Source organism: Cellulomonas fimi (assembly GCF_028527925.1).
Classification (GTDB): Bacteria; Actinomycetota; Actinomycetes; order Actinomycetales; family Cellulomonadaceae; genus Cellulomonas; species Cellulomonas fimi_C.
On record NZ_JAPESW010000016.1, the window covers coordinates 1 to 56363 of the forward strand.

The following is a 56363-nucleotide window of genomic DNA, read 5'->3' on the forward strand; positions in this document are numbered from 1 at the left end:
ACCGAACCGAGGCTCGGGTGACGGCGGCCACGAGTCGCCGCACCGCGGAGCGCGGGGCGGCGCCTGCCGCGACCGGCGTCCTCTCGCGCTCCGCGTTCGCGCTGTTCTCGCCCCTGTGCGTCGCGAGCGGCCGGGTGCCGCGTGCCCTCGCCTGGCTCGAGGAGCGCGATCTCGAGGTGGCGTGGACGCAGATGCTGCAGCTCCGACGTGCGCACGTCGACGGCCTCTGGGAACGCCTGATCCCGACCGTCGCCCCGAGGCGGGTGCAGGTCGTCGCGGACGCCATGGTGGCGGGGCCGTCGCTCCTCGTGGCGCTGCGCGATCGGGGCGTGGGGACGACCGCCACCGCGCGGCTCCGTGCGCTCAAGGGATCGGCTGACCCCGCCGCGCGTCCGGAGCACAGCCTGCGGACGCACCTCGGGGCACCGAACCTGCTGACGAGCCTGGTGCACACGCCCGACACGCCCGAGGACCTGGTCCGCGAGCTGGAGGTGCTCGTCCCTGGCGTCGACGAGCGCGAGGAGGTCTGGCGCGCCCTGCGTGACGGCGCGTCCGGCGGCGGCTCGACGCGGCCCGTCGTCCCTGGTGAGGTCCCGCCTCCGCCGGTCGCGGCGTTCGTCGTCGGCGTCCGTCTGCGTGCCCGGCTGCTCGACCGCCTGCTCGACCGTTCGGCGCAGGGAGCGCTCCCAGCCCTCGGCGGCCTGGTCGGGGACGTGGCCCGCGTGGTCGACCGCGCCCGCGACGCGGCCGAGCGGTCGGACCCGTTCGCCCCTCTCGCCGCCTTGGCTCGCCATCGGGAGACGCTCTTCCCACAGCGACACCGGCTGGTGCACGCCATGAGACCCGAGGATCCGGCGAGCGCCGTCGACGAGCAGTGCCGACTCCTGAGCCGCGCGTACGCCGAGCTCGAGGCGATGGAGGAGGGCGAGCCGTTCGACCTCCCCCTGGTCACCGCGTGCCTCGACCGGACGGGGGTTCCTCTCACGACGTGGGAACGCGTGGTGCTGGCATCGGAGTCGCTGACTCCCAGTCCGGCTCGTGCATGAGTTCACCGAGCGCCCTGGCGCTCGTCTCCCGCGGCTGCCCGGCGGACAGGTCTGCCGAGCCGCCGCGGGTGGGTCCGACAGCCGGGTGCCGGCTTCCGCACAGCAGACGGAGGATCATGAAGTCAACGTCGGAGCGACGCCGCGCGTCGAGCACGAGTGACGAGAGCGAGCCGGTCGTCCTCGTCGTCGGGGGCAGCCAAGGGATCGGTCGAAGCATCGGCCTGGCCTACGCCCGGCGTGGGGCCCGTGTGGTCGCGGTCGCCCGCACGGCCTCGGTCCTCGCGTCGTTGGCGGAGGACGCCGCGGCCGCAGGGATGACCATGGGCACCCTCGTCGCCGACATCAGCGAGGACGGGGCGCCTGAGCAGGTCGTCGACGCCGTGGTCGACACCCATGGCCGCCTCGACAACGTCGTCTACGCGGCGGCGACGACGCGACGCAAGCCGAGCCTCACGGTGCCGTCCTCGGACTTCGTCGACGGCCTGCACGTCAACGCGACCGCCGCCTTCCTCACCGCGCAGGCCGCCGCTCGTCGCATGGTCGACACGGGCGGCGGGAGCATCGTGACCATCGGCTCGCTCAACGGCATGCGGGGGATGGCGGGGACGGCGATGTACAGCGCCGCCAAGGGGGCGCTCGTCTCGATGGCTCGGTGCCTGGCGGTCGAATGGGCGCCGCTGGGCGTCCGTGTGAACGTGATCGTGCCCGGCTTCATCGAGACGGAGGCGCCCGGCAAGGCCTTCCGTGACCCGACCATCCGGGCCGAGATGCTCGCGCGGATCCCCATGGGCTCGTTCGGGACCCCGGACGACATCGCCGAGGCGGCGTACTTCCTGGGTTCGTCGAGTGCGCGCTACGTCACCGGCCAGACGCTCGTGATCGACGGGGGAGCGGCGGCATGACCGGCCGGACCTCGGCCGTCGGGGCAGGCGTGGACGACCGCGTGACGTGGACCCCGGTCGACGACCTGGAGGCTCGTGCCGCCCAGCTCCGCACGCTCGTCCTGGAGATGGTGTGGTGCGCAGGGAGCGGACACCCGGGGGCGTCGTTCTCGGCCGCCGACATCGTCGCCGCCCTGTACTTCGACGTGCTCCAGCACCGGCCGGACGATCCCCGGTGGGCGGGCCGCGACCGGTTCCTGCTGAGCAAGGGTCACGCCGTTCCCGTCGTCTACGCCGCGCTGGCGGCGTCGGGCTACTTCCCGCTCGAGGAGCTCCGCACGCTGAGGCGTCCGGGGAGCCGGCTCCCCGGACACCCGGACGTCTCCCGGCGCACTCCGGGCATCGAGATGTCGTCGGGATCGCTGGGGCAAGGGGTGTCGTTCGGGATCGGCGTCGCGCAGGCCGCCCGCATCCGCGGGCTCGACCATCGCACGTTCGTGCTCGTCGGCGACGGTGAGTGCAACGAGGGTCAGGTCTGGGAAGCGGCGCTCCTCGCCCCGCACTGGGGTCTCGACAGGCTCACGGTCGTCGTCGACAGGAACGACGCAGCGGTCGAGGGGCCGCGTGGCCCCATCTCCCCGCTCGGTGACCTCGCCGCGAAGTGGCAGTCGTTCGGCTGGGCCGTGGAGCAGATCGACGGCCACCGCATGCCCGAGGTCCAGGAGGCCCTGAGGTCGGCGGGCACCAGACGCGACGGGAGGCCGACGGCCATCATCGCGACCACGAGGAAGGGACACGGGTTGTCCATCATCGAGCAGAGCCCCACGTATCACGCCGACCCCCTGCCCGACGAGGCGCTCCGGCAGGCGGTCGCGACGCTGAGCCCCACCGGCTCGAGCTATCTGGACGTGCCGTGACGAGGTCGACGCGGGACGCGTTCGGCGAGTCGCTCGTCGCCCTCGCCGACGACGGTCTGGACTTCGTCGTCGTGGACGGTGGTGTCTCCGGAGCCGCCCGGACGGCTCCCTTCGAGGCCGCGTACCCCGACAGGTTCCTGAACTGCGGCATCTCGGAGCAGAACATGGTGAGCGTCGCGGCAGGGCTGGCGTGGTCCGGTGTGCCGGTGGTCGCCGCCTCCTTCGCCGCCTTCCTCATCAACCGTGCCTTCGACCAGATCCGGCTGCAGGTGGCGCAGCCGGGGCTGCGCGTGACTCTCGTCGGCTCGCACGCGGGCATCACGGCCGGGCCCGACGGGATCTCGGCGCACGCCATCGAGGACCTCGCTCTGGTCAGCGCGCTGCCCGGCTTCTCGGTCGGTGTCCCCGTGGACGCCGCCGAGACGGAGTCGATGCTCCGCACGATGGTCACCGGCGACGGCCCGTCCTACCTGAGGGTCAGCAAGCACAAGACCCCGGTGGTCGTCAGCGAGCGGCCCTGCACGGCACCCGGTTCGCTGCGGGTGCTGCGCCCCGGGTCGGACGTCACGATCGTGAGCCACGGCGTCATGGTCCCGGTCGTCCTCGCGGCCGCCGAGCGGCTCGAGTCCGACGGTGTCTCGATCGAGGTCGTCAACGCGCCGTGGCTGTCCCCGTTCGACGAGGCGGCGCTCAGCGCCTCCGCCCGTCGCACCGGGTGCGTCCTGGTGGTCACCGAGCACCTGGGCGCGGGCGGGCTCGTCGGTGCCGTCACTGCCGCGCTGGCCCGGCGGGCACCCGTGCCCGCCGACTGGGTGGCCGTACCGGGCTACGCCGGATCCGCACCCGCGGGTGACCTCCTGAGGTCGACCGGGCTGACGGTCGACGACGTCGTGGGCGCCGCGAGGTCGCTCCTCACGCGCGCGTCCGGGACGCCGGCAGCCCCCGCAGGCCACGAGCTCGAGCTCTCCGCTCTCGGCGGGGGCACCGCACCGGAGGGGACGTCATGACATCCGCCGATCACGAGAAGGTCCGCTTCGGTCTCGTCGGCACCGGTCGGGGCACCAAGTTCGCGCGCATCGTCGGCCGACTACCGGGGACGGAGCTCGTGTCCGTCCTGGATCCCGACCCGGAGAGCCGCGCGATCTTCCTCGAGGAGTTCCCCGACACGCGCACGGTCGAGCACTTCGAGGACCTGCTGGACGGGAGTGTCGACGCGGTCTTCCTGGCCTCGCCGCAGCAGTACCACGGTCCCCAGGCCGTCGCCGCACTCGGCGCCGGCGTGCACGTGCTCAGCGAGATCCCACCGGTCGTCAGCGTGGAGCAGGCGCGAGAGCTGGTCGGTGCGGTCCGCAGGAGCTCGGCGACGTTCATGGTCGCGGAGAACCACTGCTACATCCCCTCCAACCTCGTCGTCACCGAGATGGTGCGCGCGGGACTGTTCGGGGACATCCACTTCGCCGAGGGGGAGTATCTGTACGAGGTGCGCGACATGCAGCTCGACGGGCACGGCCGACCGAACTGGCGATCGTTCTGGCACGTCGGCAAGAACGGCATCACCTATCCGACGCACTCCCTCGGGCCGCTCCTCCAGTGGCTCGACACCCGGCTCGACTCGGTGATGACCGTCGGTGCCGGGCACTCCACGTCGCACGAGATGGACGACACGCTCTTCCTGGTCGGGAAGACGGTGAAGGACGCCGTCGTGACCATGCGGTTGGACCTCCTGTCGTACCGCCCCGCGGAGACGGCGTTCGTGGCGTTCCAGGGCAGTGCCGGTGCCTACGACTCCGGACGGGGTCCCTCGGACGCACCCCGCGTGTACCTCCACGGCCGCACCCCCGGGCGGGTGTGGGAGCCGCTCGACCAGTACGTGGACGAGTTCCGTCCGCGGCGCTACGCCGCGTTGTTCGAGGAGGCCAAGTTGTGGAAGTCGCCCTACGGACCGCTGCTCGACTTCGTCGACGCGATCACCCGGGGAACCACGCCCTCCTTCGACGTCTACCGTGGCCTGGACATGATGCTGCCCGGCGTCGTCTCGGAGACTGCCCGCGCGCAAGGAACGTGGACCTCCGTCCCCAACCCGCGCTTCTTCACCGACGGGATCGGTGTAGCGGCCGGGCGCGACTGGCCGTTGGCATGACCGCCGCGCCGGACGCCGCACCGGTGGCGGTCTCGCCTCCGAGCGGTCGCGCTGTGGTCGCCGCCGCGGTGGCCCGATGAAGCCGACCGCGACCATCGACGCGTGCCGTGCGAGCCATCGGCTCCTGCTCGACGCGCTCGCGCCGCTCACCGACGACGACTTTCGTGCGCCCAGCCTGCTGCCGCGGTTCACACGGGGCCACGTGGTCACCCACGTCGCGAACAAGGCCCGCGCGCACGTGCTGATCCTCGAGGGTGCCGCGCTCGGCGAGGTCCGCCGGGTCCATCCCGACGGGTACGACCCCGACGAGGCGGCGGAGGCGGGCGCGGGTCGCCCCGCCGCCGTCCTCCGCGCCGACCTGGCCGACTCCCTCCTGCGTCTCGAGGCCGCGTGGGCCGCTCTGGACGACACGCACTGGGACCGGCAGGGGATCATGGTCGCCGGACCGCGGACGATGGTGGAGATCATCGGCCACCACCTGCGCAACGTCGAGGTCCACCACGTGGATCTGGACATCGGTCACCACCCGTCCGACTGGCCCGCGATCCTCGTCGAGAACGAGCTGCCCAAACGCCTCCAGGCGCTGCCCGACCGAGCCCCGCACCCGGCGCTCCTCGCGTGGCTCATCGGCCGAGGGCCCGCACCCGAGCTGGTCGGCCCGTGGTGAGTGCACAGCGGACCGGACCGGCCCGGAGCGGGACGGGGGCCGAGGCCGGTACGACGCCTGCTCCCCGTACGACGAGGGCCGCCCGCTCCCCGGAAGGCGGGCGGGCGGCCCTGCGACGGACGTGAGCGGCAGCCGTCAGACGGGGACGATCAGCCCGGCGGTCTGGGTGCGGGCGCGCTCGAAGCGCGCGGCCGCGTCGGCCCAGTTGACGATGTTCCACCACGCCTTGACGTAGTCCGCCTTGACGTTGACGTAGTCGAGGTAGAACGCGTGCTCCCACATGTCGAGCACGACCACCGGGACGAGGCCGAGAGCGATGTTGCTCTGCTGGTCGTAGAGCTGGACGATCACGAGCTTCTGGCCGATGGAGTCCCACGCGAGGATCGACCAGCCGGAACCCTGGATGCCGATCGCGTTCGCGGCGAAGTGCTTCTGGAACGCCTCGAACGAGCCGAAGAACTCGTCGATCGCGGCCGCCAGCTCCCCGGTCGGCTTGTCGCCGCCCTCGGGGGAGAGGTTCTGCCAGAAGACGGAGTGGTTCACGTGCCCGCCGAGGTTGAACGCGAGGTTCTTCTCGTGGAGGTTGACGGCGGCGAGGTCGTCCGACTCGCGGGCCGCCGCGAGCTTCTCGAGGGCCGTGTTGGCGCCGGTCACGTAGGCCGCGTGGTGCTTGTCGTGGTGCAGCTCCATGATCCGGCCCGAGATGTGCGGCTCGAGGGCCGCGTAGTCGTACGGCAGGTCCGGAAGCGAGTAGTCAGCCATGCGTGAGTACCTCTCCTGCGTCGGTGCACGGCCGTTCTGGTACGGCCGGGCGGGGTACGAACGGAGTCGGGCGGCCCGCCGTTACGGCGAGCCGCCCGACTCCACGGTCAACTCTGGTCCTTGATCAGCGATTCCGCGTCTCGGGGGCCGTCTCGTCCTGCGGATCGACGAGGTGCTGGCCGCCACCGGTCCGGCCGGACGCGCCCGCGAGCTCGGGCGTCGCGTGCGCCTCGGGGGCCGCCTCGACCTCGCCGTGGTGGCCGTGCGCCGCGTGCGCGGCCTCGAGCTCGGCGGGGGTCACCGGCTCCACGCGGTCCTCGTAGAAGACCTGCGAGAGCCGCTGACGCATCGAGTCCAGGCGGTAGCCCTTGCGGCGGACGCCGCGCGAGTCCTCGGCCGGCTCGATCTCGAGCGGCCGGATGGCCTCGTGCTGCACGCGCAGCCAGCGCTCGTGCGCGTCGAGGGGCTTGTGCACCTCGATGTACTCGCCGCTCGCGAACCGCACGATGCGACCGGTCTCGTGGCCGTGGAGGACCAGCTCGCGGTCCTTGCGCTGCAGACCGAGGCAGATGCGCTTGGTGATCCAGAACGCGAACCACGGGCCGACGAACAGCAGCACGCGGAACACCCACGTGATGTCGTTGATCGACAGGTGGAAGTGCGTCGCGATGAGGTCGTTCGAGCCGGCGAGGACCAGGATGAAGAACGCCGTCAGCAGCGAGACGCCGAACGCGGTGCGGAACGGCCGGTTGCGCGGGCGGTCGAGCACGTGGTGCTCGCGCTTGTCACCGGTCGCGAACGCCTCGATGAACGGGTACAGCGCCAGCAGCGTGAACAGGATCCCCGGCACCACCATCGCCGGGATGATCACGTTGAGGCTCAGCGTGTACTGCCCGAGCACGATCTCCGTCTGCCCCGGCATCAGGCGCAGCGCACCCTCGAGGAACAGCATGTACCAGTCGGGCTGGGCGCCCGCGGACACCGGTGACGGGTCGTACGGGCCGTAGTTCCACACGGGGTTGATCGACATGGTCGCGCCCATGAGCGCGATGACGCCGAACACCACGAAGAGGTTGAACAGGAGCTTGCCCGCGTACACCGGGAGAGCGGGGTAGCCCACGACGTTGTTGTTCGTGCGGCCCGAGCCCGGGTACTGCGTGTGCTTGTGCATCACCATGAGCACGAGGTGCAGGCCGATCAGCGCGAGGATCAGCGCGGGTACCAGCAGCACGTGCACGGTGAACAGGCGCGGGATCAGGTCGGTGCCCGGGAACTCGCCGCCGAAGATGAAGTACGACAGGTAGCTGCCGATGATCGGGATCGACTTCACGACACCGTCGGTGATGCGCAGGCCGTTGCCCGACAGGACGTCGTCCGGCAGCGAGTAGCCCGAGAAGCCCGCCGCGAGGCCGAGGATCAGCAGCACGAAGCCGACGACCCAGTTGATCTCACGCGGCTTGCGGAACGCACCGGTGAAGAACACCCGCATCATGTGCGTGACGATCGCGGCCATGAAGATCAGCGCCGCCCAGTGGTGGATCTGCCGCATGAGCAGACCGCCGCGCACCTCGAACGACAGGCGCAGCGTCGAGGCGAACGCCTCGGACATCTCGACGCCGTTCATCGACGCCCACGGGCCGTCGTAGTGGGTCTCGCCCATGCTCGGGACGAAGAACAGCGTGAGGAAGACGCCCGAGATGAGCAGCGTCACGAAGCTGTACAGCGCGATCTCGCCGAGGAAGAACGACCAGTGGTCGGGGAAGACCTTCCGGGCGAAGAACTTGACCGCGTGGCCGAGGCCGGTCCGCTGGTCGAGGTAGTCGGCGGTCGCGCCGACGGCACGCGCCCCCGCGGACGGCGGGGTCGTGGCCTTGGAGGTGGTCGTGGTCGTCACGTCAGGCGCTCCCAGAAGCTCGGACCGACGGGCTGGTGGAAGTCGCTCTGAGCGATCAGGTAGCCCTCGTCGTCCACGGTGATCGGCAGCTGCGGCAGCGGTCGCTTCGCGGGACCGAAGACGACCTTCGCGCTGTCAGCGACGTCGAACGTCGACTGGTGGCACGGGCACAGCAGGTGGTGGGTCTGCTGCTCGTAGAGAGCGACGGGGCAGCCCACGTGGGTGCAGATCTTCGAGTAGGCGACGATGCCGTCGTACGACCAGCCCTCGCCCTGCTCGGACACGATGTCCCGGGGGTCGAGCCGGATCGCGAGGACGACCGCCTTCGCCTTCTCGTCGAGCGGGTGCTCGGCCTCGTCGAGGTCGGCCGGCTGCACGTGCGCGACCGATCCGATGGTGAGGTCCGAGGCCTTGATGGGGCGACCGGTCGGGTCGTACGCGAGCCGCGTGCCCTTGCGCCACATCGTGTGCTTGAACTTGCGGACGTTCCAGTCCTCCCCGACGTTGCCGACGATGGGCAGGACGATCGCGAGCGGGAACAGCGCGATCGCCGTGACGGCCGCGCCGATGATCGCGCCGCGGCGCGTGAGGCCGGAGTCCTCGGCACCGTCCTTGAGCATCTGCACGGCGATCTCGCGCGTCGCGTCGTCGGTGCGCTGCGGGTGGCGCTCCTCGACGTACTCGCGGTTGCTCATCAGCACCTTGATGTAGTGGCTGCCGCCGATGCCGATGCCGAGCAGGGAGATCGCGAGGCCGAGGCCCAGCGCGAGGTTCGAGGTGCGCATCGACTCGGGCGTCTCGCCCGGGGGCAGCGCGAAGTACGCGACGATGAAGCCGATGGTGGCGAGGATCGACAGCGTGAACAGCAGGAGGACCTGCCGCTCGACGCGCTTGGTCGCGCGCGGGTCGATGTCCGCCTGACGGTGGACGTGCTCGTGGACGCCCGGGTCCTCGAAGCGCTGGGGAGCGCCGTCCGCGCCGCGGACGTCCAGCTCGGTGTGGGGGTCGTGCGTGCTCACGAGGACTTGGCTCCGATCCAGACCGACAAACCGATGAGCAGGCCGAGGCCGACGACCCACGCCCACAGGCCCTCGCTGACCGGGCCGAGCGAGCCGAGGTCGAGGCCACCGGGGGAGACGTCACCCTGCTCGTTGATGAAGGCGATGATGTCGCGCTTCTCCTCGGGCGTGATGGTCGCGTCGTTGAAGACGGGCATCGACTGCGGACCCGTCTGCATGGCCTCGTACAGGTGACGTGGCGACGTCTCCCAGAGGTTCGGCGCGAACTTGCCCTGCGACAGCGCGCCGCCGGCGCCGACCGCGTTGTGGCACATGGCGCAGTTCGTGCGGAACAGCGCCATGCCGTTCGCGACGTCGCCCTGCGCGGGGTCGACCATGTCGTCCGTGGGGATCGCCGGGCCGGCGCCCAGCGACGCGACGTACGCGGCCAGCTGCGAGATCTGCTCGTCGTCGAACTGCACCGGCTTGGCCTGCGCCTGCGGGCCGTTCATCTGCATGGGCATGCGGCCCGTGCCGACCTGGAAGTCGACCGCCGCGGCGCCCACGCCGATGAGGGACGGCGCGTCCTCGGTGCCGCCCGCCGAGGGACCGTGGCACGTGGCGCAGTTGGCCTGGAACAGCTTCTCACCGGTGGCGATGTCGTCGGCCGTGGCCGTCTTGGGCGCGGCGTCCGCGGACGTCGGTGCCAGGACGGCGTACAGGCCGCCGGTGAGCAGCAGCGCCAGCAGGAGCAGCACGATCGGCGCACGCCGATCGTGCCTGCGGGCTGCGAGTGCCTTCACGGATCGATCCTCGTCTCGCACGTTGGGGGATGGGGGACTGGGTGGCGGGGTCGAGCCGCCGGGCGTCAGCGGATCAGGTAGATGACCGCGAACAGCGCGATCCACACGACGTCGACGAAGTGCCAGTAGTACGACGTCACGATCGCGGTGGTCGCCTCGTGGTGGCCGAACCGCTTCGCGGCGAACGACCGACCGAGCAGGAAGAGGAAGGCGATGAGGCCGCCCACGACGTGCAGGCCGTGGAAGCCGGTCGTCAGGTAGAACACCGACCCGTACGGGCTCGACGAGATCGTCAGGCCCTCGTGGACCAGCTCGGCGTACTCGTACACCTGGCCGCCGATGAAGAAGGCACCCATGAGGTAGGTGAGCACCATCCACTCGTTCATGCCCCAGCGGTTGACCTGGAGCAGCGAGCCGGTGCGCACGGGCTGGAACCGCTCCGCGGCCCACACGCCCATCTGGCACGTCACCGACGACAGCACCAGGACCGAGGTGTTGATGAACGCGAAGGTCAGGTTGAGCTTCTCGGTCTGCGTCGCCCACTCGTCGGGCACCGCTGCCCGGAGCGTGAAGTACATGGCGAAGAGGCCGGCGAAGAACATGAGCTCGCTGGCGAGCCACACGATCGTCCCCACCGACACCGGGTTGGGTCGGTTGACGCTCACGTGAGGCGCGGTGCGAGGGGCAGCCATGGCGGTCGACACGTCGTCATTATGGCTGATCGCTGCTGCGCATGGGTCATTGGGCCTACCTCGTGGCGCGCGGTATATGTCACACCGTCACGATCCTCGGGGCGTCCCGGGTGGTCAGCGGACCGGCGTCGGGCGTCAACACGCGGAACTCGTCGCGCGGCGCAGGACCGCGCGACGACACGCGCGCGCGTCCGCGGGTCGCACGGCGTGCGTCGCGCCCGGCGACCCGTGCTAGGGCTCGCGCCGGCACGACCCTCGACGATGACCCGGCGAGCACCCTGGTCGTGCCAAGATTCCCCTCGGACGCACGTCGACGACGAGTGAGGGACGACCATGAGCACGGCCCAGCCCGACCACGCACAGACCGCCGCCACGGGCCCCCGGGTCCTGCTCTACAGCGACGACGTGGACACGCGCGCCGAGGTGCGGCTCGCGGTCGGTCGCCGCCTCGGCCGCGGCGAGCCCGACATCGACTGGGTCGAGGTCGCGACGGCCGACGCGGTCATCACGACCACCGAGGCCGGCGGGATCGACCTGCTCGTGCTCGACGGCGAGGCGGACAAGGTCGGCGGCATGGGCCTCGGGCGCCAGCTCAAGGACGAGATCTACCGCTGCCCGCCGGTGCTGCTGCTCACCGGGCGTCCGCAGGACGCCTGGCTCGCGTCGTGGTCGCACGCCGACGCGGTCGTCAGCCGCCCGCTCGACCCCGAGCAGCTGCACGACGCCGTCGCGTCGCTCGTCGGCCGACGGACGCTGGCCGGATGAGCAGCGCCCGCACCTGGTCCGACCTGTTCGCCACGCTCGTCCGGCGCGAGGACCTGACCCGCGAGCAGGCGTCGTGGGCCATGGACGAGATCATGCGCGGCGAGGCCGACCCCGCGCGGGTCGCTGCGTTCCTCGTCGTGCTGCGCGCCAAGGGGGAGACGGTCGACGAGCTCCGCGGTCTCGCGGACCAGATGCTCGAGCACGCGATCCGCATCGAGGTCCCGGGCCGGACGGTCGACATCGTCGGCACGGGCGGCGACCGCGCGCACACCGTCAACATCTCCACGATGTCCGCGCTCGTCGTCGCGGGCACCGGCCTGCGGGTGGTGAAGCACGGCAACCGCGCGGCGTCGTCGTCGTCCGGGTCCGCGGACGTGCTCGAGGTGCTCGGCATCCGGCTCGACCACGAGCCGCAGCGCGTCGCGGACATCGCCGCCGAGGCGGGCATCACCTTCTGCTTCGCGGGCCGCTTCCACCCCGCGATGCGCCACGCTGCCGCGGCCCGCAGCGCGCTCGGCATCGGCACGGTCTTCAACTTCCTCGGCCCGCTGTCGAACCCCGCGCAGCCCGCGGCGTCGGCGATCGGCGTCGCTGACGAGCGCATGGCGCCGCTCATCGCCGGCGTGTTCGCCGACCGCGGCAAGGACGCCGTCGTGTTCCGCGGCGAGGACGGCCTCGACGAGATCGCCGCCACGGGCACGACCCGCGTGTGGGAGGTCCGGTCCGGCCGGGTCGACGAGCACCTCGTCGACTGGGCGCGGGACCTCGGGCAGACGCACGTCGACCTCGAGGACCTGCGCGGTGCCGACGCGGCGCACAACGCCGAGGTCGCGCGTCGCCTCCTTGCGGGAGAGCCCGGCGCCGTGCGCGACACCGTCGTGCTCAACAGCGCCGCGGCCCTCGTCGCGGACGGGACGCTCCCCGGGGTTGGCGAGGGCTCGCTCCTCGAGAGGCTCGACCGTGCGACGGCGATCGCACGCGAGTCGATCGACAGCGGGGCGGCCGCCGCAGCGCTCGAGAGGTGGCGCGCGGCCAGCGCGTGACGTCGTCGCGCTCCAGAGGTGGCGCGGCCAGCGCGTGACGTCGTCGCGACGGCCTGCGCCTTGCCGGCGAGCGGACGACGCCGACCGACCGTCCCGACGCGGTGCTCCCGGGGCGCTCAGTCCTCGAGGCCGAGGGCGAACGCGGTCTCGAGGTCGTGCTGGCTGTAGGTGCGGAACGCGATGTAGGTCTGCGTGCGGACCACGCCGTCGACCTTGCCGACCTTGTCCGCGATGACGTCGGCGAGCGCCTCGTGCTCGCGCACGCGCACGACGGCGATGAGGTCGACGTCGCCGGTGACGGAGTAGACCTCGCTGACCCCGCGCAGGTCGGCGATGGCCGCCGCGACCTCGGGGACCTTCGCGGCGTCGGCGTCGATGAGCACGATGGCGGTCAGCATGTCGCCCATCATGCCGTGCTGGGCGCGGGCTCGACGAGCGCGAGGTGCGGCCGGTGCGTCGTGTCGCCGCGCTGGTCACCGGCGGGGTCGACGAGCACGTGGCGGGCCGCGTCGGCGACCGCCGCCGCCGGGTCGACCACCGCGACCGCGCTGCGCGCGGGCATCGACCAGCCGCCCGCGACCTCGACGAGCCGCACGCCGGGCTTCTCCAGCCACGCGAGCAGGAGGTCGGTCTCCTCGGGGTGCGCGGCGGGGGCGGGCGGCGGTGGCGCGGGCACGTGCTCGCCGCTGGCCTGCAGCGCGGCGACGACGGGTCGCGGGTCGGTGCGGCGGTCGACGCGCGCGGTGCCGGCGAGCCGGCCGTACCGGACGAGGACGAGCTCCCAGCCGCCGTCGTCGGTGCGTCGTGCGGCGACGAGCTCCGGGCAGCGGGACAGCGGTGCGACGCGCTGCGCACGCGAGGCGCCGCGCAGGTACGCGGCGAGCCGGTCGCGGACGGTCGCGGCCTCCTCGAAGCGTTCCTGGCGGACCAGCCACGTGATGCGCTCGGCGTGTGCGGCGACGACCTCGGCCGGGTCGGACGACATGGCCGTGCGGACGCGCTCGACGACCGCCGCGTACGCGTCGACGGACTGGTGCCCGAGGCAGGGCGCACCGCAGCGGCCGAGCTCGGCGAGCACGCACGCCGTCGCGCCGGCGGGGGCGACGAGGGGGAGCCGGCGGGTGCACTGGCGGACGGGGAAGGACTCGTGCAGCGCGTCGAGCGCGAGCTGCGCGGACGCGCTCGACGAGAACGGCCCGATGTACGCGGCGCCGTCGTCGTCGCGGACCTCGCGCACGACCGACAGGCGGGGGAACGGCTCGCTCGTGAGCCGCACCCACGGCATGCGCTCGGGGAAGCGCGACCGGCGGTTGTAGCGGGGCGAGTGCTCGGCGATGAGCCGGAGCTCGCGCACGCGCGCCTCGAGCGGTGTCGCGCACACGACCGGGTCGACGCGGTGCGCGATGCGCACCATCTCCGTGATGCGCTGGCGCTTCTCGGCGGACGTGAAGTAGCTGCGGACCCGCGTGCGCAGGGACGTGGTCGACGTGCCGACGTACAGGACCTCCTCGTGCGGGCCGCGGAACAGGTAGACGCCGGGGGCGTCGGGGAGCCCGTCGGCGAGCGTGCGCTTGCGGCGCACGTCCGCGGGCACCGGGTCGGTCGCGGTCGCGAGGTCCTCGAGGTGCGTGACACCGAGCGGCCCGAGCCGGCCGAGCAGCGCGTGCAGCACGTCGACCGTGGCGCGCGCGTCGGAGAGCGCGCGGTGGTTCGGGGTCACGCTCGCGCCGAACAGCGCCGCGAGCGACGACAGCTTGTGGTTGGGCACCTCGTCGCGCGTGACCGCCCGGCGTGCGAGCCGCACCGTGTCGAGCACCTTGTTGCCCGGCCAGGCGTGACCCGTCCGGGCCGCGGCCGCCTTGAGGAAGCCGATGTCGAAGGGTGCGTTGTGCGCGACGAGCACCGAGTCGCGCGCGAACTCGAGGAAGCTCGGCAGCACGGTCTCGATCCGCGGGGCGCCCACGAGCATCGCGGTCGTGATGCCGGTGAGCACCTGGATGTACGGCGGGACGGGCCCACCCGGGTCGACGAGCGTCTGGAACTCGCCGAGCACCTCGCCGCCGCGGACCTTTACCGCGCCGATCTCGGTGATCGCGCAGTCCGCCGGTGTGCCGCCCGTCGTCTCGAGGTCGACGACGACGAACGTCACGTCGGACAGCGGCGTGCCGACGTCGTCGAGCGTGAGCTGGACCGGAGCCGCGCCGGGCGCCGGCGACGCGTCGACCCAGACGGGGCGCAGACGGCGGTCGGGCGACATGCGACGGACCGTACCCAGGCCCTCCGACAGCCCGGCGCACCCCGTGGTGGGGGCGGCGCGTCGCAGGAGCGGCGGTCGAGGCGAGCACGGTCGGGACCTAGGGTGCTGCCATGAGCGGCGCCGGAGCACCTGACGAGCCGGTGACCCCCGCCGGTGACGCGCGGGCGACCGACGTCCCGCTCGACCTGCGGGCCGCGCTCGTCCAGGTCGCGGCCGACGTGCTGGGCGGGCTCGACGCCCCCGAGGTGCCCGCGGCCCTGCGCGCCGTCCGGCAGTTCGCCCCGCGGCGGCGTGCGTCGGCCGGTGCCGGGCCGCTGTGGGCGGCGCTCCAGGACGACGCGTTCCGGGCCCGCGTCGCCCGTGTGTGGGCGACCGAGCACCCGGACCTCGCGCACGCGCTCGCCGGCGACACCGGGTCCGTCCCCGAGCCCGGGACGCGGGCGGCCGTGGGGGCGTGGCTGCTGGGCCACGACTGGTCCGCTCTCGTCGCGACGCCCGACCCGCGCCCGTCGCCGGAGCAGGTGCGGCTCGCGGAGCGGTTGGCACGCAGCGAGGCGGAGGCGGCGCGGCTGCGCGACGAGCTCGCGGTCGCACGCTCCGAGGCGGCGGACGCGCGAGACGCGCTCGCGGCGCTCCAGCGCGAGCTGCGCCGGCTCCGCTCGGACGCCGACCGCGCGCGCAGCGAGGGCCGACGGCACGCCGACGAGGCCGCGGCCGCGCTGGCCCGGGCGGACGAGGCGCGACTTGCCGCGGAGGACGACGCGCGTGCCGCGGCCGACGACCTGCGGGCGGCTCAGGCCGAGCGCACCGCGGCGCGCGCCGAGCTGCGGTCGGCCCGCAAGCTCGCCGACGCGCGCGTGCGGCTCCTGCTCGACACGATCGTCGACGCGGCGAGCGGGCTGCGGCACGAGCTCGCCCTGCCCCCCGCGGCGGACCTGCCGGCGGACCTCGTCGCGCCCGACCAGACCCGCCCGGCGCCGCGCAGCGGGTCGCGCGGCCGGTCCGCGGACGACCCGGCGCTGCTCGACGAGCTGCTGCGGCAGCCGTGGGCGCACCTGCTGGTGGACGGGTACAACGTCACGAAGACCGGCTTCGGCGAGCTCACGCTGGTCGAGCAGCGTCGCCGGCTCGTCGACGGGCTCGCGCGCGTCGCCGCCGGGACGGGTGCCGAGGTGACGTGCTGCTTCGACGGTCAGCCGGGGCAGGCGCCGCCGTCCGTCTCCGCGCGCGGGGTGCGCGTGCTGTTCTCGGTCGGCGAGATCGCCGACGACCTCATCCGTCGCCTGGTCGCCGCCGAGCCGCCGGGACGTGTCCTCGTGGTCGTCACGAGCGACCAGGCGGTCGCACGTGACGTCGAGGCCCGGGGCGCGTGGGTCGTGCCGTCGACGACGCTGCTGGCGCGGCTGCAGCACCTGTGACCCGACGCGGCCGGCACACCGTCGGCGTGCCGGCCGCGTCTGGGTTCGTCGCCCGTACGTCCGGTCCGGACCGGGTGACCGGGCCTACTCCCGCTCGTCCGTGTACAGCGCCTCGACGTCGGACGCGAAGTCCTTCATGACGACCGCCCGGCGGATGCTGAGCTTGGGCGTCAGGTAGCCGTCGGCCAGCGTCAGGTCGCGGTCGAGGATCCGGTACTTGCGGATGGACTCGGCCCGCGAGACCGCGCGGTTGGTCTTCGCGACGGCCTTGTCGATCGACGCGAGGACGTCGGGGTCCGTGCGGGCCTCGTCGATGCTCATGGCCGGCTTGCCGTGCGCCGCGAGCCAGCCCGGCACGCCCTCGGGGTCGAGGGTGATGAGGGCGCCGATGAACGGCCGCTGGTCGCCGACCACGACGACCTGGCTGATGAGCGGGTGCGCGCGCAGCCGGTCCTCGAGGATCGTCGGCGCGACGTTCTTGCCGCCCGCGGTGACGATGATCTCCTTCTTGCGGCCGGTGATCGTGAGGAAGCCGTCGTCGTCGAGCGCGCCGAGGTCACCCGTGCGGAACCAGCCGTCGGCGAGCGACTCGTCGGTCGCCTGCGCGTTCGCGTGGTAGCCGGTGAAGACCTGGATCCCCTTGATCTCGACCTCGCCGTCCGCGGCGATGCGGATCGCGGTGCCGGGTAGAGGCAGCCCCACGGTCCCGATCAGCGTCTTGCCGGGGCGGTTGACCGTCGCGGGCGCGGTCGTCTCCGTGAGCCCGTAGCCCTCGAGCACCTTGAGGCCGACGCCGCGGTAGAAGTGGCCGAGCCGCTCACCCAGGGGCGCGCCGCCGGAGATCGCCCACTCGGCCTGCCCGCCGAGCGCTGCGCGCAGCTTGTGCAGGACGAGGACGTCGGCGACCTTGTGCTGCAGCCTCAGCCACAGGCTCGGGCCCTTGGGGTCGTCGAGCGCGCGCGAGTAGACGATGGCGGTCTTCGCGGCGCGCTGGAAGATCGGCCCCTTGCCCCCGGCCGCGGCCTTCTGCTCGGCCGAGTTGTAGACCTTCTCGAACACGCGCGGCACGGACAGGATGAACGTCGGCCGGAACGAGCCCAGGTCCTCGACGAGCGTGCGGGTGTCGGGCGTGTGGCCGAGCACCGCACCCGCCGGGATGCACAGCACCTCGATGAAGCGCGCGAAGACGTGCGCGAGCGGCATGAACAGCAGCGTCCGGGCCCCCTCGCCCGCGACGACCTCCTGCAGCCCGGCGACCGTGTTGACGGTGAGCTCGTAGAAGTTGCCGTGCGTCAGCTCGACGCCCTTCGGGCGACCCGTGGTGCCCGAGGTGTAGATGATCGTCGCGACGTCCCCCAGCGACGCGAGCGACCGGCGGCGGACGATCTCGTCGTCCGGCACGTCCGCACCCGCGGCGACGAGGTCGTCGACGGCGCCGTCGTCGAGGACGAGCACGTCGCGCAGGCGGGTGGCGGGGCGGACCTCGTCGACGACCGCGAGGTGGTCGCGCGTCTCGACGACGAGGAGCGTGACGTCGGAGTCCGTGAGGATCCACTCGACCTGCTCGGCCGACGACGTCTCGTACAGCGGGACCGGCACGGCGCCCGCGCGCCACGCGGCCCAGTCGACGAGCGACCACTCGTACCGCGTGCGCGACATGATCCCGACGCGGTCGCCGGGCTGCACGCCCTTCGCGACCAGGCCCTTCGCGACGGCGACGACCTCCGCGTCGAACTCCCGGGCGGTCAGCGGGATCCAGGGTCCCCCGGCCTGTGACTTGTGCTCGACGACGACGCGGTCGGGGGTCTCACGGACGCGTGAGGCGAAGAGGTCGTTGAGGTTGTGCTCGGGATCGACCTCGACGAGCAGGGGAGTGTGGAACTCGTCCATTCTGGCTCCAGTGGCAGTGGCGAAGTGTGCGACGAGGATACGTGACGTGACAAGGGCCACATCGTCGCCCGAACGTGTCGCCTGCGGTAGGACCGGCGGGACGATCGGCGCACGAGTCGGGTCCGCGGGCCGCTAGCGTGGTGCCGCGGACCTCTCGGTCGCAGACCCCAGGCACTGACGCGTAGGAGCAACCACGGACATGCACGCCATCGGTGTGGACATCGGCGGGACGAAGATCGCGGCGGGCGTGGTCGACGAGGAGGGCGTGATCCTCGCGCAGACGCGCGTCGAGACGTCCCCGGACGACGTCGCGGGCATCGACCGCGCGATCGCCCAGGTCTACCGGGAGCTCTCCGCCTCGTACGAGGTCGGCGCGATGGGCCTGGCCGCCGCGGGCTTCGTCGCCGCGGACCGTTCGGGCGTGCTGTTCGCGCCGAACATCGCGTGGCGCGACTACCCGCTGCGCGACCGGGTCAAGGCGCTCATCGACGACGACCTCACGATCGTGGTCGAGAACGACGCGAACGCCGCCGGCTGGGCGGAGTTCCGGTTCGGTGCGGCGCGCGACGTCGACGACATGCTCCTGCTGACGGTCGGCACCGGCCTCGGCGGCGCGATCGTCTCGAACGGTGAGCTCGTCCGCGGTGCATGGGGCGTCGCCTCCGAGGTCGGCCACATGCGCGTGGTGCCCGGGGGCCACTACTGCGGCTGCGGCCACGAGGGGTGCTGGGAGCAGTACGCGTCCGGCAGCGCGCTCGTGCGCGACGCGCAGGCCGCGGTGCTGCGCGAGCCCGAGCGTGCGGAGCGGCTGCTCCAGCTCGCGGGCGACGCCGAGAAGATCGTCGGCCCGCAGATCACGCAGGCCGCCGAGGAGGGCGACCCGCTGTCGATCGAGCTGCTCGCGGAGCTCGGGCGCTGGCTGGGCGAGGGTGCGGCGTCGGCGACGGCGCTGCTCGACCCGGCGCTGATCGTCGTCGGCGGCGGTGTCGTGGCGGCGGGCGAGCTGCTGCTCGGCCCGGCGCGTCGCGGGTTCGCGGAGCAGCTCTCCGCACGCGGTCACCGCCCCGAGGCGAAGTTCGTCGCCGCGGCGATGGGCAACGACGCCGGCATGGTCGGCGCGGCGGACCTCGCGCGCCTCTGACGTCGTCGCGCCCGTCGTCGCGGACGGGCGGGCGTCGTCAGACGACGGCGCCCGTGTCGTCGTCCTCCGGGTCGCGCCGGTGGGGCATGCGCCAGACGAGCACCGCGACGCCGATGACGAACACCGCAGCCGCGGCCTGCACGATCGCGCTCGGGGCGTCGCGCCACACGAGCACCACGACGAGCAGGAAGACCGGCATGCCGGCCGCCGCGATCCAGGCCATGGTCAGCAGCGGGTCGCCCCCGAGGACGGGGCCCGGGTCGGGCGGCACGAAGTGCTCCTCGGCGTCGACGGCCTGCTCGGCGTCGTCGATCTGGTCGGTGCCCGACCAGTCGCGTCCCGACGGCTCGCGCGCGCCCCGCACGACGCGCGCGTCGGACGCCCACGCGTCCGGTGCGGCGCCGGCCGGCGCGTCGGCTCGTCCGGACGGGTCGTCGTCGTCCTCGTCCTCGCCCGTGAAGCCGGCGAGGTCCTCGAGCTGTGCGACGATCGCGTCCCAGCGTTCGTCGTCGGTCTCGGCGTGCGCGTCGTCGGCCGGTCCCGGCGCGTCGGACCCCGGAGGGGGGACCGCGTCGTCGGGGTCGTCGGGGCGTGCAGCCATGAGAGCACTCTAGAGTCGGACGCAGCGGTCGGGGACGCCCTGCGCCGGTCGATCGGTCAGGGGCGTCGTCCCGAGCCGCGCGGGCCGGTCCGTCGGGAGCCCGTGGGCGGCCGGAACGTGCCGGTGAGTCGGCTGAGAGGTGGGCTGTTGTTCTACTGGTTGATGAAGCGGGTGTTCGTGGGTCCGCTGCTGCACCTCGTGTACCGCCCGTGGGTGCGGGGCGCGCAGCACGTCCCCGCGCGCGGCGCCGCGATCCTCGCGAGCAACCACCTGGCGGTGATCGACTCGTTCTTCCTGCCGCTCGTGCTCGACCGCGAGCTCGTCTTCATCGGCAAGCAGGAGTACTTCACGGGCCGCGGCATCAAGGGCCGGCTGACCGCGGGGTTCATGCGCGGCGTCGGCACGATCCCGGTGGACCGCGGCGGCGGCAAGGCCAGCGAGGCGGCCCTCAACACGGGCCTGCGGCGGCTGCGCGAGGGCGACCTGTTCGGCATCTACCCCGAGGGCACGCGCAGCCCCGACGGCCGCCTGTACCGCGGCAAGACGGGTGTCGCACGGCTCGCGCTCGAGTCCGGTGCCCCCGTGATCCCGGTCGCGATGGTGGGTACCGAGATCGCGCAGCCGCTCGGCCGCAAGATCCCGAAGGTCATGCGCATCGGCGTCGTCATCGGCGAGCCGCTCGACTTCAGCCGCTACAAGGGCATGGAGAACGACCGCTTCATCCTGCGGTCGGTCACCGACGAGATCATGTACGCGATCATGAGCCTGTCGGGCCAGGAGTACGTCGACGTGTACGCGGCGACGCAGAAGGCGCGCATCGCCACCGGTCACCCGGCCGCGACGGGTGACGGGCAGCAGCACCTGCCGTCGGCACCGGGCGGTCGTCCGGTCCCGGAGGTCCAGGTTCCGGTCCCACCCGAGGACGGGTCCGCGCGTCAGTAGGATGAGCCCGTCGGTGTCGACCGACCGTGCACGGCCCGAGGTCCCTCGTCGGGCGACCGGGTCCGGCACGTCAGGGCGGGAACGCCGCAGCGCGTCCGCCGTGCTCTTCTACGAGAGGTGTGTCTCATGTCGGTTCGTCGCGTCGCCCTCCTGACCGCAGGTGGCTTCGCTCCGTGCCTGTCGTCCGCCGTCGGTGGCCTCATCGAGCGTTACACCGAGATCGCGCCGGACGTCGAGATCATCGCCTACGAGCACGGGTACTACGGCCTGCTGCGCGGCGACAAGATCGTGGTCGACGCGGAGACCCGCAAGAAGGCCGGCATCCTGCACCGCTTCGGCGGCTCGCCGATCGGCAACTCGCGCGTCAAGCTCACCAACGCCAAGGACTGCGTCAAGCGCGGCCTGGTGCAGGAGGGCCAGGACCCGCTGCAGGTCGCGGCGGAGCAGCTCAAGGCCGACGGCGTCGACGTGCTGCACACGATCGGCGGCGACGACACCAACACGACCGCCGCCGACCTCGCCGCGTACCTCGCCGAGAACGACTACGGCCTCACGGTCGTCGGCCTGCCCAAGACGATCGACAACGACGTGGTGCCGATCCGCCAGTCGCTCGGTGCGTGGACCGCGGCCGAGGAGGCCGCCGGCTTCGCCGCCAACGTCATCGGCGAGCACCGCTCGGGCCCTCGCATGCTCATCGTGCACGAGGTCATGGGCCGGCACTGCGGGTGGCTCACCGCCGCGGCCGCGGCCGAGTACCGCAAGTGGCTCGACCAGCAGGAGTGGGTCCCGGGCATCGGCCTCACGCGCGAGCGGTGGGACATCCACGCCGTCTTCGTGCCCGAGCTCGCGCTCGACATCGACGCCGAGGCCGAGCGCCTCAAGAAGGTCATGGACACCCAGGGCAACGTCAACATCTTCCTGTCGGAGGGTGCGGGCATGCACGAGATCGTCGAGCAGCTCGAGGCCGCGGGCACGCCGCCCGAGCGCGACCCGTTCGGTCACGTCAAGCTCGACACCATCAACCCGGGCCAGTGGTTCGCGAAGCAGTTCGCGGAGAAGCTCGGCGCCGAGAAGACGATGGTCCAGAAGTCCGGTTACTACTCGCGCGCCGCGGCCGCGAACGCCGAGGACCTGCGCCTCATCAAGTCGATGACCGACCTGGCCGTCGAGTGCGCGCTGCGCGGGGAGTCGGGCGTCATCGGCCACGACGAGGAGCAGGGTGACGTCCTGCGCGCCATCGAGTTCCCCCGCATCGCGGGCGGCAAGGCGTTCGACGTCTCGCAGCCCTGGTTCGGCCAGCTGCTGGCGGACATCGGCCAGCCGCTCGTCGCGGCGAGCCACTCATGAGCGTCGAGCCGGACCCGCAGGTGCTCGCCGGGCTGGACGCCTGGCGGGACCTGCCCGCGGGTCAGCAGCCGCAGTGGCCGGACCGGGACGCGCTCGAGCAGGTGTCGTCGCGGCTCGCCGCGCTGCCGCCCCTCGTGTTCGCGGGCGAGGCCGACGCGCTGCGCAGCCAGCTCGCGGCCGCGGGCCGCGGTGAGGCGTTCCTGCTCCAGGGCGGGGACTGCGCGGAGACGTTCGCCGAGGCGACGGCCGACAACATCCGGAACAAGATCAAGACGATCCTCCAGATGGCCGTCGTGCTGACGTACGGCGCGAGCCTGCCCGTCGTCAAGATGGGTCGGATGGCGGGGCAGTACGCCAAGCCGCGCAGCTCGGACTCGGAGACGCGCGACGGCGTGACGCTGCCGGCGTTCCGTGGGGACATCATCAACGGCTTCGACTTCACGTCGGAGGCCCGCATCCCGGACCCGCAGCGGCTGCTCGAGGCGTACCACACGTCCGCGTCGACGCTGAACCTCATCCGCGCGTTCACGACGGGCGGCTTCGCGTCGCTGCTGCGCGTGCACGAGTGGAACCGCGGGTTCACGACGAACCCCGCGTACTCGCGCTACGAGGAGATCGCCGCCGAGATCGACCGGGCCATCCGGTTCATGGCGGCGTGCGGGGCCGACTTCGACGCGCTGCGCACGGTCGACTTCTTCTCGTCGCACGAGGGGCTGCTGCTCGACTACGAGCGGCCGCTCACGCGCATCGACTCGCGCACGGGCCTGCCGTACGACTGCTCCGCGCACTTCCTGTGGATCGGTGAGCGCACGCGTCAGCTCGACGGTGCGCACGTCGACTACTTCTCGCGCGTGCAGAACCCGATCGGCATCAAGCTCGGGCCGACCTCGACGGGCGACGACGCGCTCGCGCTCATCGACCGGCTCAACCCGAGCGGCGAGCCGGGCCGGATCACGTTCATCACGCGCATGGGCGCCGGCAAGGTCCGCGACCTGCTGCCCGCGCTGGTGGAGAAGGTGACCGCCGACGGCCGTCCGGTGACGTGGGTCTGCGACCCGATGCACGGCAACGGCATCACGTCGGCGACCGGCTACAAGACGCGCCGGTTCTCGGACGTGATGGACGAGGTCGCGGGCTTCTTCGAGGTGCACCGCGCGCTCGGCACGGTCCCGGGCGGTCTGCACATCGAGCTCACCGGTGGCGACGTCACCGAGGTGCTCGGCGGCTCGGAGGAGATCGACGACGAGGGTCTGGCGCTGCGCTACGAGACGCTCGTCGACCCGCGCCTGAACCACCAGCAGTCGCTGGAGATGGCGTTCCAGGTCGTGGAGCTGCTCCGCAAGGCCTGACGCACAGCACGAGGGCGGCCGGACGTGGGACACCACGCCGGCCGCCCTCGTGCTGTGCGCGTCCACCACCGCCGCGGCGCAGGGCGCCGACCACGACGCGCGTGGGACCGGACGATCGACGTGCCGCGGCTCAGACGACGGTCAGCGTGATGACGGTCCCCTTGGCGACCTTCTGGCCGGACCCGACGCTCTGGTCGCGGACCGTGCCGAAGATGCCGCCCAGGACGTTGCTCCGCTTCGGCTCCATCCCGAGGGCGGTCAGCGCGGCGGCGGCCTCGTCGTACTGCATCCCGATGAGCTTGGGGATCTCGAAGAGCTCCGGACCCTTCGACACGGTCAGCGTCACGGTGTCGCCACGGAACAGCTGGGTCTTGTCCTGCGGGTCCTGCGAGATGACGTGGCCCGCCTCCACGGTGTCGCTGAACGCCTCGGCGGTCGCCACCTTGAGGCCGAGGCCGTCGAGCGTCGCCGTGGCCGCGTCCAGCGGCTCGTTGACGACGCTCACGACGGTCACGGGCGCGGGGCCCTTCGACACGAGCAGCGCGACGTCGGTGCCGCGGATGCTGCGGACGCCGGGCTCGGCAGCCGAGCCGTCGGGGAGCGTCGCGCTGATGACGACGCCGTTCGGCACGGTGTCGTGGTACTCGGCAGGCGGGTAGGTCGCCTTCAGACCGGCGTCCGTGAGCGCCCGCTCCGCGGTCGCCTGCAGCTCGCCGACGACGCCCTGCGGCACGTTGACGTAGTCCGGGCCCTTCGAGACCGTGAGCTCGACCGCACCGTCCTTGCGCACGCGCTCACCGACCGCCGGGTCGCTCGCCACGACGGTGCCGGGCGGGGCGGTCGGGTCGAACGCCTCGACGCGCGTCGCGCCGAGGCCGGCGTCGTCGAGCGTGGCCCGCGCCGCGTCCTCGGTGACCTGCACCACGGCGGGAACGGTCGTCCAGGCGCCGGGGCCGACGCGCAGGTACCACCACGTCCCCAGGCCACCGAGCGCCAGGAGGAGGACGAGGAGCATGGCGAGGACGCGCACGCGTCGGCGCCGCGGCGGTGCGGCGACGTCGACGACCTGCACGGGTGCCGAGAGGGGCCCTGCGCCCAGCCCGATCGGGAGCGCCACGGTCGCACCGCTGGGGCGCGGCACCGGCAGACGCGTCGTCTCGTCGGAGGCGGAGTCGTCGGTGCGGTCCCGGTCCGCCTCGAGGTCCGTCTCGTCCGGGTCGGTCGCCGACGGCAGGGCGATGGACGGTGCGACGTCGGCGCGCCGCGCGAGCGTCTCGTCGTCGAGCGAGCCACGCGTGCGCCGGACCAGCGCCAGTGCGGCCGCCGCGTCGAGCGGGCGGTCCTCGGGTGAGCGAGCCGCGAGGGCGCCCACGAGCTCGTCGATCTCGGCGGGGAGCCACGCGACGGTGTCCGACGGCGCAGGGATGTCGTTGTTCACGTGCTGGAACGCGACCTGGATCGGCGTCTCGCCCGTGAACGGCTGGGCGCCCACGAGCATCTCGTAGAGGAGGATGCCGCACGCGTAGACGTCGGTCCGCGCATCGCTCGCACCCCGGACCACGAGCTCGGGCGCGAGGTACGCGACGGTGCCGAGCACGGTGCCCGTGGTGGTGGACGTGACCTCGGTGACGGCCCGCGCGAGGCCGAAGTCGGCGAGCTTGACGCGCTCGTCGCTCGCGAGCAGCACGTTCTCCGGCTTGATGTCGCGGTGCACGAGGCCCGCGCGGTGCGCGGCGGCGAGGGCGTCGAGCACCGACTCGGTGACGCGCAGCGCGTCGCCGACCGTCAGCGCGCCCTGCTCGGCGATCCGGCGCCGCAGGTTCGAGCCGTCGACGTACTCCATCGTCAGGTAGCTGGTCTCGCCGTCCAGGCCCTGGTCGAAGACGCCGACCAGCCCGGGGTGCGTCAGCCGGGCGGCGGTCCTGGCCTCGCGACGGAACCGGGCGACGAAGTCCGCGCCCGACGTGCCCTCCGCGAGGTGGGGGTGCATGACCTTGAGCGCGACGTCACGGTCGAGCCGGCGGTCCACCGCGAGGTAGACGGTCGCCATGCCGCCGCGGGCGATGCGGGACACGATCTCGTACCGCCCGTCGACCAGGCGGCCGACGAGCGGATCGGTGACGGTGGCTCCCACGCCCAGGATTCTACGGTCGGGTGCGCCCGGATCGTCGCAGGCAGGGCCCCTCAGGCGAAGCGCGTCATGTGGGACTGGACGTTCGCCACGTACTGCCGCGTGTCGGTGAACATGCCGTTGCGCTTCACGGACGCGGCGCCCTGGTAGTACCCGGCGATCGCGGTCGGCAGGTCGGGGGCGTTGCGCACGAGCGAACGCAGGATCGCGACGCCGGCGGTGACGTTGTCGTCGGGGTTCAGCAGGTCGAGCGGGCGGCCGACGAGGTCGGACGCCCACGCGCCGGACGACGGGATGACCTGCATCGTGCCGATCGCGTTCGCGGGGGAGACGACGGCGTGGTTGAAGCCCGACTCCTGGTACGCGACGGCGAGCGCGAGCGCGGGGTCGACGCCGTAGGCCCGGGCGGTCGCGACGATCTTGGCCTTCATGTCCGCCTTGGACGGCACCGCGCGCGAGCGCAGCGCGGCCAGGTTGGCGTTGGCCGCGGACACCGTCGCCGCCGGGTAGCTGCGGCCCGCGAACGTCGAGCCGACGCTCGTCGCCGCGGCGGGCGCGACACCCGGGATGGTGAGCGTCTGCCCGATGCGGATGAACGCGCGGGCGTCGAGGCCGTTGGCGGCGACGACGGCCGACACCGTCGTGCCGTACCGGCTCGCGATGGCGGACACCGTCTCCCCGCCGGCGACGGTGTGCGTCGCGGACGCGGGCGCGGCGGCGACCGTGGGCGTCGCGGCGGCGGCGCTGCCACCGCCGGAGGCGCCCGGGACGGTGAGCGTCTGGCCGGCACGGATGAACGCGCGTGAGTCCAGGCCGTTCGCGGCGACGATCGCGGCGACGGTCGTGCCGTGCCTGCTCGCGATGCGGCTCACGGTGTCGCCCGTGCGGACGGTGTAGGACGCGGCGGAGGGCGCCGGTGCGGTCGTCGCGGCCGGGGCGACGCGGACGCCCGACGAGCCCGACGGCACGGTGAGGACCTGGCCGACGCGGATGAACGCGCGCGCGTCGAGACCGTTGGCCTGCCGGACCGCCGCGACGGTCGACCCGTGCCGGGCCGCGATGTGGCTCACGGTGTCGCCCGAGCGGACGGTGACCTGCTCGTCGGCGTGGGCGGCGGTGCCGGTCGCGGTGACCGCGACGGCGGCGACGGCGAGCGTGGCGCCCGTGGCGGTCGCGGTGCGGCGCAGGCCGTCTGCGCGGGACGTGGCGAGCGGCGACATGACGGCCCCCTCCGGTGGGTCTGGAGTGACCCGTGGTGCTGGTGTGAAACAAGTGACAGAAATTGAACGTAGCCGAGCGCCCAGGGGAGCGAAAGGCGGCTGGGCGAATTGCGCGGCTGTCATTCGCCGATGCGTACTCTTGACGGGTGAACGACGCATCCGACGCCCTCGACCGCCTCGTCGACGAGTGGCTCACCGTGCCCGACGTCGCCGAGCGCACGGGGCTCGACGCCGGCAAGGTCCGACGTCTCCTGCAGGAGCGACGGCTCGTCGGCGCACGCCGCGGCGAGCCGCGCGTGCTGTCCGTGCCGGCCGCGTTCCTGGTACCCGGCCACCTCGCGAACCCCGCGCAGCCGACCACGCCGCGTGCGGACGACGCGTGGACGGTGCTCGCGTCGCTCCAGGGCACGCTCACGGTGCTCGCCGACGCAGGGTTCTCGGACGAGGAGGCGATCGCCTGGCTCTTCACGCCCGACGACTCCCTGCCGGGCACCCCCGTCGACGCGCTGCGCGCGGGGCGCAAGACCGAGGTCCGGCGACGGGCGCAGGCCGAGCTCTGACGCCCCCGGCAGACCGGTCGGGTCAGGCGTGCCGGTCGACCGCGGCGTGCGCGACGTCCGCGAGGCGTGACGCGGCGGGCTCGGGCCAGCCGCGAGCCTCCATGGCGCCGAACGCGCGAGCGGCGAGCTCCTCGATCATGCGCTCGATCTCCTCGACCGCTCCGCTCGAGGCGACGGCGGCCGCGAGGCGGGCGACCAGGTCGTCGGACATCGCGCGGTCGCCCAGGTGGTCGCGGAGCAGCGCGACCGTCGCGTCGTCGCCGCGGGCGCGGGCGAGGCGCACGGCTCGCGCGACCAGCACGGTCCGCTTGCCCTCGCGGAGGTCGTCGCCCGCGGGCTTGCCCGTCCTCGACGGGTCGCCGAAGACCCCGAGCAGGTCGTCCCGCAGCTGGAACGCCTCCCCGAGCGGGAGCCCGATGGCGGCGCACGCCGCGAGCGCGTCGGCGTCGGCGTCGGCGAGCGCCGCCCCCAGCACCATCGGGTGCTCCACGCTGTAGCGCGCGGACTTCGCCTGGATGACGCGCCGGGCGCGCCGCTCGTCGGCGTCCGGGTCCGTGCCCCAGGGCGTGGCCTGGGCGAGGACGTCGAGGTACTGCCCGACGGTGACCTCGGTCCGCATGAGGTCGAAGACGCCGCGCGTCGCGGTCGCCCGCCGCACCGGCGCCCCGGCGAGCGCGGCCGCGAACTCCTGCTCGCTCGCGACGAGCGCGAGGTCGCCGAGGAGGATCGCCGCCGACGCCCCGAACCGCTCGGCGTCCCCCACGAGCCCGAGGGTGCCGTGCATCCGCTCGAAGGCGCGGTGGGCCGACGGCATGCCGCGGCGGGTGTCGGAGTCGTCCATCACGTCGTCGTGGAAGAGCGCGGCCGCCTGGAAGAGCTCGAGCGCGGCGCCGACGCGCAGCACCGCCGCGGCCTCCGGCGTGCCGGGGACGCCGCCGTGCGCGCGCCAGGACCACCAGCAGAACGCCGCGCGCAGCCGCTTGCCGCCCGACAGCATCCGGGCGACGGCCTCGACGAGCGGGGCGGTGTCGTCACCGAGCGCCGACAGCTCCGCGGTGAGTCGCTCGACGTGCCCCGCGAGCAGCGCGTCGACCTGGGGGCGGACGTCCTCGAGGTCGACGAGTGCGGGGGAGGCGGTCATGACGGCAGCCTAGGCGGTCGTCGGGCGCACCTGTCCGCCGAGCGTGAGGGTGCGGACGCCGTCACGGTCGAGCACGCCGACGACGAGGAGCTCGCTGCCGTCACCCCGGGAGAAGGTGGACTGCGCGGCGAGCCCGCCCTCCGGGCTCGGCGGGGCGGACTCGGCGAAGCCGGCGGCCACGAGGGGTGCGCGGACGGCGTCGAGCAGGGCCGCGGCGTCCTGCTCGGACCGCAGGTTGAGGCTGACGTCGAGGAGGTCCGAGCCCTCGACGGGGTGCACGGACGACACCAGCACCTCCGCGCCCGCGGGGACGGGCAGCAGGTCCGCGGGGAAGCCGTCCGCGAGCCGGCCGACCGTCGAGGCGGTCGCGTCCGCGTCGGGGAGCAGCGTCTCGGAGGGCTCGGGCGCGGCCGTGAGCGCGCTCGTGGGCGCACCGGTCGGCGTGACGGTCGCGGGCGCGCTCGTCGAGCACGCCGCCGCGGCGCCGGCGACGAGCACGGCGAGCACGGCGACACTCCAGGGGCGGGGCACCGCGCCAGGGTAGTCGGCCCTCCCGCGCGCCGCGGCGGGCTCGGGGTCACCCAGCCGTCCACATCCCCTCACCGCGGCGGTCCGCCCACAGCCCGGCCGACCACGCGCTCGCCGGTGGTGCGGGCCGCGGTGTGCTGCATCCATGGAGACTTCGACCCTGCGCGTCAGCGAGCCCCGGGAGCTGCTGGCCCTCGTCCCGTACCGTCTCGGCTTCCGCCCCCGGGACAGCGCCGTCGCCGTCAGCCTGCGCGCGCCACGCGGGCAGGTCGGCCTGGTGGTCCGCGTGGACCTCGAGCAGCTCGCCGACCCCGACGACGGCGGACGGTGCGCGCGAGCGCTCGTCGGGCTGCTCGACCAGGACGGCGCGCGACGCGCGGTCCTCGTGCTGTACGTCGACGCCGACCCGCGGACGGGCGACCGCGGTCACGTCGCGCGCGCCGTCGACGCCTTCCGGGAGGCGTCCGCGGTGCCGCTCGACGACGTGCCCGTGTGGGTCGTGACCGCGTCGGGCTACCTCGCGCTGGACTGCGCCGACGACGCGTGCTGCCCGCCGGGCGGTCGGCCGCTGCTCGAGCTCGACAGCACCCAGACGAGCGCGCGGATGGTCCTCGCCGGGTCGGCCGTGGCCGACTCGCGGGGTGACCTCGGTCGGGTCCGCCGCGCCGGGGAGGACGCCCGACGCGGCGCGGCGCGGACCCGTCGGCGGAGGGAGCGGCGACGCGAGGTCGCGACGGCGCAGGGGCCGGCCGCGCTCGCGGCGTGGCGGCAGGACTGCCTCGCGGCGTGGCGGGCGGCGGTCGCGCAGGAGCGCGCCGCGGTGTCCGCGGAGTCCGGGGTGCGGGGCGACGGCTTGCCCGGCCCCGACCTCACGGGTCCGGCGTCCGGTCCGGGAGCACCGGGTGCCGGCGGCGGGCCCGTCCGCCGGAGAGCGCCGTGGGGGCGGATCGAGGCCGGTCTCGTCGACCGTCGGGTCCGCGACGCCGTCCTCGTCGGGATGGTCCCTGGGACGGGTGACCTCCCGGAGCGCAGCCTCGCGGGCGCCGCGGTGTCGGCGGGCGTCGACGCCGCCGTCGGTGCCGCCGTCGCGACCCTCGTCGACCCGGTCCGCGCCCTGCGCCCGCCGCCCGACGCGGACGTGCACGAGCGGGTGCTCGAGCGGGTCGTGGCGCACGGTCGCACGGGGCACCAGGCCCCGACGCTCACCCTGCTGGCGATGCTCGCGTGGTGGCGGGGCGACGGTGCCCGCGCGGCCGTCCTGCTCGAGCGCGCGCTCGCGGACGACCCCGCCCACCGGCTCGCGGGGTTGCTGGCCCACGTGCTCGCGGCCGCGGTGCCGCCGGGCTGGGCGCGGGCGTCGTGCTGAGGGCCGTGAACAGCGAACGGGCAGGTCCCGCGCGTGTGCCCTCGAAGGTGCGCCCCACCTCGGGTAGCGTCACGGCCACGGCGCGACGGTTGTGGACGAGGAGGACCGATGGGCGGCATCGTGGTCGGTTACCTGGCGACCCCCGAGGGCCGGGCAGCCCTCGAGGCGGCGGTCGAGGAGGCGCGCCGGCACGACTCGAGGGTCGTCGTGGTGGTCAGCGCGCGACCCGACGAGGCGCCCGAGCAGCGCGCCCTGGCCGAGCAGGCGCTCGCCCAGGTCGAGACCGAGCTCACGGACGGGGGCATCCCGCACGAGCTGCGCCTCCTGGACGGCGGCGACGTCGCGGACGACCTGATCGGCACGGCTGAGGAGATCGACGCGCAGCTCGTGGTGATCGGCCTGCGGCGTCGGAGCCCGGTCGGCAAGCTCATCCTCGGGGCGAACGCGCAGCGGGTGCTGTTCGACGCACCGTGCCCCGTCCTGACGGTCAAGCCGGCCGCGAGCTGACGGGTCCTCGACGCGGTCCTCGCGCCGACGTGCGTGCGGTCCGTGCCCGCGATCCGGACGCCGCCGCGCGGGAATGCGCAGGGGCGCTCGTCCGTTGGAATGACGTCAGCCCGTGTGCGGGCGCCCGAGGTCGGCGCCACACCCGCAGGCGCAGCCGCCGCGCGCGGTGTCCGCCGGTACAATATGGGTCTACCTCCCGGCTCCCGCTCCGGGTGTCTTTCTGCCGAAAGGTAATTCGTGTCGTCCCAGACCCCGCATCCCGCGCTCCCGCGCGAGTTCGAGCACCCCGCCCTCCAGGAGCTGGTCCTCCGGGGGCGGACCCATGGCACCGTCAGCGCCGAGGAGCTGCGTACGGCCTGCGAGCAGGCGGATGTCCAGGACCCGAAGCGTCTGAAGGCCGTCATGCGCGGCCTCGGCACCGCGGGCATCGGCGTGCAGCAGCCCGCCGCCGCGGCCCCGGCCCGCGCGGTCGCGGCCACGAGCGCCAAGGCGCGCACGTCCACGAAGGCGGTCGTGGCCCGCGACGAGGCCGACGCCGAGCCCACCGCCCGTCCGGCGGCCAAGAAGACGACGGCCAAGGCCGCGGCCGGCGCCGCGAAGGCCACGGCCAAGCCCGCGGCGAAGTCGACGGGCCCGAAGACCACCACGAAGGCGGCCGCCAAGGCCGCGGCGCCCGGCAAGTCCGCCGACACCGACGAGGAGATCGAGGACGTCGAGGACCTCGACGACGTCGAGATCGAGCCCGAGACGCTCGAGGAGGTCGACGTCGCGACGGACGAGACCGAGGAGTCCACGGACTCCGAGGAGAGCGACGACGAGGAGACGACGCCTGCGGCCAAGCCGGCGGCGGGCACCGAGGAGGAGTCGGAGGACAGCGCCGGTTTCGTCTACTCCGACGCCGACGACGACGACGCCCCCGTCCAGCAGGTCGTCACGGCCGGCGCCACGGCCGACCCGGTCAAGGACTACCTGAAGCAGATCGGCAAGGTCGCGCTGCTGAACGCCGAGCAGGAGGTCGAGCTCGCGAAGCGCATCGAGGCCGGCCTGTTCGCCGAGGAGCGCCTGAACTCCGGTGTCGCGATGGAGCCCAAGCTGCGTCGCGAGCTCGAGTGGATCGCGGGGGACGGGCGTCGTGCCAAGAACCACCTGCTCGAGGCGAACCTGCGACTCGTCGTCTCGCTCGCCAAGCGCTACACCGGCCGCGGCATGCTGTTCCTGGACCTCATCCAGGAGGGCAACCTCGGTCTGATCCGCGCGGTCGAGAAGTTCGACTACACCAAGGGCTACAAGTTCTCGACGTACGCGACGTGGTGGATCCGCCAGGCGATCACCCGCGCGATGGCCGACCAGGCCCGCACGATCCGCATCCCGGTGCACATGGTCGAGGTCATCAACAAGCTCGCGCGCGTGCAGCGCCAGATGCTCCAGGACCTGGGTCGCGAGCCCACGCCGGAGGAGCTCGCCAAGGAGCTCGACATGACGCCCGAGAAGGTCGTCGAGGTCCAGAAGTACGGCCGCGAGCCCATCTCGCTGCACACGCCCCTCGGTGAGGACGGCGACAGCGAGTTCGGTGACCTCATCGAGGACTCCGAGGCCGTGGTCCCGGCCGACGCGGTGAGCTTCACGCTCCTGCAGGAGCAGCTGCACCAGGTCCTCGACACGCTGTCCGAGCGCGAGGCCGGCGTCGTGTCCATGCGGTTCGGCCTCACGGACGGTCAGCCGAAGACGCTCGACGAGATCGGCAAGGTCTACGGCGTGACGCGTGAGCGCATCCGTCAGATCGAGTCGAAGACGATGTCGAAGCTGCGCCACCCGTCGCGCTCGCAGGTCCTGCGCGACTACCTGGACTGACCGGTCCGGCACGACGCCCCGGAGCCCGTCCCCGCCTCGACGCGGGGGCGGGCTCCGTCGTTCGTGCGCACGGGCATCCGGAGGCCGGAGCGGGCCCGGGTCCCGGCGTCGTCGGAAGGGAGCGAGGTGCGGCGCCCGCAGCCGTGACACGACGGGAGGGTGCTCGCGCCATCTTCGTTCATCGGTGAGTCTTGACTAACGGTTAGTGACGGCTGACGATAGCGGTGTTGATCGTCCGACGACCGGAGGTGCCCGATGCGCCGTCAGCAGGGGTGGGTGTCGCCGTGACGCCTCCCGACGAGACCCTGCGCGCGCTCGCCGAGCCGCGCCGCCGCGAGATCCTCTCGCTCCTGGCGCACGACGAGCTGCCCGTCGGCCGCCTGGCCGAGGCCTTCGACGTGTCGCGCAGCGCGGTGAGCCAGCACCTGCGCGTGCTCTCGGACGCCGGGCTGGTGACGCACCGCAGCGTGGGCACCCGGAACCTCTACCGTGCGCGCCCGCAGGGGCTCGCCGAGCTCCGGGCGTTCCTCGACGAGACATGGGCTGCGTCGCTCGACGTCGCGCGCCGCCTGGCCGAGGCGGACGCGGGCTCCGGGGCGGGCACCGACGACGAAGGGACGAGCCGTGCCTCCGCGTGACGTCACGGGCGAGCTAGCGCCGGTCGTGCCGCTCGTACCGCCACCGGTCCGGCGGTCGACGCTCGTGCGCGCTCCGCTGGAGCGCACGTTCGACGTGTTCGTCACCGAGATCGGCGCGTGGTGGCCCGTCGCCCCGTTCTCGATCGGCACGGACCGCGTGCGCGACGTGACCGTGGACCCGCGGATGGGCGGGGTCGTCGTGGAGACGTGGGACGACGGCAGCACGCACACGTGGGGTCGGATGCTCGCCTGGGACCCGCCGCACGGGTTCACCATGTCGTGGACGATCACGCCGGAGCCGACCGAGGTCGAGCTCACGTTCCGCTCGCTCGCGCCGTCGCTCACGCGCGTCTCCGTCGAGCACCGGGGCTGGGAGCGGATGACCGAGGCGCAGCTCGAGGCGGCGTGCGCGCTGCCCGGCGGCTACCGCGGCGGCGCGTTCGTCCGCGGGTGGGGCGTCGTCCTCGACGCGCTCGCACGTCACGCGGCCGGTGACGCCGACGCCGACGCTGGTTCAGCCGGAGACGCAACCGCAACCGCAGCCGGAGACGCCGACGCAGAGGGAGAGGAGCGGTGAGCCGCTTCGTCGTGTTCTACGAGCCCGCCGACGACGTCCTCACGGTCGGGGCGCCGCACATGCCGGCCCACTCGGCGCACGTCGACGCCGCCGCGGAGCGGGGCGACCTGCTGGCCGTCGGCGTGTTCGAGGACCCCCAGCGCCACGGGTCGATGTGCGTGCTGGTCAGCCGGGAGGCCGCGGAGCGGTTCGTCCGCGAGGACCCGTTCGTCGTCAACGGCGTGGTGCGCTCGCACCGGATCCTGGAGTGGCACGACATCCTTGCCTGAGGACCCGGGCAGGGCCCGGACGGGGCCCACGGGAGCCCTCCGGATGACGGCCCGGCCGGGATGCGACGAGGCCCGGACCGTGGAAGGTCCGGGCCTCGTCGTGCGAGTGTCGTGCGGTGCCTCAGCGGGCGGCGCCGGTGCCGGCGCCGTGCTCGGCGAGCAGGCGGTCGGTCTCGTCGTGGACGTGCGTCGCGACGTCCGCGAACTTCGGCGCGTGCTCACGCGCGTGGTGCGCGCAGAACAGCAGCTCGCCCACGGGAAGCACCACGCGGACGTAGGCCTGGGCACCGCAGCGGTCGCAACGGTCGGCTGCGGTCAACGGCTCGGTCATGGTCCCTGTCACGTCTCCATACAACCATCCCGGACGCGGATCCATCTCACCGGCAGCGGGTGGTTCGCTCCCGGCGTACCGGCTTTCCCCCGGTCGGGGCGAGATCGTGTCCGGACCGTGTCCGACCCGTGTCCCGGGCGTGTCCCGTGCGGCGAGGTGCCGCGATGCTGTCAGGCCGCCCGGCTACCATCCCCCCGTGACGACGACTTCCCCGCAGTCCGGCTACACGGCCCGGCACCTGTCGGTGCTCGAGGGCCTGGAGGCCGTCCGCAAGCGCCCCGGCATGTACATCGGCACGACCGACAGCCGCGGGCTCATGCACTGCCTCTGGGAGATCATCGACAACTCCGTCGACGAGGCGCTCGCCGGCCACGGCGACCGCATCGAGATCGTGCTGCACGCCGACAGCTCGGTCGAGGTCCGGGACAACGGACGCGGCATCCCCGTCGACGTCGAGCCCAAGACCGGCCTCACGGGCGTCGAGGTCGTGTTCACCAAGCTGCACGCGGGCGGCAAGTTCGGCGGCGGCTCGTACGGCGCGTCCGGCGGTCTGCACGGCGTCGGCGCGTCCGTCGTCAACGCGCTCTCGGCCCGTCTCGACGTCGAGGTCGACCGCGGCGGCCGCACGCACCGCATGACGTTCCACCGGGGTGAGCCGGGCGTGTTCGACGACCGCCAGGGCGTGAGCCCCGAGTCGCCGTTCGAGCCGTTCGTCTCGGGGTCGGAGCTCGCGGTCGTCGGCAAGACGGCCCGTGCCCGCACCGGCACGCGCGTGCGGTACTGGGCGGACCGGCAGATCTTCCCGAAGACGGCGGTCTTCTCCTACGACGAGCTCGTGACGCGCGCCCGGCAGACCAGCTTCCTGGTGCCCGGCCTCACGCTGACCGTGCGCGACGAGCGCGGCATCCCCGGCACGCCGGGGGAGAGCGGCCCGCACGAGGAGACGTTCTTCCACTCGGGCGGCGTCGTCGACTTCGTCGACCACCTCTCGCCGGACCCGGCCGTCACGGACACCTGGCACCTCACGGGGTCGGGCACGTTCACCGAGACGGTGCCGGTGCTCGACGAGCGCGGCCACATGACGCCGCAGGAGGTCAGCCGCACGTGCGACGTCGACGTCGCGCTGCGCTGGGGGACGGGCTACGAGACCGAGGTCCGGTCGTTCGTCAACATCATCGCGACGCCCAAGGGCGGCACGCACCTCGCGGGTTTCGAGACGGGCCTGCTGCGCACGGTCCGCAAGGCGGTCGAGGCGAACGCGCGGCGGCTCAAGATCAGCGCGAAGGACGCGGCCACCGAGCGGATCGAGAAGGAGGACGTGCTCGCCGGGCTCACGGCGGTCGTCACCGTCCGCCTCGCGGAGCCGCAGTTCGAGGGCCAGACGAAGGAGGTGCTCGGCACCGCGCCGGTGCGCGCGATCGTCGCGAAGGTCCTCGACACCGAGCTCGGCGGCATCTTCACCTCGCCCAAGCGCGACCACAAGGCGCAGTCGTCGCTGCTGCTCGACAAGGTCGTGGGGGAGATGCGGGCGCGGCTGTCGGCGCGCAAGCAGAAGGAGATCTCGCGCCGCAAGAACGCGCTCGAGTCGTCGTCGCTGCCCGCGAAGCTCGCCGACTGCCGCATCGACGACGTGGACCGCAGCGAGCTGTTCATCGTCGAGGGCGACAGCGCGCTCGGCACCGCCAAGCTCGCGCGCAGCTCCGACTTCCAGGCGCTGCTGCCGATCCGCGGCAAGATCCTCAACGTCCAGAAGGCGTCCGTCACGGACATGCTGAAGAACACCGAGTGCGCCTCGATCATCCAGGTGATCGGCGCCGGCTCGGGCCGGACGTTCGACCTCGAGGCCGCGCGCTACGGCAAGGTCGTGATGATGACGGACGCCGACGTCGACGGCGCCCACATCCGCACGCTGCTGCTCACGCTCTTCTTCCGGTACATGCGGCCGCTCGTCGAGCAGGGCCGCGTCTACGCCGCGGTCCCGCCGCTGCACCGCATCGAGCTCGTGGGCGGTGGCCGCAAGGCCGACCCCGAGGACCGGTACCTCTACACGTACTCCGAGGCCGAGCTCGCGGCGACGCTCAAGCGGCTCGACCGCAGCGGCAAGCGGTACAAGGACGACATCCAGCGGTACAAGGGTCTCGGCGAGATGGATGCCGACCAGCTCGCGGAGACGACGATGGACCCCCGCCACCGCACGCTGCGCCGCGTCACGGTCGAGGCCGCGGCCCGGGCCGAGCAGATCTTCGAGCTGCTCATGGGGTCGGACGTCGCGCCGCGCAAGGACTTCATCGTCGCGGGCGCGCAGGCGCTCGACCGGTCGCGCATCGACGCCTGACGGCACCCCCGCCGGCACCGGCACCACACCGGCGGCACGGACGTCGAGCGGATTTCGGTTGCCGCCGGCGCGGACGCGCGGCGAGGGTGGGACGGTGACCACCACCTCCCTGCCGCCCATCGCCGAGCGCGCCGCCGCGCCCGCCGACGTCCCGCTGCCCGACCCGTCGCTGGGTCTCACGTGGCGCCCGATCACGCGCGACGACGTGCTGGCGCTCAGCGCGCTGGTGACACGGACGGAGGTCGCCGACGGCGTGCCGTACCGGACGGTCGCCGAGGAGATCGACGAGAAGCTCGAGAGCGAGTGGCGCGACATCCCGCGCGACACGCTCCTCGGTCTGGACGCCGACGGCGTGCCGCGCGCGTGGGCCGAGGTCGACCAGCCCCCGGGCGACACGCGTGTCGTGCGGGCGTTCGTCGGGGGAGGCGTCGACCCGGACTGGCGGGGTCGGGGCGTCGGGCGGGCGATCGTGGCGTGGTCGCACGCGCGGGCGCGCCAGGTGCTCGCGGCGAGCGGCAAGGAGCTGCCCGCCCGGATCGCGGCGTACGTGCCTGACGAGGCGCAGGACGCGGCGCGGCTGCTGACGCGCTCGGGCATGACCCCCGTGCGCTACTACGCGGAGATGCGCCGCCCGCTGGACGCGCCGCTGCCCGACGCGCCGACGCCCGACGGCGTGCGGATCGTGCCCTGGGCACCCGAGCACGACGAGGGTGCGCGCCTCGCGCACAACGCGGCGTTCGCCGACCACTGGGGGAGCGAGCCGCGCAACGCGGCGCAGTGGGTCCACGGCCGCAGCATGTTCGCGCCGACGTGGAGCCTCGTGGCGCTCGACGGCGACGACCAGGTCGTCGGGTACCTCCTGTCCGGCCGGTACGAGGCCGACTGGGAGGTCACCGGCCACTCCGCCGGGTACACCGACCTGCTCGGGGTCGTGCGCGAGTGGCGCGGCCGTGGGCTCGCGTCGGCCCTGCTCGCGACCGTCATGCGCGTCTACCGCGAGGACGGCATCGAGTACGCCGAGCTGAGCGTCGACACGGCGAACCGGTCCGGCGCGCACCGCCTGTACACCGCCCTGGGCTACGAGGTGTACGCGAGCTCGGCGATGTACGCGATCGAGCTGTGACGCCTCCGGGCGACAGCCCGACCAACCGCTCCCGGGGGGCGCCCGACGCCGGTTAGCATCGGCGACGGCCGGACGACGAGGTCCGGCCGCGTGCCGTCCCGGACGCGTGGCGTCCGGTCCCAGGAGGTCACCGTGCTCCGGTCCCTGCCCCTCGCCGCTCGCGTGTGGTCGGCCCTCTACGTCCTCGACGCCGTTCTGGTGCTCGTCGGCCGTGCAGCGGGTGCCGACACGCTCGCGGAGGTCGCGCAGTGGTGCGCGATGCCGCTGCTCGCCGCGGCGGTGGTGACGGCGACCCGGTGGCCGCGCGGGCGGCTCGTCACGTGGACGCTCGTCGCGCTCGGCTGCTCCTGGCTCGGCGACACGCTGCCGGCGACGTCCGGCGGCGACTCCGCCTTCCTGCTCATGGTCGGCGGGTTCCTGCTCGCGCAGGTCGCGTACGTCATGGCGTTCGGCCCCGACGCCCGCCGCTCGGTCGCGTACCGGCACCCGGGCCGCCTGGTGCCGTACGGCGTCGTGCTCGTCGTCCTCGTCGGGCTGTGCGCGCCGCACGCGGGTGCGCTGCTCGTGCCGGTCGCGGTGTACGGCGGCGTGCTCGTCGCGATGGCGGTCCTCGCGACCGGCCTGAGCCCGCTCGCGGGCGCTGCGGGCGCGGTGTTCGTCGTGTCCGACGGTCTGATCGCGCTCGAGGCCTTCGTGCCGACGTGGCACCTGCCTGGCCAGGACGTCTGGGTCATGGTCACGTACCTGGTGGCGCAGGCGATGCTCGCGGCGGCCGTCGTCGACCGCAACCACGCCGCGCGACGAGCGCGCCCCGTCGCGGCCGGCGCGCCCCGCCCGCCGGCGCCGAAGCCCGACAACGTGGTCACGCTCGTCGGCTGGACGGGCGCCCCCGTCCGCTGACCGGCGCCCGGGACCGGGAGCACGCCGCGCCTGCCGACGCCACCGTCGCGCGGCCGGGCGCGCGGGTGCCCCGGTGGTCAGCCGATCGCGTGGACCGGCACCGTCAGCGGCGTGCCCGACCCGTCCCGGCGCGGGTCCGGCGTCGGCAGGTCGAGCGGCTGACCGGCGGACCCGGCTGCCCACGCGGGCCCCGCGCCGACCCAGGCCGCGATGAGCGTGTCCTCGCCCTTGAGGAACCGGTGCGAGCGGACGCCGCCCGTCGCACGGCCCTTGCCGGGGTAGGCGTCGAACGGCGTCACCTTGGCGGACCCGGCCTGCGTGCCGGGCAGCGCGCTCGACGAGCCCGACACGGTGACGACGAGCGCGTCGCCGACCTCGTCGGGCCGGACCGCACCGAACGCGACGACGCGCTGGCCGGCCGCGAGCTTGATGCCCGCCATACCGCCCGCGGCACGGCCCTGCGGGCGCACCGACGACGCGGCGAAGTGCAGCAGCGAGGAGTCGGAGCTCACGAGCACGAGCTCGTCGTCGTCCGCCGCGGCGACCGCACCGACGACCTCGTCGTCGTCCCGCAGCGCGACGACGGTCCACTCGTCCTTGTTGCCGGGCACGTCGCCCTGCGCGACGCGCTTGACGGTGCCCTGCGCGGTCGCGAGCGCGAGCGTCGGGGCGTCGGCGGCCAGCGACGCGAGGCCGACGACGCGCTCGCCCGCGGGGAGTGTCACGAGCTCGGCGAGCGGGACGCCGCCCGACAGCGACGGCGGCCCGTCGGTCGGCGGCAGCGCGGGCAGGTCGAGCACCGACAGGCGCAGGACGCGTCCGCGTGACGTCACGACGCCGATGTCGGCGCGCGCGGTCGTCGGGACGCCCGCGGCCAGCACGTCGTGCTTCGCACGCCGGGCGTCGGCGGAACGGACGGGCGCGTCGGCACCGGCGGTGCGCGCCAGCAGGCCCGTGCCCGACAGCAGGGCCCAGCACGGCGAGTCCTCGATCTCGAGCGGCGTGGCCGACGTGCGCGCGGCGGGCGCGCCCGACACCGACGTGCCGCCCGCGGACTCCAGCAGGATCGTGCGGCGCGGCGTGCCGTAGGTCGCGGCGACCTCGGCCATCTCGTCGGAGACGAGGACGCGCAGGCGCTGCTCGTCGCGCAGGATCGCCTCGAGCTCGGCGATCTCCGCGAGCAGCTGCTCCTTCTCGCGCTCGAGCTCGAGGCGGGAGAACTTCGTCAGGCGGCGCAGGCGCAGCTCGAGGATGTACTCGGCCTGCGGCTCGGACAGGTCGAACACCGTCTGCAGGCGCGTGCGGGCGGAGTCCGCGTCGTCGGACGAGCGGATGACCTGGATGACCTCGTCGATGTCGAGGATCGCGATCAGCAGGCCCTCGACGAGGTGCAGGCGCTCCTGCCGCTTGGCGAGCCGGAACCGGGACCGACGACGCACCACGGAGATGCGGTGGTCGACCCACACCTGGAGCAGCTCGCGCAGGCCGAGCGTCCGCGGCTGGCCGTCGACGAGCGCGACGTTGTTGATGGAGAACGAGTCCTCGAGCGGCGTGAACCGGTAGAGCTGCTCGAGCACGGCCTCGGGGTGGAAGCCCGTCTTGACCTCGATGACGAGGCGCAGGCCGTGCTGGCGGTCCGTGAGGTCGACCGCGTCGGAGATGCCCGAGAGCTTCTTGCTCTGCACGCCCTCCTTGATCTTCTCGATGACCTTCTCCGGGCCGACCATGTACGGCAGCTCGGTGATGACGATGCCCTTGCGCTTGGGCGTGACGTTCTCGACGACCGCGGTCGCGCGCGTCTTGAAGGCGCCGCGTCCCGTCCGGTACGCGTCGCGCACGCCGTCGAGGCCGATGATCTTGCCGCCCGTCGGCAGGTCGGGCCCGGGCACGAAGCGCATGAGCTCCTCGAGCGTCGCGTCCGGGTGCATCACCAGGTGGCGTGCGGCCGCGACGACCTCGACGAGGTTGTGCGGCGCCATGTTCGTCGCCATGCCGACCGCGATGCCCGCCGCGCCGTTGACCAGCAGGTTCGGGATCGCCGAGGGCAGCACCTCCGGCTGCGTGAGCTTGTTGTCGTAGTTCGGCACGAAGTCGACGACGTCCTCGTCGAGGCCAGTCGTCATCGCCGTCGCCGACGGTGCGAGCCGCGCCTCGGTGTACCGCGGGGCGGCGGGCCCGTCGTCGAGCGAGCCGAAGTTGCCGTGCCCGTCGACGAGCGGCAGCCGGAGCGCGAACGACTGCGCCAGACGCACCATCGCGTCGTAGATCGGCGCGTCGCCGTGCGGGTGCAGCTTGCCCATGACCTCGCCGACGACGCGCGCCGACTTCACGTACGGCCGGTCGGGGCGCAGGCCCATGTCGGCCATCTGGAACAGGATGCGCCGCTGCACGGGCTTGAGGCCGTCGCGCGCGTCGGGCAGCGCACGGGAGTAGATGACCGAGTACGCGTACTCGAGGAACGACCCCTCCATCTCGGAGGCGACGTCGATGTCGACGATGCGCTCGACGAGGTCCTCGGGAGGGAGGTTCGGGGTCGCGGGGCGACGCGCCATGCGGGAGTGCTCCTCGGTCCGGTGCGGGATGTGCGCCGCCCATTGTCGCCCGTCCGCGGCGCGTCGCGGGCACGGCACGCGGACACGCACGACGCGGCACCCCGCCCGGATAGCCTGGCCTGCATGGCAGACGTCGACGAGGACGCGGCGCCCGCCCGCTATCCCGCCGGGTGGGAGGCGGACGTCGTGCTGGCCGACGGGTCGACGACGCACGTGCGGCCCATCCGACCGAGCGACGCCGACGCGCTGCAGGCGTTCCACGTCGCGCAGTCCGAGCGGTCCACCTACCTGCGCTTCTTCGCGCACCTCGAACGGCTGCCCGACCGCGACCTGCACCGGCTCGTCAACGTCGACCACGTCGACCGGGTCGCGCTCGTCGCGGTCGCCGCCGACGCGGACGGCGTGGAGCACATCATCGGCGTCGCCCGCTACGACCGGCTCGTCGGCGAGGCACCCGAGGAGGCCGAGGTCGCGTTCAACGTGTCGGACGCGCACCAGGGTCGCGGGATCGGGTCGGTGCTCCTCGAGCACCTCGCCGCCGCGGCACGGGAGCGCGGCGTGCGGCGGTTCGTCGCCGACGTGCTGCCGCAGAACGGCCGGATGATCGGCGTCTTCCGGGAGGCGGGGTACGCCGTCACGCAGCAGACCGAGGACGGCGTCGTGTCCGTCGGCTTCGACATCGACCCGACCGACCGGTCGCTCGCCGTGATCGCCGACCGCGAGCACCGGGCGGAGGCGCGGTCCGTCCGCGAGCTGCTCGAGGCCGGGACGGTCGTGGTCGTCGGTCCGGGCGCGCAGGACTCCAGCACGCTCGAGGGCCGGCAGGCGGCACGTGCGGCGGCCAACCTCGTCGCGGGCGGCGGCGCGACCGTGCACACCGTCGGCGTCGAGCCGGCCGTCGACGGCGCGCACGGTCACGCGGCGCTCGCCGACGTGCCGCGCCCCGTCCCGCTCGCCGTCGTCGCCGTGCCGCCCGAGCGCGCGACCGACGTCGTGCGCGCGCTCGCGCCGCTCGGCGTGCGCGGCGTCGTCCTGCTCTCGACGGGGTTCGCCGAGACCGGCGCCGACGGGCTGGCCCTCCAGCGCACGCTCCTGCGCGTGGCGCACGCCGCGGGCATCCGCATCGTGGGACCGGCGTCGTACGGCGTGCTCGCCGCGGGTCCCGAGGGGCTGCTCAACGCCTCGCTCGAGGGCGACCCGCCGCTGCCCGGCCGCGTCGGCCTGTTCTGCCAGTCGGCGCCTCTCGCGGTCGCGCTGATCCGCGGCGTGCAGCGCCGCGGCCTCGGCCTCGCGGAGTTCGTGTCCGCGGGGCACCGCGCCGACGTGTCCGGCAACGACCTCATGCAGTTCTGGGCCGACGACGACGGCACGGACGTCGTCGGGCTGTACCTCGAGTCGATCGGCAACCCGCGCAAGTTCTCCCGCGTGGCGCGTCGGCTCTCGTCGGTGAAGCCGGTCGTCGTCGTGACCGCGGGCCGGTCGGGCCACGTCGTCCCGCCCGGTCACGCCGTGCGGCCGACCTACGCGCCGCCGCGCACGCTGACCGAGGTCATGCGGCAGTCGGGCGTCATCCGCGTCGACAACACCCACCAGATGCTCGACGTCGCGCAGCTGCTCGCGCACCAGCCGCTGCCCCGCGGGCGCCGCGTCGCGGTCCTCGCGTCGTCCGCGTCGGTCGCCGCGCTCGTCGCGGAGGCGGTGTCTGCCGGCGGCCTCGTGCTGTCGGGTCACGTCGCGCTCCTGGCGGAGGACGCCGACGACGACGAGATCCGTGCGACCGTCGCGGCGGTGTACGACGACCCCACCACGGACGTCGTCGTCGTGGTGCGGATCCCCACGCTGGGCCCGGTCGGGGAGACCCTGCCGCGCGAGGTCGCGGCCGCCGCCGCCAGGACCGGCTGCACGACGGTCGCGTCCGTCCTGGGCCTGCACGGCGTGACACCCGAGCTCACGGCGCTCGACGCGGACGGCCGGTCGTGGACGGTGCCCGCGTACAGCACGCCCGAGGACGCGGCCCTCGCGCTCGGCCACGCGTCCCGCTACGCGCGCTGGCGGGCGGCCGACCGCGGCCGGCCGCTGCACCCCGACGGCGTCGACACGCGCGCCGCGCGACGGCTCGTCGCCGGGTGGCTCGCCGAGGCGGCGCCCGCACGCCCCGAGGAGCCCGACACGACCCGCTGGCCGCCCGGCGTCGCACCCGAGGGCACGGTCGACCTCGACGTCGGGCGCACGTCCGCGCTGCTCGCGACGGTCGGCGTGCACGTCCTGCCGTCGTTCCCCGTGCACGACGCCGACGAGGCGGTCGAGGTCGCGACGCGGATCGGCTGGCCGGTCGCGCTCAAGACGACCGTGCCCGCGCTACGGCACCGCGCCGACCTCGGCGGCGTCCGGCTCGACGTGGCCGACGAGGCGGAGCTGCGGTCCGACGTGGCGCAGGTCCTCGCGCTCGGCGCCGCGCACCGTCCCCACGGCGACGGCGCGCCGCTCGAGGTGCAGGCCATGGCTCCGCACGGGTCCGCCTGCGTCGTGCGCTCCACCGAGGACCCCCTCTACGGGCCGATCATCAGCTTCGGCCTGGCGGGTGACGCGTCCGACCTGCTGGGCGACGTGTCGTACGGCGTGCCGCCCCTCACGGACGTCGACGTCGCCGAGCTCGTGCGGTCCGCACGTGCCGCCCCGCGCCTGTTCGGCTACCGCGGGCTGCCCGCGGTCGACGTCGCCGCGCTCGAGGACGTCATCGCGCGCGTGTCCGTGCTCGCCGACGACCTGCCCGGCCTGCGCTCGCTCGAGCTCAACCCGGTCGTCGTGTCCGAGCACGGCGCGGTCGTCCTCGGCGCCCGCGCGACCCTCGCACCCGCCGACCGAGCCGACTCGACGCGGCGGCTGCCCCGTGCGTGAGCGCGGCACGCACCCCCGCGGCGGTGGGAGGATGGGCGCCGTGCCAGCAGTATCTGACGACCTGCGCGACGACCTGCACCGCGCCGGCTACTACCCGGAGCTCGTGGCCGACGTCCTCGACGTGGCGCTCGCGGACGAGCCCGTGGTCGCCCACCTCGTCCACCCGGAGACGACGTTCGACGCGTCCGAGGTCCGCCGCCACGTGACGGTCCTCGTGCTCACCCCGACGCGGCTCGTCGTCGCGCACGTCGACGACCAGGCCGCCGACTCGGAGAACCCGTCGCCGAGCGCGTCCGCGACGACCGAGGCGGTCCCGCTCGCCGAGCTGCGGTCCGTCGCGCTCACCCACGTCGTGCCCCGCCCGGAGACGCACCGCGCGGGGACGCCGCCGACCGAGCTCACGCTCGCGATCGGCTGGGGTGCGGTGTCGCGCGTCGACCTCGAGCCCGCGACGTGCGGCGACCCCGCGTGCGAGGCCGACCACGGCCTGACGGGCACGCTCACGCCCGACGACGTCGTCGTGCGCGTGAGCGCCGCCGCCGAGGGCCTCGACTCGGTCCGCGCCGCGGCGACGTTCGCGCGGCAGCTGTCCGCCGCCAGCGCGCGCGGTCGATGACGCACCTTCCGGAGTCGCCGACGCGGCTCGTCGAGCTGCCCGTGGACGCCGACCTCGTGCTGCCCGGCACCGACCGCGCCCTGTCGTCGCTGCTGCCCGCGCTCGCGGGCGCGCTCGGACACGAGCGGCCCGACGCCGCGGCCGACGGGCTCGGGCTCCCGCGCGCGGACCGCGTGTGCCTCGTCCTCGTCGACGGGCTCGGGCACGTGAACCTGAGCGAGCGCGCGGGCCACGCGCCGTTCCTGCGAGGGCTCGTGCGCGACTCCGCGCCGCTGACGAGCACCTTCCCGTCCACGACCGCGACCGCGATCGGCAGCCTGGGCGTGGGTGCCGGGCCCGGGACGACGGCGATGCTCGGCTACACCGTCCGCGACCCGGCGACGGGACGGCTGGGCAACCTCGTCTCGTGGACGGACCTGCCGCCCGCGCGCGAGTGGCAGCCCGAGCCCACGGTGTTCGAGCGGCTCGTGTCGGCCGGCGTGGGCGTCACGAGCGTCGGGCCCGCACGGTTCGCCGGGTCGGGCCTCACGGAGGCCGCGCTGCGGGGCGCGACGTACCGCGTGGCCGAGTCCCTCGCCGACCGCGTCGACGCGACGCTCGACGCGCTGCGGCGGCCCGGGCTCACCTACCTGTACTGGGGTGACGTCGACAAGGCGGGCCACCACCACGGCTGGGGGTCGTGGCAGTGGGGCGACGCGCTCGCCGAGCTCGACGCCGAGCTGGGACGGCTCGCGCGGAGCCTGCCGCGCGGCACGCTCCTCGTCGTGACCGCGGACCACGGCATGGTCGACGTCGACCGCTCCGCGCGCTGGGACGTCGCGACCGACCCGGTGCTCGGGGCGGACGTCGCGCTCGTCGCGGGGGAGCCGCGCGCGTCGCACCTGCACCTGCGCCCGGGCGCCGACGCCCACGCCGTGGCCGAGCGGTGGCGCGGCACGCTGGGGGACGCGGCCGTCGTCGTCACGCGCGAGGCCGCCGTCGACGCAGGCTGGTTCGGGTCGGTCGGCGACCGCGCGCGCCGCGTGCTGGGCGACGTCGTCGTCGCCATGACGGGTCGCGCGACGGTCGTGGACTCCGCGACGCAGACCCCGGCGTCGCTCGACCTCGTCGGCGTGCACGGCTCGCTGACCCGGCACGAGATGCTCGTGCCGTTCCTCGTCGTCCAGAAAGGCTCCTGACCGTGGCGGAGCTCGTCTTCTTCTCGGGCACGATGGACTGCGGCAAGTCCACGCTCGCGCTGCAGATGCACCACAACCACGCCGCGCGCGGGCGTGACGGCGTGCTGTTCACGCGCAACGACCGCGCGGGGGCGGCCACGATCTCCTCGCGCCTCGGCCTGGTGGTCCACGCCGCGGAGGTCGACGACGCCACCGACTTCTGGGCGGAGGTCATCGAGCGGCGGACGCACGGGCAGCCGGTCGACTACCTCATCGCCGACGAGGCGCAGTTCTACACGGCCACGCAGGTCGAGCAGCTCGCGCGGGTCGTCGACGAGCTCGAGGTCGACGTGTACACGTTCGGCATCTCGACCGACTTCCGCGCCCGCCTGTTCCCCGGGTCTGCGCGGCTCGTCGAGCTCGCCGACCGGGTCGAGGTGCTCCAGGTCAAGGCGCTGTGCTGGTGCGGCGCGCGCGCGACGCACAACGCGCGCACGGTCGACGGCGTCATGGTCGTCGAGGGTGCGCAGGTCGTCGTCGGGGACGTCGCCGCGGGCAGCGGCGAGGTCGCGTACGAGGTGCTGTGCCGTCGCCACCACATGCGCCGGATGACCGCCGCGACCGCGCGGGCCGCGTCGCCGTCCGTGGTGACCCTGTCCTCGGCGCAGGGCACGCTCGGCGTCGGCGCCTGACGGTCGCGTCAGGCCACGGCGCGGCCGCCTCGGCCGGTCACTCCGGCTTGGCGCCGAAGACGATCTCGTCCCAGCTCGGGACCTTCGCGCGGCCCTTGCGCGTGCGCGGGCGCTCCGCGGCCGGCTCGGCCGGGGACTCGTCGTCGACGCGCGGCTCCGGCTCCGGGGCCGCCTCGACCTCCGGACGGCGCAGGACGACGGCCTCCGCGAGCGGGTCGGCGTCGACCGGGTGCGCCCCGGGGACGTCGGCGTCGTCGCGGCCGAAGTCGAACGCGTGCTGCGGCCCGAAGCCCTCGAACTCCTCGTCGTCGACGTCGAGCTCGAGGCTCTGCCGTACGCCGCGTCGCGTCCGCAGCTCGTCGAGGAGGTCCTGCGTCTCCTGCTGCGGGTCCGGCTCGGGTTCCGGCTCGGGCTCGGGGTCGCGCTGCGCTGCGTCAGCGCCGGCGAGCGTCCCGTCGTCGCGGAAGTCGAACACGACGTCGCGGACCGCGGCGAGGTGGCGGCGCGCGACGGGCTCGTCGGGCAGCTCCGTCTCCGACAGCCAGCGGGCCTCGTCGTCGTCGGCGACGACCGTGCGGCGTGCCGCGTCGAACGTCCAGCGCGCCTCGTGCGCCGTGTCGCCCACGCGGAAGCGTGCGAGCACCACCCAGGGGCCGCTCGGCTCGCGCGCGGAGTCCCACGCGAGCGAGGCGAGGTCGACGCCACGCGCGGCGAGCCGGTCGGTCACGAGGTCGCCGAGCGTCGGGGCGCCCGCGTCGCGCCCGACGCGCGTCGCGCGCGCCTGCTCGGCCACGTACTCGCGCTCGGCGAGCACCGGGCCCTCGTAGCGCCGGACGTGCTCGACGGGCAGCCCGGACGCGTCCGCGACCTCCTGCGTCGTCGCGCCCGCACGGATCCGCGCCTGGATCTCCCGCGGGCTCAGCGTCCCCGCGCTCTCGGCGCGCAGCTGTTCGAGCTGCGGCCGGTCCCTGCGCACGGCCGCCCGCAGCGGCTCGTCGATGCGCAGACGGAACCGTTCGCCCCCGGGGCCGACGAGGACGAGATGCTCGCCGTCCCCGTGCAGACCCTCCAGCTCGAGCTCACCCATTCGACCTCCCGGTACCTCGGGAAGAGCCTGCCACCTCCGGGCGCCCGGCGGGTGGATCCGGAGCGGTGAGCCGCGCCTCGCCTCGCGGACGGTCGGTGCGCCCCGCACCGCCGACCGGCAGGATGGGCGAGGTGGACGCCCGCCGTGACCTGCCCCTGACCTCCGAGGCCGTCGACGAGCTCGTCGAGGTCGCCGAACGCGTCGCCCGGGAGGCGGGGCGGCTCATCCACGAGGGCCGTCCCGAGCGCGTCGCCGTGGCGGCGACCAAGTCGAGTCCCGAGGACGTCGTCACCGCGATGGACCTCGCGTCGGAGGACCTGCTGCGCCGGCGGCTCGCCGAGCTGCGACCGCACGACGGCATCCTCGGCGAGGAGCAGGGGTACGTGCTCGGCACGTCGGGCGTGACGTGGGTCGTCGACCCGATCGACGGGACCGTCAACTACCTGTACGGCCTGCCCGCCTACGCGGTGTCGGTCGCGGCGGTCGTCGGCCCGGCCGGGGACGACGGCCGGGCGCCGAACCCGGCGACGTGGACGGTGGTCGCGGCGTGCGTGCACGCACCGACCGACGGCCGGACGTTCCGCGCGGGTCTCGGGAAGGGCGCGACGCTCGACGGTCGCGCGCTGCGCGCGCAGGACCCGCCCGCGCTCGCGGGGTGCCTCGTCGGCACGGGGTTCGGATACCTCGCGACGCGCCGTCGCGCGCAGGCGCGCGTGCTCGCGGAGCTGTTGCCCCGAGTACGTGATATCCGTCGCATCGGGTCGGCCGCGCTCGACATCTGCAATCTCGCGGCGGGGCACCTCGACCTGTACTACGAGCGGGGCCTCGCACCGTGGGACCTCGCGGCGGCGTCGCTCGTGGCGCAGGAGGCGGGCCTGCAGGTCACGGGGCTGCGCGGGCGCCCTGCGGGCACGGACATGACCGTGGCCGGGGGTGCCGGGCGGGTGGCTGAGCTGCGGGTGCTGCTGGAGTCCCTCGACGCGGACACCGACGGGTGAAAACGCTCCCGCAAACGCCTGCGCGAATGTGGTCGCGCGTCCGTGTTCGCACTCGGCTCGGATGTGGTGCACAATCCTCCGCGCGTGGGGAACAAATCCCGTCACCGGTGCATTGATCCCGCGTACGAGAATCCATCTGACGACGGAGTGTGACGCCACTCATGGCTACCGACTACGACGCCCCGCGCAAGACCGAGGAGGACCTGAGCGAGGACTCGCTCCAGGAGCTCCAGGCCCGGCGCTCGGACAAGAACTCGGGCGTGGTGGACGAGGACGAGACCGAGGCCGCCGAAGGCTTCGAGCTGCCGGGTGCGGACCTCTCGGGCGAGGAGCTCTCCGTCCGCGTCCTGCCCCGGCAGGCGGACGAGTTCACCTGCTCGAGCTGCTTCCTGGTGCACCACCGCAGCCAGCTCGCCTACGAGCGCAACGGGGCACCGGTGTGCTCCGAGTGCGCCGCCTGAGCTTGGCCTGACCGTTCGGCCGGCCCCCGCACCGCGGGTGGCCGGCCGCGCATCCTCGCCCGCCGTCGAGGGGAGGCGGAGCGGGGACGACCGTCGAGGGGGCGGTCGACGTCCGGGCGAGCGGGGGACCGTCAGCGCGCCTGCGTGCTGACCGCGAGCGCCCGCGCGAGCCCGTCCGGACGACGCGACGACACGAGCCAGTACGGCGTCGGGTCGTCCGGGTCCGCGAGCTCCACCCGCACCCCGCTGCGCACCCAGCCGCGCAGGCACACGTGCGCGCGCGCGTCGAGGCGCGGACCCAGCTCGTCGCGCAGGGCCTCGGCGTCCAGCACCGTGACCTCGCCGAGCAGCGCGACCGGGATGTGCGCGCGGCCCGCGCGCAGCACGCCGCCCTGCACCGACACCGTCGGGGTCAGCAGCACCGCGGCCGTCAGGCCCGCGACGAGCGCCACCAGACCCACCACGACCGCGAGCCCGGCGTCGACCGGCAGCAGCACCACACCGAGCATCAGGGTGAAGGCCACGAGCATCGTCCAGCCCCACGGCCCCGGCCACAGCCGCTCCGACCAGACCGGTCCCGGGGCGGGCGCGGACGACGGGCGCGGAGCGGTGCCTGGCATGACCCCAGCATCCCATCCCAGCGGGGTAGGGTCGGGGCCCGTGACCGCCGAACCTCCCGTCGAGGTGCTGCTCCTCCGGCTCGACCCGGACCTGCCCGCACCCTCCTACGCCCACCCGGGCGACGCGGGCGCGGACCTCGTGACGCGCGTCGACGTGGTCGTCCCGCCGCAGGGCCGCGTGACCGTCCCGACGGGCGTGGCGATCGCGCTGCCGGACGGCTACGCCGCGTTCGTGCACCCGCGGTCCGGGCTCGCCGCCAAGCACGGCCTGACCATCGTCAACGCGCCCGGCACGGTCGACGCGGGCTACCGCGGCGAGATCTCCGTGACGCTGCTCAACACCGACGTCGAGCACGCGCTCGAGCTGCACCGCGGCGACCGCGTCGCGCAGCTCGTCGTCCAGCGTGTCGAGCGCGCACGGTTCGTCGAGGTCGAGCACCTGCCGGGGTCGCACCGCGGCGACGGCGGGTTCGGGTCGAGCGGCGGCTGGAAGGCCGCGCACGCGGGCTGACGCGGGCCCGGACGCCGCTGAGACCGACTAGGTCGCGGTCCGGTGCAGGACTACTGTCGAGAGTGACGGCGCGCACGGGTGCGCCGGGAGGAGAGTGTCGTGGGTCTGTTCCGACGCGGCGGCAAGGACAGCGCCGCTGACGAGGTCGTCGAGACCGAGTCCGTCCCGCTCGACGAGCCGCAGGACGCGGAGCCGTCGGCGCCCGCCCGCACCACGGGCCCGTGGGACGAGGCGGAGGTCAGCGACGACATCCCGCGGGTGGACCTCGGCGCGATCCGCCTCCCGGGCCTGCCCGGCATGGAGCTGCGGATGGAGATCGACAAGGCGACGAACGTCGTGTCGGCCGCCTCGGTCCTGCTCGACGGCTCCTCGCTGCAGGTGCAGGCCTTCGCCGCGCCGCGGTCCGAGGGCATCTGGGACGAGATCCGCGAGGAGATCGCCGCGTCGGTGACCGCGCAGGGCGGGTCGGTCGACGACATCCCCGGCCCGTTCGGGCGCGAGCTGCTCGCACGGCTCCCCGTCAAGACGCCCGAGGGCCGCACGGGCCACCGGCCGGCGCGGTTCATCGGGACCGACGGGCCGCGCTGGTTCCTGCGCGGCGTCATCACCGGCAAGGGCGCGGTCGAGCCGGGCGCCGCGGAGGCGCTCGAGCAGCTGTTCGCGCGCATCGTGGTCGTGCGCGGCACCGAGGCCCGCCCGCCGCGCGACCTGCTCGCCCTCAAGCTCCCCGGCCCGGCGCAGGCGGCCGCGGAGCCCGCCGCCGAGAAGCCCACGTTCGACCCGCTGACCCGCGGACCGGAGATCACGGAGATCCGATGACGCTCAAGGAGCGCATGCGCAAGGTCGTCGCCTCGCAGGCCGAGATCGAGGCCGACGAGGAGCGCGCCGACGCGCTGCGGTCGGTCGGCTGCACGCCGGTCGAGAAGCTCGCCAACCGGACGCGCGCGAGCGTGTCGGGTGTCATCCGCTCGGTCGTGCTGCGGCCGCGCGAGGGCGTGCCCGCGCTCGAGGCCGAGCTGTACGACGGCAGCGGCACGCTCGACCTCGTGTGGCTCGGCCGCCGCGAGATCGCCGGCGTCGCGCCCGGACGGCGCGTGCGCATCGAGGGCCTGGTGTGTCAGGTCGACGGTCGCCGCACCGTGTTCAACCCCAAGTACGAGCTGCGCCCGCGGCCGGGGGAGTGACGTGACGGAGGAACCGCGGCACGCCGCCGACCCGGCCGCCGCGGAGCGACCCCTCGACGTCGTCGACGACGTCGTGCAGCCCGAGGAGGGCGGGAGCGCGCGCGGTCTGCGGGCCGTGACGGCCGACGAGTTCTCCGCGCTCGACGCGATGGGCGGCGTCCGCGGGATCGTGGAGTCGGTCGCGCCCGGCCTGCTGTTCGTCGTCGTCTACCTGGTGGCCGGGCAGCAGATGATGCCTGCGCTGATCGCCGCCGGCGCCGCCGCGCTCGTGGCCGTCGTCGCCCGGCTCGTGCAGCGCACGCCGGTCACGCAGGCCTTCGCCGGCGTCGTCGGCGTGGGCATCGGCGTGTTCTGGGCGATCCGCACGGGCCAGGCGGAGGACTACTTCGCGTACGGGCTGTGGACCAACGTCGCGTACCTCGTCGGGACGCTTGTCTCGGTCCTCGTCGGGTGGCCGCTCGTGGGCGTCGTCGCGGGACTGTTCGCGAAGGACGGGCCCGTCGCGGGCGGGTCCTGGTCAGCGGCCGTCGCGTGGCGGCAGGACAAGGCGCTCCGGCGCCGCTACACGCTCGCGACGTGGCCCATCATGCTCGTGTTCGCGCTGCGCCTGCTCGTGCAGGTGCCCCTCTACCTGTCGGCCGAGGTCGCGTGGCTGGGCACCGCGAAGCTGGTCATGGGCGTGCCGCTGTTCGCGCTGGCCCTCTGGATCAGCTGGCTGCTGGTCCGCGGGTCAGGAGCAGGTCGAGCGCCTTCTCGTCCGCGTCACGACCCGTGACGAACAGCAGCTCGTCGCGCCCCTCGAGGGTGTCGTCCGGGCTGGGGGCGATCGGGCGCGCGTCGCGCACGATGCACGCGAGGACCGTGTCCGCGGGCCAGTCGATCTGACCCACGCGCACGCCCGCGAGCGGCGAGTCGTCGGGCAGCGTGATCTCGAGGATGTCCGCGCGCGACTGGTGGAACGTGAAGATCCGCACGAGGTCGCCGACGGTGACGGCCTCCTCGACCATCGCCGTCATGATGCGCGGCGTGGACACCGCGACGTCGACACCCCACGCCTCGTCGAACATCCACTCGTTCTTCGGGTTGTTGACGCGCGCGACCGTGCGCGGCACGCCGAACTCGGTCTTCGCGAGCAGCGAGATGACGAGGTTGGCCTTGTCGTCGCCCGTCGCGGCCACCACGACGTCGCACTCGTCCGCGCGCACCTCGCGCAGCGTCGGCAGCTCGCACGCGTCGGCGAGCAGCCAGTCGGCGTCGGCGACCTGCGCGACGCGCATCGCGGACGGCTGCCGGTCGATCAGGGTGACCTCGTGGTCGTGCCCGAGGAGCTCGCGCGCGATCGAGCGGCCGACCGAGCCCGCGCCGGCGATGACGACCCTCACTCGGTCACCGCCGGGGCGTGCGTGAGGGTCCGCTCGACGAAGGCCGCGTCGTCGGCCCGGAACAGCGCGTGCACGATGTCGTTCTCCTGCAGGACGGTGTCGGGCGCCGGCAGCACGCCGTCGCCGTAGCGGGTGAGGTAGGCGATGCGGACGCCCGCGGCGTCCTCGAGCACGCGCAGCGGCCGACCGATCCAGCCGGCGTGCACGTCGACCTGCGCGAGCTGGATCTGGCCGGACGGGTCGCGGTACTCGTCCGTCGCCCCCATCGGCAGCAGCCGACGCAGCACCTGGTGCGCGGTCCAGCGGACCGTCGCGACCGTCGGGATGCCGAGACGCTGGTAGATCTCGGCGCGGTGCGGGTCGTAGATGCGGGCGACGACGTTGTCGATCCCGAACGTCTCGCGCACGACGCGCGCCGCGAGGATGTTCGAGTTGTCACCGTCCGACACCGCGGCGAAGCCGAACGCGTCCTCGATGCCCGCCTGGGTGAGCGTGTCGCGGTCGAAGCCCATGCCGGTGACCTTGTTGCCGCCGAAGTCGGCGTCGAGGCGCCGGAAGGCGTCGGGGTTCTGGTCGATGACGGCCACCGAGTGGCCGTTGTCCTCGAGCGACTGCGCGAGCGACGCGCCGACGCGGCCGCAGCCCATGATCACGAAGTGCACAGGGCGTCACGCTATACCCGCGACGCCGTCCCGGTGAGCCGACGACCTGCGGGACCAGCGGATGGTGCTGCGGGGTCGCCCCGGGCCTACCATCGGACATCGTGTCGGATCTCGCGGATGCCGCCAAGCGACTCGTCCTCGGACGCCCCGTCCGGAGCGACCGCCTCGGCCACACGCTCCTGCCGAAGCGGATCGCCCTGCCGGTGTTCGCGTCGGACGCCCTGTCCTCGGTGGCGTACGCGCCCGACGAGATCCTGCTGACGCTGTCGCTGGCCGGGCTGTCGGCGCTCGTCATCTCGCCGTGGGTCGGTCTCGCGGTCGTCGTCGTGATGATCACGGTGGTCGCGTCGTACCGGCAGAACGTCCACGCGTACCCGTCGGGCGGCGGCGACTACGAGGTCGCGAACACCAACCTGGGGCCGAACGCGGGGGTCACCGTCGCGAGCGCGCTGCTCGTCGACTACGTCCTCACCGTCGCGGTGTCGATCTCGTCGGGTGCGCAGTACGCCGCGACCGCCTTCCCGCCGCTGCGCGGGCACGAGGCCGCGTTCGCGATCGGGCTCGTCGTGCTGCTGACGATCGCGAACCTGCGCGGCGTCAAGGAGTCCGGGAGCGCGTTCGCGATCCCCGTGTACCTCTTCATGTTCGCGATCGGGTCGCTCGCGCTGTTCGGCGCGATCCGCTACTTCTCCGGCACGCTGCCGCTGTCGGAGAGCGCGGGGTTCGACGTCGCGCCCGAGGCCGGGTTCGACCAGGGGCTCGCGGGCCTGGCCGGCTTCTTCCTCATCCTGCGTGCGTTCGCCTCGGGCTGCGCGGCGCTGACGGGTGTCGAGGCCATCAGCAACGGCGTCCCGGCGTTCAAGAAGCCCAAGTCCAAGAACGCGGCGACGACGCTCGCGCTGCTCGGCGGGCTGTCGATCGTCATGATCATGTCGATCCTGCTGCTCGCGCAGGCGACGCAGGTGCGGTTCGCCGAGGACCCCTCGGTGCAGCTGCTGGAGGACGGCGTGCCGGTCGGCGACGAGTACGTGCAGCACCCCGTCATCAGCCAGCTCGCGGACTCGGTGTTCCAGGGCATCCCGGTGATGTTCGTGCTGGTGTCCGTGGTGACAGGCCTGATCCTCGTGCTCGCGGCCAACACCGCGTTCAACGGGTTCCCGGTGCTCGGGTCGATCCTGGCGCGCGACGGGTACCTGCCGCGTCAGCTGCACACGCGCGGCGACCGGCTGGCGTTCTCCAACGGCATCGTCACGCTCGCGGCCGCGGCGATCGCGCTCATCTGGGCGTTCGACGCGGAGGTCACGCGTCTCATCCAGCTCTACATCGTCGGCGTCTTCGTGTCCTTCACGGTGAGCCAGACGGGCATGGTGCGGCACTGGACGCGCGAGCTGCGCACCGAGCCCAACCCGGCGGTCCGCGCGCGGATGAAGCGCTCGCGGGTCATCAACACGGTCGGCCTGGCGATGACGGGCACGGTCCTCGTGATCGTGCTGGTCACGAAGTTCACGCACGGGGCGTGGATCGCGATCCTCGCGATGGTCGCGGTCTACGTGCTCATGAAGGGCATCAACAAGCACTACCAGCACGTGCGGGCCGAGCTCGCGCTCGGTGACGACGCGGACGCGCACCGCGCGCTGCCGAGCCGCGTCCACGCGATCGTGCTCGTCTCGCACCTGCACCGCCCGACGATGCGCGCGCTCGCCTACGCGCGCGCGTCGCGGCCGCAGCTGCTCGAGGCGGTCACCGTCGGCGTCGACCCCGAGGACGTCGAGGCGCTGCGCGCGCAGTGGGAGTCGATGAACCTGCCGGTGCCGCTGCGCGTCCTCGACTCGCCGTTCCGCGAGATCACCCGGCCCGTGCTGACGTACGTGCGCTCGATCCGGCGGGAGAGCCCGCGCGACCTCGTCGTCGTCTACATCCCGGAGTACGTCGTCGGGCACTGGTGGGAGCAGCTGCTGCACAACCAGAGCGCGCTGCGGCTCAAGGGCCGGCTGCTGTTCACGCCCGGGGTGGTGGTGGCGTCGGTGCCGTGGCAGCTCGCGTCGACCGAGGGTCAGACAGGTCTGGAGGACCCGGTGCGAGGGACGGTGCCGCGTGGCTACTGAGACGAGCGAGACCGTCGGCGAGGTCGTCGAGGTCGAGGTCGGGCCGGTCGCCCACGGCGGGCACTGCGTCGCCCGCCACGAGGGCCGGGTCGTGTTCGTGCGGCACGCGCTGCCCGGCGAGCGCGTGCGCGCGCGGCTCACGGACGCGGGGGAGACCGCGAAGTTCTGGCGCGCCGACGCGGTCGAGGTGCTCGAGGCCTCGCCCGACCGCGTGGCGTCCGCCTGGCCCGAGGCCGGCGCCGGGGGCGTGGGCGGCGGGGAGCTCGCGCACGTCGCGCTGCCCGCGCAGCGGACGTGGAAGCAGGCGGTGCTCGAGGAGCAGCTGCGGCGCCTCGCGCACGACGAGCGGCCCGTGGTCGTGCACGCGGCGCCCGGGGACGACGAGCGCGGCGGTCTGCGCTGGCGGAC

At 73.8% G+C, this 56363-nt stretch carries 54 protein-coding genes (1 of these 54 running past the window's edge); 35 read left to right on the forward strand and 19 right to left on the reverse strand.

The window, feature by feature from the left end:
- From OMK64_RS09410 to OMK64_RS09435, 6 genes are all read left to right on the forward strand, one after another.
- A partial coding sequence (locus tag OMK64_RS09410; protein ID WP_272727820.1) for a nucleoside-diphosphate kinase occupies positions 1-1046 on the forward strand: 1046 nt, incomplete at its 5' end.
- Positions 1047-1162: 116 nt separating this feature from the next.
- Entirely contained in the window at positions 1163-1948 is a 786-nt protein-coding gene (locus OMK64_RS09415; RefSeq protein ID WP_272727821.1) for an SDR family NAD(P)-dependent oxidoreductase, read from the forward strand.
- Positions 1945-2844, forward strand: coding sequence for a transketolase (locus OMK64_RS09420; protein WP_272727822.1), 900 nt, complete (start codon positions 1945-1947; stop codon positions 2842-2844). The genes OMK64_RS09415 and OMK64_RS09420 overlap by 4 nt, the downstream gene beginning before the upstream one ends.
- Positions 2841-3851 (forward strand): transketolase family protein, encoded by a 1011-nt coding sequence (locus OMK64_RS21090; RefSeq protein WP_272727823.1) that lies wholly within the window; start codon positions 2841-2843, stop codon positions 3849-3851. The genes OMK64_RS09420 and OMK64_RS21090 overlap by 4 nt, the downstream gene beginning before the upstream one ends.
- Complete coding sequence (locus OMK64_RS09430; RefSeq protein ID WP_272727824.1) at positions 3848-4984, forward strand: Gfo/Idh/MocA family protein; 1137 nt, start codon at positions 3848-3850, stop codon at positions 4982-4984. Before OMK64_RS21090 ends, OMK64_RS09430 begins: the two co-directional genes overlap by 4 nt.
- A gap of 76 nt (positions 4985-5060) precedes the next feature.
- Positions 5061-5651 (forward strand): maleylpyruvate isomerase N-terminal domain-containing protein, encoded by a 591-nt coding sequence (locus OMK64_RS09435; protein ID WP_272727825.1) that lies wholly within the window; start codon positions 5061-5063, stop codon positions 5649-5651.
- Between the two features lie 135 nt (positions 5652-5786).
- Here the strand turns inward: OMK64_RS09435 and OMK64_RS09440 are convergent, their stop codons facing one another.
- The 5 genes from OMK64_RS09440 to ctaE all read right to left on the reverse strand — a co-directional run bounded on the left by OMK64_RS09440 (position 5787) and on the right by ctaE (position 10800).
- Positions 5787-6413, reverse strand: coding sequence for a superoxide dismutase (locus OMK64_RS09440; protein ID WP_272727826.1), 627 nt, complete (start codon positions 6411-6413; stop codon positions 5787-5789).
- Positions 6414-6537: 124 nt separating this feature from the next.
- Entirely contained in the window at positions 6538-8307 is a 1770-nt protein-coding gene (qcrB, locus tag OMK64_RS09445; protein WP_272727827.1) for a cytochrome bc1 complex cytochrome b subunit, read from the reverse strand.
- Positions 8304-9326, reverse strand: a complete 1023-nt coding sequence (gene qcrA, locus OMK64_RS09450) for a cytochrome bc1 complex Rieske iron-sulfur subunit (RefSeq protein WP_168677501.1) — start codon at positions 9324-9326, stop codon at positions 8304-8306. Before qcrA ends, qcrB begins: the two co-directional genes overlap by 4 nt.
- Positions 9323-10108 carry a cytochrome bc1 complex diheme cytochrome c subunit gene (gene qcrC / locus OMK64_RS09455; RefSeq protein ID WP_272727828.1) on the reverse strand — a complete coding sequence of 262 codons (786 nt, stop codon included), beginning with the start codon at positions 10106-10108 and terminating at the stop codon, positions 9323-9325. The genes qcrA and qcrC overlap by 4 nt, the downstream gene beginning before the upstream one ends.
- A gap of 65 nt (positions 10109-10173) precedes the next feature.
- Positions 10174-10800: an aa3-type cytochrome oxidase subunit III gene (gene ctaE, locus OMK64_RS09460; protein ID WP_272727902.1), complete on the reverse strand. Its 627-nt coding sequence runs from the start codon at positions 10798-10800 to the stop codon at positions 10174-10176.
- Positions 10801-11133: 333 nt separating this feature from the next.
- Between ctaE and OMK64_RS09465 the strand changes: the two genes are divergently transcribed.
- Positions 11134-11565, forward strand: a complete 432-nt coding sequence (locus OMK64_RS09465; protein ID WP_272727829.1) for a response regulator transcription factor — start codon at positions 11134-11136, stop codon at positions 11563-11565.
- Positions 11562-12608, forward strand: a complete 1047-nt coding sequence (trpD, locus tag OMK64_RS09470; RefSeq protein WP_272727830.1) for an anthranilate phosphoribosyltransferase — start codon at positions 11562-11564, stop codon at positions 12606-12608. Before OMK64_RS09465 ends, trpD begins: the two co-directional genes overlap by 4 nt.
- Before the next feature lie 116 nt (positions 12609-12724).
- On the opposite strand, the gene OMK64_RS09475 is transcribed toward trpD, so the two are convergent.
- Together OMK64_RS09475 and OMK64_RS09480 are read right to left on the reverse strand one after the other, a co-directional pair.
- A complete protein-coding gene (locus OMK64_RS09475) occupies positions 12725-13006 on the reverse strand; it encodes an Lrp/AsnC family transcriptional regulator (protein ID WP_272727831.1) in 282 nt (93 codons plus the stop codon).
- An 8-nt stretch (positions 13007-13014) separates the two neighbouring features.
- Positions 13015-14865 (reverse strand): DEDD exonuclease domain-containing protein, encoded by a 1851-nt coding sequence (locus OMK64_RS09480; RefSeq protein WP_272727832.1) that lies wholly within the window; start codon positions 14863-14865, stop codon positions 13015-13017.
- A gap of 110 nt (positions 14866-14975) precedes the next feature.
- On the opposite strand from OMK64_RS09480, the gene OMK64_RS09485 reads away from it, so the two are divergent.
- A complete protein-coding gene (locus tag OMK64_RS09485) occupies positions 14976-16283 on the forward strand; it encodes an NYN domain-containing protein (RefSeq protein ID WP_272727833.1) in 1308 nt (435 codons plus the stop codon).
- An 84-nt stretch (positions 16284-16367) separates the two neighbouring features.
- Here the strand turns inward: OMK64_RS09485 and OMK64_RS09490 are convergent, their stop codons facing one another.
- Complete coding sequence (locus OMK64_RS09490) at positions 16368-18173, reverse strand: AMP-dependent synthetase/ligase (protein ID WP_272727834.1); 1806 nt, start codon at positions 18171-18173, stop codon at positions 16368-16370.
- A 199-nt stretch (positions 18174-18372) separates the two neighbouring features.
- Between OMK64_RS09490 and OMK64_RS09495 the strand changes: the two genes are divergently transcribed.
- Positions 18373-19314 (forward strand): ROK family glucokinase, encoded by a 942-nt coding sequence (locus tag OMK64_RS09495; protein WP_272727835.1) that lies wholly within the window; start codon positions 18373-18375, stop codon positions 19312-19314.
- Between the two features lie 37 nt (positions 19315-19351).
- Here the strand turns inward: OMK64_RS09495 and OMK64_RS09500 are convergent, their stop codons facing one another.
- On the reverse strand, positions 19352-19915 hold the full coding sequence (locus OMK64_RS09500; protein ID WP_272727836.1) for a hypothetical protein: 564 nt from the start codon (positions 19913-19915) through the stop codon (positions 19352-19354).
- Positions 19916-20062: 147 nt separating this feature from the next.
- Here OMK64_RS09500 and OMK64_RS09505 point away from each other — a divergent pair, with 147 nt between their 5' ends.
- The 3 genes from OMK64_RS09505 to OMK64_RS09515 all read left to right on the forward strand — a co-directional run bounded on the left by OMK64_RS09505 (position 20063) and on the right by OMK64_RS09515 (position 23553).
- A complete protein-coding gene (locus tag OMK64_RS09505) occupies positions 20063-20857 on the forward strand; it encodes a lysophospholipid acyltransferase family protein (RefSeq protein WP_272727837.1) in 795 nt (264 codons plus the stop codon).
- A 126-nt stretch (positions 20858-20983) separates the two neighbouring features.
- Positions 20984-22204 (forward strand): pyrophosphate--fructose-6-phosphate 1-phosphotransferase, encoded by a 1221-nt coding sequence (locus OMK64_RS09510; protein ID WP_272727838.1) that lies wholly within the window; start codon positions 20984-20986, stop codon positions 22202-22204.
- A complete protein-coding gene (locus tag OMK64_RS09515) occupies positions 22201-23553 on the forward strand; it encodes a class II 3-deoxy-7-phosphoheptulonate synthase (RefSeq protein ID WP_272727839.1) in 1353 nt (450 codons plus the stop codon). Before OMK64_RS09510 ends, OMK64_RS09515 begins: the two co-directional genes overlap by 4 nt.
- A gap of 130 nt (positions 23554-23683) precedes the next feature.
- Here the strand turns inward: OMK64_RS09515 and pknB are convergent, their stop codons facing one another.
- On the reverse strand, positions 23684-25687 hold the full coding sequence (gene pknB, locus OMK64_RS09520) for a Stk1 family PASTA domain-containing Ser/Thr kinase (RefSeq protein ID WP_272727840.1): 2004 nt from the start codon (positions 25685-25687) through the stop codon (positions 23684-23686).
- A gap of 50 nt (positions 25688-25737) precedes the next feature.
- On the reverse strand, positions 25738-26904 hold the full coding sequence (locus OMK64_RS09525; RefSeq protein ID WP_272727841.1) for a LysM peptidoglycan-binding domain-containing protein: 1167 nt from the start codon (positions 26902-26904) through the stop codon (positions 25738-25740).
- 146 nt (positions 26905-27050) lie between these two features.
- Between OMK64_RS09525 and OMK64_RS09530 the strand changes: the two genes are divergently transcribed.
- The gene (locus OMK64_RS09530) at positions 27051-27464 is read left to right on the forward strand and encodes an Rv2175c family DNA-binding protein (protein WP_272727842.1); all 414 of its coding nucleotides are present in this window, start codon (positions 27051-27053) and stop codon (positions 27462-27464) included.
- Between the two features lie 22 nt (positions 27465-27486).
- On the opposite strand, the gene OMK64_RS09535 is transcribed toward OMK64_RS09530, so the two are convergent.
- Both OMK64_RS09535 and OMK64_RS09540 read right to left on the reverse strand, forming a co-directional pair.
- Positions 27487-28605 (reverse strand): polyprenyl synthetase family protein, encoded by a 1119-nt coding sequence (locus OMK64_RS09535; protein WP_272727843.1) that lies wholly within the window; start codon positions 28603-28605, stop codon positions 27487-27489.
- A gap of 9 nt (positions 28606-28614) precedes the next feature.
- Positions 28615-29136 carry a hypothetical protein gene (locus OMK64_RS09540; protein WP_272727844.1) on the reverse strand — a complete coding sequence of 174 codons (522 nt, stop codon included), beginning with the start codon at positions 29134-29136 and terminating at the stop codon, positions 28615-28617.
- Positions 29137-29278: 142 nt separating this feature from the next.
- Between OMK64_RS09540 and OMK64_RS09545 the strand changes: the two genes are divergently transcribed.
- From OMK64_RS09545 to OMK64_RS09570, 6 genes are all read left to right on the forward strand, one after another.
- Positions 29279-30499 carry a DUF4192 domain-containing protein gene (locus OMK64_RS09545; RefSeq protein WP_272727845.1) on the forward strand — a complete coding sequence of 407 codons (1221 nt, stop codon included), beginning with the start codon at positions 29279-29281 and terminating at the stop codon, positions 30497-30499.
- A gap of 108 nt (positions 30500-30607) precedes the next feature.
- Positions 30608-31006 carry a universal stress protein gene (locus OMK64_RS09550; RefSeq protein WP_272727846.1) on the forward strand — a complete coding sequence of 133 codons (399 nt, stop codon included), beginning with the start codon at positions 30608-30610 and terminating at the stop codon, positions 31004-31006.
- A gap of 237 nt (positions 31007-31243) precedes the next feature.
- Positions 31244-32857, forward strand: coding sequence for an RNA polymerase sigma factor (locus tag OMK64_RS09555; protein WP_272727847.1), 1614 nt, complete (start codon positions 31244-31246; stop codon positions 32855-32857).
- Between the two features lie 284 nt (positions 32858-33141).
- Positions 33142-33495 (forward strand): ArsR/SmtB family transcription factor, encoded by a 354-nt coding sequence (locus OMK64_RS09560; RefSeq protein ID WP_272727848.1) that lies wholly within the window; start codon positions 33142-33144, stop codon positions 33493-33495.
- Positions 33482-34072 (forward strand): SRPBCC domain-containing protein, encoded by a 591-nt coding sequence (locus OMK64_RS09565; RefSeq protein WP_272727849.1) that lies wholly within the window; start codon positions 33482-33484, stop codon positions 34070-34072. The genes OMK64_RS09560 and OMK64_RS09565 overlap by 14 nt, the downstream gene beginning before the upstream one ends.
- Complete coding sequence (locus tag OMK64_RS09570; RefSeq protein ID WP_272727850.1) at positions 34069-34341, forward strand: YciI family protein; 273 nt, start codon at positions 34069-34071, stop codon at positions 34339-34341. Before OMK64_RS09565 ends, OMK64_RS09570 begins: the two co-directional genes overlap by 4 nt.
- A 121-nt stretch (positions 34342-34462) precedes the next feature.
- Here OMK64_RS09570 and OMK64_RS09575 read toward each other — a convergent pair whose 3' ends face one another.
- Positions 34463-34672 carry a DUF7455 domain-containing protein gene (locus tag OMK64_RS09575; RefSeq protein ID WP_225916503.1) on the reverse strand — a complete coding sequence of 70 codons (210 nt, stop codon included), beginning with the start codon at positions 34670-34672 and terminating at the stop codon, positions 34463-34465.
- A gap of 196 nt (positions 34673-34868) precedes the next feature.
- Between OMK64_RS09575 and OMK64_RS09580 the strand changes: the two genes are divergently transcribed.
- The 3 genes from OMK64_RS09580 to OMK64_RS09590 all read left to right on the forward strand — a co-directional run bounded on the left by OMK64_RS09580 (position 34869) and on the right by OMK64_RS09590 (position 39030).
- Positions 34869-37007, forward strand: a complete 2139-nt coding sequence (locus OMK64_RS09580) for a DNA gyrase/topoisomerase IV subunit B (protein ID WP_272727851.1) — start codon at positions 34869-34871, stop codon at positions 37005-37007.
- A gap of 94 nt (positions 37008-37101) precedes the next feature.
- Entirely contained in the window at positions 37102-38130 is a 1029-nt protein-coding gene (locus OMK64_RS09585) for a GNAT family N-acetyltransferase (protein ID WP_272727852.1), read from the forward strand.
- 132 nt (positions 38131-38262) lie between these two features.
- The gene (locus OMK64_RS09590) at positions 38263-39030 is read left to right on the forward strand and encodes a lysoplasmalogenase (protein ID WP_272727853.1); all 768 of its coding nucleotides are present in this window, start codon (positions 38263-38265) and stop codon (positions 39028-39030) included.
- Positions 39031-39107: 77 nt separating this feature from the next.
- On the opposite strand, the gene OMK64_RS09595 is transcribed toward OMK64_RS09590, so the two are convergent.
- Entirely contained in the window at positions 39108-41582 is a 2475-nt protein-coding gene (locus OMK64_RS09595) for a DNA gyrase/topoisomerase IV subunit A (protein ID WP_272727854.1), read from the reverse strand.
- Between the two features lie 123 nt (positions 41583-41705).
- Here OMK64_RS09595 and OMK64_RS09600 point away from each other — a divergent pair, with 123 nt between their 5' ends.
- Genes OMK64_RS09600 through OMK64_RS09615 form a run of 4 tightly spaced genes read left to right on the forward strand, consistent with a single transcriptional unit; the run spans position 41706 to position 46945 of the window.
- The gene (locus OMK64_RS09600) at positions 41706-44480 is read left to right on the forward strand and encodes a bifunctional acetate--CoA ligase family protein/GNAT family N-acetyltransferase (protein WP_272727855.1); all 2775 of its coding nucleotides are present in this window, start codon (positions 41706-41708) and stop codon (positions 44478-44480) included.
- A gap of 31 nt (positions 44481-44511) precedes the next feature.
- Positions 44512-45096 carry a DUF5998 family protein gene (locus tag OMK64_RS09605; RefSeq protein ID WP_272727856.1) on the forward strand — a complete coding sequence of 195 codons (585 nt, stop codon included), beginning with the start codon at positions 44512-44514 and terminating at the stop codon, positions 45094-45096.
- Entirely contained in the window at positions 45093-46274 is a 1182-nt protein-coding gene (locus tag OMK64_RS09610) for an alkaline phosphatase family protein (protein WP_272727857.1), read from the forward strand. Before OMK64_RS09605 ends, OMK64_RS09610 begins: the two co-directional genes overlap by 4 nt.
- A 2-nt stretch (positions 46275-46276) precedes the next feature.
- Positions 46277-46945, forward strand: a complete 669-nt coding sequence (locus OMK64_RS09615; protein WP_272727858.1) for a thymidine kinase — start codon at positions 46277-46279, stop codon at positions 46943-46945.
- A gap of 37 nt (positions 46946-46982) precedes the next feature.
- Here OMK64_RS09615 and sepH read toward each other — a convergent pair whose 3' ends face one another.
- The gene (gene sepH, locus OMK64_RS09620) at positions 46983-48032 is read right to left on the reverse strand and encodes a septation protein SepH (protein WP_272727859.1); all 1050 of its coding nucleotides are present in this window, start codon (positions 48030-48032) and stop codon (positions 46983-46985) included.
- A gap of 122 nt (positions 48033-48154) precedes the next feature.
- Here sepH and OMK64_RS09625 point away from each other — a divergent pair, with 122 nt between their 5' ends.
- Positions 48155-49030 (forward strand): inositol monophosphatase family protein, encoded by an 876-nt coding sequence (locus tag OMK64_RS09625; protein ID WP_374694080.1) that lies wholly within the window; start codon positions 48155-48157, stop codon positions 49028-49030.
- Between the two features lie 161 nt (positions 49031-49191).
- Entirely contained in the window at positions 49192-49491 is a 300-nt protein-coding gene (locus OMK64_RS09630) for a DUF4193 domain-containing protein (RefSeq protein WP_124343249.1), read from the forward strand.
- Between the two features lie 131 nt (positions 49492-49622).
- On the opposite strand, the gene OMK64_RS09635 is transcribed toward OMK64_RS09630, so the two are convergent.
- Positions 49623-50111 carry a DUF3093 domain-containing protein gene (locus OMK64_RS09635; protein WP_272727861.1) on the reverse strand — a complete coding sequence of 163 codons (489 nt, stop codon included), beginning with the start codon at positions 50109-50111 and terminating at the stop codon, positions 49623-49625.
- On the opposite strand from OMK64_RS09635, the gene dut reads away from it, so the two are divergent.
- The 4 genes from dut to OMK64_RS09655 all read left to right on the forward strand — a co-directional run bounded on the left by dut (position 50110) and on the right by OMK64_RS09655 (position 52581).
- The gene (gene dut / locus OMK64_RS09640; RefSeq protein WP_276595828.1) at positions 50110-50622 is read left to right on the forward strand and encodes a dUTP diphosphatase; all 513 of its coding nucleotides are present in this window, start codon (positions 50110-50112) and stop codon (positions 50620-50622) included. The two genes, OMK64_RS09635 and dut, sit on opposite strands and share 2 nt — an antisense overlap.
- 99 nt (positions 50623-50721) lie before the next feature.
- Entirely contained in the window at positions 50722-51441 is a 720-nt protein-coding gene (locus OMK64_RS09645; RefSeq protein WP_272727863.1) for a DUF3710 domain-containing protein, read from the forward strand.
- Positions 51438-51806 carry an OB-fold nucleic acid binding domain-containing protein gene (locus OMK64_RS09650; RefSeq protein WP_272727864.1) on the forward strand — a complete coding sequence of 123 codons (369 nt, stop codon included), beginning with the start codon at positions 51438-51440 and terminating at the stop codon, positions 51804-51806. The genes OMK64_RS09645 and OMK64_RS09650 overlap by 4 nt, the downstream gene beginning before the upstream one ends.
- A 1-nt stretch (position 51807) precedes the next feature.
- Positions 51808-52581 (forward strand): DUF3159 domain-containing protein, encoded by a 774-nt coding sequence (locus tag OMK64_RS09655; protein ID WP_272727865.1) that lies wholly within the window; start codon positions 51808-51810, stop codon positions 52579-52581.
- On the opposite strand, the gene OMK64_RS09660 is transcribed toward OMK64_RS09655, so the two are convergent.
- On the reverse strand, positions 52514-53188 hold the full coding sequence (locus OMK64_RS09660) for a potassium channel family protein (RefSeq protein ID WP_272727866.1): 675 nt from the start codon (positions 53186-53188) through the stop codon (positions 52514-52516). The genes OMK64_RS09655 and OMK64_RS09660 overlap by 68 nt on opposite strands.
- Positions 53185-53835 (reverse strand): potassium channel family protein, encoded by a 651-nt coding sequence (locus OMK64_RS09665; protein WP_272727903.1) that lies wholly within the window; start codon positions 53833-53835, stop codon positions 53185-53187. Before OMK64_RS09665 ends, OMK64_RS09660 begins: the two co-directional genes overlap by 4 nt.
- Before the next feature lie 116 nt (positions 53836-53951).
- Between OMK64_RS09665 and OMK64_RS09670 the strand changes: the two genes are divergently transcribed.
- Together OMK64_RS09670 and OMK64_RS09675 are read left to right on the forward strand one after the other, a co-directional pair.
- A complete protein-coding gene (locus tag OMK64_RS09670; protein ID WP_272727867.1) occupies positions 53952-55955 on the forward strand; it encodes an APC family permease in 2004 nt (667 codons plus the stop codon).
- A protein-coding gene (locus tag OMK64_RS09675; RefSeq protein ID WP_272727869.1) for a class I SAM-dependent RNA methyltransferase crosses the window boundary here: on the forward strand, positions 55945-56363 show its 5' portion. Its footprint extends 844 nt past the window's final position; 419 of the gene's 1263 nt are visible here — the first part of the coding sequence; its start codon is at positions 55945-55947; its stop codon lies off the right edge, out of view. The genes OMK64_RS09670 and OMK64_RS09675 overlap by 11 nt, the downstream gene beginning before the upstream one ends.

Coding starts and splice junctions, on each gene's coding strand:
- OMK64_RS09415 (WP_272727821.1), top strand. CDS start 1,163: ATGAAGTCAACGTCGGAGCGACGCCGCGCGTCGAGCACGAGTGACGAG.
- OMK64_RS09420 (WP_272727822.1), top strand. CDS start 1,945: ATGACCGGCCGGACCTCGGCCGTCGGGGCAGGCGTGGACGACCGCGTG.
- OMK64_RS09430 (WP_272727824.1), top strand. CDS start 3,848: ATGACATCCGCCGATCACGAGAAGGTCCGCTTCGGTCTCGTCGGCACC.
- OMK64_RS09435 (WP_272727825.1), top strand. CDS start 5,061: ATGAAGCCGACCGCGACCATCGACGCGTGCCGTGCGAGCCATCGGCTC.
- OMK64_RS09440 (WP_272727826.1), bottom strand. CDS start 6,413: ATGGCTGACTACTCGCTTCCGGACCTGCCGTACGACTACGCGGCCCTC.
- ctaE (WP_272727902.1), bottom strand. CDS start 10,800: ATGGCTGCCCCTCGCACCGCGCCTCACGTGAGCGTCAACCGACCCAAC.
- OMK64_RS09465 (WP_272727829.1), top strand. CDS start 11,134: ATGAGCACGGCCCAGCCCGACCACGCACAGACCGCCGCCACGGGCCCC.
- trpD (WP_272727830.1), top strand. CDS start 11,562: ATGAGCAGCGCCCGCACCTGGTCCGACCTGTTCGCCACGCTCGTCCGG.
- OMK64_RS09475 (WP_272727831.1), bottom strand. CDS start 13,006: ATGCTGACCGCCATCGTGCTCATCGACGCCGACGCCGCGAAGGTCCCC.
- OMK64_RS09480 (WP_272727832.1), bottom strand. CDS start 14,865: ATGTCGCCCGACCGCCGTCTGCGCCCCGTCTGGGTCGACGCGTCGCCG.
- OMK64_RS09485 (WP_272727833.1), top strand. CDS start 14,976: ATGAGCGGCGCCGGAGCACCTGACGAGCCGGTGACCCCCGCCGGTGAC.
- OMK64_RS09490 (WP_272727834.1), bottom strand. CDS start 18,173: ATGGACGAGTTCCACACTCCCCTGCTCGTCGAGGTCGATCCCGAGCAC.
- OMK64_RS09495 (WP_272727835.1), top strand. CDS start 18,373: ATGCACGCCATCGGTGTGGACATCGGCGGGACGAAGATCGCGGCGGGC.
- OMK64_RS09500 (WP_272727836.1), bottom strand. CDS start 19,915: ATGGCTGCACGCCCCGACGACCCCGACGACGCGGTCCCCCCTCCGGGG.
- OMK64_RS09510 (WP_272727838.1), top strand. CDS start 20,984: ATGTCGGTTCGTCGCGTCGCCCTCCTGACCGCAGGTGGCTTCGCTCCG.
- OMK64_RS09515 (WP_272727839.1), top strand. CDS start 22,201: ATGAGCGTCGAGCCGGACCCGCAGGTGCTCGCCGGGCTGGACGCCTGG.
- OMK64_RS09525 (WP_272727841.1), bottom strand. CDS start 26,904: ATGTCGCCGCTCGCCACGTCCCGCGCAGACGGCCTGCGCCGCACCGCG.
- OMK64_RS09535 (WP_272727843.1), bottom strand. CDS start 28,605: ATGACCGCCTCCCCCGCACTCGTCGACCTCGAGGACGTCCGCCCCCAG.
- OMK64_RS09545 (WP_272727845.1), top strand. CDS start 29,279: ATGGAGACTTCGACCCTGCGCGTCAGCGAGCCCCGGGAGCTGCTGGCC.
- OMK64_RS09550 (WP_272727846.1), top strand. CDS start 30,608: ATGGGCGGCATCGTGGTCGGTTACCTGGCGACCCCCGAGGGCCGGGCA.
- OMK64_RS09575 (WP_225916503.1), bottom strand. CDS start 34,672: ATGACCGAGCCGTTGACCGCAGCCGACCGTTGCGACCGCTGCGGTGCC.
- OMK64_RS09595 (WP_272727854.1), bottom strand. CDS start 41,582: ATGGCGCGTCGCCCCGCGACCCCGAACCTCCCTCCCGAGGACCTCGTC.
- OMK64_RS09600 (WP_272727855.1), top strand. CDS start 41,706: ATGGCAGACGTCGACGAGGACGCGGCGCCCGCCCGCTATCCCGCCGGG.
- OMK64_RS09605 (WP_272727856.1), top strand. CDS start 44,512: ATGGGCGCCGTGCCAGCAGTATCTGACGACCTGCGCGACGACCTGCAC.
- OMK64_RS09610 (WP_272727857.1), top strand. CDS start 45,093: ATGACGCACCTTCCGGAGTCGCCGACGCGGCTCGTCGAGCTGCCCGTG.
- sepH (WP_272727859.1), bottom strand. CDS start 48,032: ATGGGTGAGCTCGAGCTGGAGGGTCTGCACGGGGACGGCGAGCATCTC.
- OMK64_RS09625 (WP_374694080.1), top strand. CDS start 48,155: ATGGGCGAGGTGGACGCCCGCCGTGACCTGCCCCTGACCTCCGAGGCC.
- OMK64_RS09630 (WP_124343249.1), top strand. CDS start 49,192: ATGGCTACCGACTACGACGCCCCGCGCAAGACCGAGGAGGACCTGAGC.
- dut (WP_276595828.1), top strand. CDS start 50,110: ATGACCCCAGCATCCCATCCCAGCGGGGTAGGGTCGGGGCCCGTGACC.
- OMK64_RS09635 (WP_272727861.1), bottom strand. CDS start 50,111: ATGCCAGGCACCGCTCCGCGCCCGTCGTCCGCGCCCGCCCCGGGACCG.
- OMK64_RS09650 (WP_272727864.1), top strand. CDS start 51,438: ATGACGCTCAAGGAGCGCATGCGCAAGGTCGTCGCCTCGCAGGCCGAG.
- OMK64_RS09665 (WP_272727903.1), bottom strand. CDS start 53,835: ATGGGCTGCGGCCGCGTCGGCGCGTCGCTCGCGCAGTCGCTCGAGGAC.